This window comes from Cellulomonas iranensis NBRC 101100 = JCM 18110, assembly GCF_001552375.1.
GTDB lineage: Bacteria > Actinomycetota > Actinomycetes > Actinomycetales > Cellulomonadaceae > Cellulomonas > Cellulomonas iranensis.
This window is the reverse complement of the sequence record NZ_BCRB01000011.1, coordinates 1-56,197: the sequence shown is the minus strand read 5'-3', so window position 1 is coordinate 56,197 and position 56,197 is coordinate 1. Positions and strand designations below refer to the sequence as shown.

General features: G+C 75.3%; 57 protein-coding genes (1 of these 57 cut by a window edge). 35 read left to right on the top strand and 22 right to left on the bottom strand.

Annotated elements, in window-relative coordinates:
• Window positions 1-928 carry the 5' portion of an ABC transporter ATP-binding protein gene (locus CS2_RS03725; protein ID WP_070318935.1) on the bottom strand. The gene continues 14 nt to the left of window position 1, outside the view, so only the first 928 of its 942 coding nucleotides appear in the window; its start codon is at window positions 926-928; the stop codon falls past the left edge of the window.
• Between the two features lie 170 nt (window positions 929-1,098).
• Here CS2_RS03725 and CS2_RS03720 point away from each other — a divergent pair, with 170 nt between their 5' ends.
• From CS2_RS03720 to CS2_RS03680, 9 genes are all read left to right on the top strand, one after another.
• Window positions 1,099-1,704 carry a hypothetical protein gene (locus CS2_RS03720; protein ID WP_070318934.1) on the top strand — a complete coding sequence of 202 codons (606 nt, stop codon included), beginning with the start codon at window positions 1,099-1,101 and terminating at the stop codon, window positions 1,702-1,704.
• Between the two features lie 191 nt (window positions 1,705-1,895).
• A complete protein-coding gene (locus CS2_RS03715) occupies window positions 1,896-2,684 on the top strand; it encodes a helix-turn-helix transcriptional regulator (protein WP_070318955.1) in 789 nt (262 codons plus the stop codon).
• Window positions 2,685-2,748: 64 nt separating this feature from the next.
• A complete protein-coding gene (sufB, locus tag CS2_RS03710) occupies window positions 2,749-4,206 on the top strand; it encodes a Fe-S cluster assembly protein SufB (protein WP_070318933.1) in 1,458 nt (485 codons plus the stop codon).
• Complete coding sequence (gene sufD, locus CS2_RS03705) at window positions 4,206-5,510, top strand: Fe-S cluster assembly protein SufD (protein ID WP_070318932.1); 1,305 nt, start codon at window positions 4,206-4,208, stop codon at window positions 5,508-5,510. The genes sufB and sufD overlap by 1 nt, the downstream gene beginning before the upstream one ends.
• The gene (locus CS2_RS03700; RefSeq protein ID WP_070318931.1) at window positions 5,507-5,839 is read left to right on the top strand and encodes a non-heme iron oxygenase ferredoxin subunit; all 333 of its coding nucleotides are present in this window, start codon (window positions 5,507-5,509) and stop codon (window positions 5,837-5,839) included. Before sufD ends, CS2_RS03700 begins: the two co-directional genes overlap by 4 nt.
• 20 nt (window positions 5,840-5,859) lie before the next feature.
• Window positions 5,860-6,624: a Fe-S cluster assembly ATPase SufC gene (gene sufC, locus CS2_RS03695; protein ID WP_046528243.1), complete on the top strand. Its 765-nt coding sequence runs from the start codon at window positions 5,860-5,862 to the stop codon at window positions 6,622-6,624.
• 137 nt (window positions 6,625-6,761) lie between these two features.
• On the top strand, window positions 6,762-8,093 hold the full coding sequence (locus CS2_RS03690; protein ID WP_070318930.1) for a SufS family cysteine desulfurase: 1,332 nt from the start codon (window positions 6,762-6,764) through the stop codon (window positions 8,091-8,093).
• Window positions 8,090-8,608 carry a Fe-S cluster assembly sulfur transfer protein SufU gene (sufU, locus tag CS2_RS03685; protein ID WP_082659823.1) on the top strand — a complete coding sequence of 173 codons (519 nt, stop codon included), beginning with the start codon at window positions 8,090-8,092 and terminating at the stop codon, window positions 8,606-8,608. The genes CS2_RS03690 and sufU overlap by 4 nt, the downstream gene beginning before the upstream one ends.
• Complete coding sequence (locus CS2_RS03680; protein ID WP_070318929.1) at window positions 8,605-8,970, top strand: metal-sulfur cluster assembly factor; 366 nt, start codon at window positions 8,605-8,607, stop codon at window positions 8,968-8,970. The genes sufU and CS2_RS03680 overlap by 4 nt, the downstream gene beginning before the upstream one ends.
• An 82-nt stretch (window positions 8,971-9,052) precedes the next feature.
• Here CS2_RS03680 and ypfJ read toward each other — a convergent pair whose 3' ends face one another.
• Genes ypfJ through CS2_RS03660 form a run of 4 tightly spaced genes read right to left on the bottom strand, consistent with a single transcriptional unit; the run spans window position 9,053 to window position 12,040 of the window.
• Entirely contained in the window at window positions 9,053-9,925 is an 873-nt protein-coding gene (gene ypfJ, locus CS2_RS03675) for a KPN_02809 family neutral zinc metallopeptidase (protein WP_070318954.1), read from the bottom strand.
• 48 nt (window positions 9,926-9,973) lie between these two features.
• Entirely contained in the window at window positions 9,974-10,639 is a 666-nt protein-coding gene (locus tag CS2_RS03670; RefSeq protein ID WP_082739773.1) for an energy-coupling factor transporter transmembrane component T family protein, read from the bottom strand.
• Entirely contained in the window at window positions 10,636-11,367 is a 732-nt protein-coding gene (locus CS2_RS03665; protein WP_070318928.1) for an energy-coupling factor ABC transporter ATP-binding protein, read from the bottom strand. Before CS2_RS03665 ends, CS2_RS03670 begins: the two co-directional genes overlap by 4 nt.
• A 10-nt stretch (window positions 11,368-11,377) precedes the next feature.
• Window positions 11,378-12,040: a biotin transporter BioY gene (locus tag CS2_RS03660; protein ID WP_070318927.1), complete on the bottom strand. Its 663-nt coding sequence runs from the start codon at window positions 12,038-12,040 to the stop codon at window positions 11,378-11,380.
• 234 nt (window positions 12,041-12,274) lie between these two features.
• On the opposite strand from CS2_RS03660, the gene CS2_RS03655 reads away from it, so the two are divergent.
• The gene (locus CS2_RS03655) at window positions 12,275-13,873 is read left to right on the top strand and encodes an ABC-F family ATP-binding cassette domain-containing protein (protein ID WP_070318926.1); all 1,599 of its coding nucleotides are present in this window, start codon (window positions 12,275-12,277) and stop codon (window positions 13,871-13,873) included.
• Between the two features lie 52 nt (window positions 13,874-13,925).
• Here CS2_RS03655 and CS2_RS03650 read toward each other — a convergent pair whose 3' ends face one another.
• Genes CS2_RS03650 through CS2_RS03640 form a run of 3 tightly spaced genes read right to left on the bottom strand, consistent with a single transcriptional unit; the run spans window position 13,926 to window position 15,459 of the window.
• Window positions 13,926-14,882, bottom strand: coding sequence for an SURF1 family cytochrome oxidase biogenesis protein (locus tag CS2_RS03650; protein ID WP_233421054.1), 957 nt, complete (start codon window positions 14,880-14,882; stop codon window positions 13,926-13,928).
• The gene (locus CS2_RS03645) at window positions 14,879-15,127 is read right to left on the bottom strand and encodes a hypothetical protein (RefSeq protein WP_046528250.1); all 249 of its coding nucleotides are present in this window, start codon (window positions 15,125-15,127) and stop codon (window positions 14,879-14,881) included. Before CS2_RS03645 ends, CS2_RS03650 begins: the two co-directional genes overlap by 4 nt.
• Window positions 15,124-15,459, bottom strand: a complete 336-nt coding sequence (locus CS2_RS03640; RefSeq protein ID WP_046530487.1) for a DUF3099 domain-containing protein — start codon at window positions 15,457-15,459, stop codon at window positions 15,124-15,126. Before CS2_RS03640 ends, CS2_RS03645 begins: the two co-directional genes overlap by 4 nt.
• 164 nt (window positions 15,460-15,623) lie before the next feature.
• Between CS2_RS03640 and fabG the strand changes: the two genes are divergently transcribed.
• From fabG to CS2_RS03625, 3 genes are all read left to right on the top strand, one after another.
• A complete protein-coding gene (gene fabG / locus CS2_RS03635; protein ID WP_070318925.1) occupies window positions 15,624-16,373 on the top strand; it encodes a 3-oxoacyl-ACP reductase FabG in 750 nt (249 codons plus the stop codon).
• A gap of 71 nt (window positions 16,374-16,444) precedes the next feature.
• Window positions 16,445-17,212 (top strand): enoyl-ACP reductase FabI, encoded by a 768-nt coding sequence (gene fabI, locus CS2_RS03630; protein WP_070318924.1) that lies wholly within the window; start codon window positions 16,445-16,447, stop codon window positions 17,210-17,212.
• A gap of 67 nt (window positions 17,213-17,279) precedes the next feature.
• Window positions 17,280-17,798 (top strand): SixA phosphatase family protein, encoded by a 519-nt coding sequence (locus CS2_RS03625; protein WP_070318923.1) that lies wholly within the window; start codon window positions 17,280-17,282, stop codon window positions 17,796-17,798.
• 7 nt (window positions 17,799-17,805) lie between these two features.
• Here the strand turns inward: CS2_RS03625 and serB are convergent, their stop codons facing one another.
• Together serB and CS2_RS03615 are read right to left on the bottom strand one after the other, a co-directional pair.
• The gene (gene serB / locus CS2_RS03620) at window positions 17,806-18,471 is read right to left on the bottom strand and encodes a phosphoserine phosphatase SerB (RefSeq protein WP_255430699.1); all 666 of its coding nucleotides are present in this window, start codon (window positions 18,469-18,471) and stop codon (window positions 17,806-17,808) included.
• Between the two features lie 100 nt (window positions 18,472-18,571).
• The gene (locus tag CS2_RS03615) at window positions 18,572-19,813 is read right to left on the bottom strand and encodes a glucose-1-phosphate adenylyltransferase (protein WP_070318922.1); all 1,242 of its coding nucleotides are present in this window, start codon (window positions 19,811-19,813) and stop codon (window positions 18,572-18,574) included.
• A 107-nt stretch (window positions 19,814-19,920) separates the two neighbouring features.
• Between CS2_RS03615 and glgA the strand changes: the two genes are divergently transcribed.
• Window positions 19,921-21,150 (top strand): glycogen synthase, encoded by a 1,230-nt coding sequence (gene glgA, locus CS2_RS03610; protein WP_070318921.1) that lies wholly within the window; start codon window positions 19,921-19,923, stop codon window positions 21,148-21,150.
• 10 nt (window positions 21,151-21,160) lie between these two features.
• Here the strand turns inward: glgA and CS2_RS03605 are convergent, their stop codons facing one another.
• Both CS2_RS03605 and CS2_RS03600 read right to left on the bottom strand, forming a co-directional pair.
• Window positions 21,161-21,919, bottom strand: a complete 759-nt coding sequence (locus CS2_RS03605) for an Rv1486c family protein (RefSeq protein ID WP_070318920.1) — start codon at window positions 21,917-21,919, stop codon at window positions 21,161-21,163.
• Window positions 21,920-21,997: 78 nt separating this feature from the next.
• Entirely contained in the window at window positions 21,998-24,478 is a 2,481-nt protein-coding gene (locus CS2_RS03600) for a DNA gyrase/topoisomerase IV subunit A (RefSeq protein ID WP_070318919.1), read from the bottom strand.
• A gap of 135 nt (window positions 24,479-24,613) precedes the next feature.
• Between CS2_RS03600 and CS2_RS03595 the strand changes: the two genes are divergently transcribed.
• The 4 genes from CS2_RS03595 to CS2_RS03580 all read left to right on the top strand — a co-directional run bounded on the left by CS2_RS03595 (window position 24,614) and on the right by CS2_RS03580 (window position 29,907).
• Entirely contained in the window at window positions 24,614-27,394 is a 2,781-nt protein-coding gene (locus CS2_RS03595) for a bifunctional acetate--CoA ligase family protein/GNAT family N-acetyltransferase (RefSeq protein WP_070318918.1), read from the top strand.
• A gap of 92 nt (window positions 27,395-27,486) precedes the next feature.
• Window positions 27,487-28,059, top strand: coding sequence for a DUF5998 family protein (locus CS2_RS03590; RefSeq protein WP_070318917.1), 573 nt, complete (start codon window positions 27,487-27,489; stop codon window positions 28,057-28,059).
• Window positions 28,056-29,231, top strand: coding sequence for an alkaline phosphatase family protein (locus tag CS2_RS03585; protein ID WP_070318916.1), 1,176 nt, complete (start codon window positions 28,056-28,058; stop codon window positions 29,229-29,231). Before CS2_RS03590 ends, CS2_RS03585 begins: the two co-directional genes overlap by 4 nt.
• A 16-nt stretch (window positions 29,232-29,247) precedes the next feature.
• Window positions 29,248-29,907, top strand: a complete 660-nt coding sequence (locus CS2_RS03580) for a thymidine kinase (RefSeq protein ID WP_046528260.1) — start codon at window positions 29,248-29,250, stop codon at window positions 29,905-29,907.
• 45 nt (window positions 29,908-29,952) lie between these two features.
• Here CS2_RS03580 and sepH read toward each other — a convergent pair whose 3' ends face one another.
• Complete coding sequence (gene sepH / locus CS2_RS03575; RefSeq protein ID WP_046528261.1) at window positions 29,953-31,032, bottom strand: septation protein SepH; 1,080 nt, start codon at window positions 31,030-31,032, stop codon at window positions 29,953-29,955.
• Window positions 31,033-31,199: 167 nt separating this feature from the next.
• Here sepH and CS2_RS03570 point away from each other — a divergent pair, with 167 nt between their 5' ends.
• From CS2_RS03570 to CS2_RS03560, 3 genes are all read left to right on the top strand, one after another.
• On the top strand, window positions 31,200-31,784 hold the full coding sequence (locus tag CS2_RS03570; RefSeq protein ID WP_233421057.1) for a trimeric intracellular cation channel family protein: 585 nt from the start codon (window positions 31,200-31,202) through the stop codon (window positions 31,782-31,784).
• Window positions 31,785-31,824: 40 nt separating this feature from the next.
• A complete protein-coding gene (locus CS2_RS03565) occupies window positions 31,825-32,655 on the top strand; it encodes an inositol monophosphatase family protein (RefSeq protein WP_070318915.1) in 831 nt (276 codons plus the stop codon).
• 269 nt (window positions 32,656-32,924) lie between these two features.
• Window positions 32,925-33,224 (top strand): DUF4193 domain-containing protein, encoded by a 300-nt coding sequence (locus CS2_RS03560; RefSeq protein WP_029287753.1) that lies wholly within the window; start codon window positions 32,925-32,927, stop codon window positions 33,222-33,224.
• A gap of 61 nt (window positions 33,225-33,285) precedes the next feature.
• Here the strand turns inward: CS2_RS03560 and CS2_RS03555 are convergent, their stop codons facing one another.
• Window positions 33,286-33,804, bottom strand: coding sequence for a DUF3093 domain-containing protein (locus CS2_RS03555; protein ID WP_070318950.1), 519 nt, complete (start codon window positions 33,802-33,804; stop codon window positions 33,286-33,288).
• A gap of 104 nt (window positions 33,805-33,908) precedes the next feature.
• Here CS2_RS03555 and dut point away from each other — a divergent pair, with 104 nt between their 5' ends.
• From dut to CS2_RS03535, 4 genes are all read left to right on the top strand, one after another.
• Entirely contained in the window at window positions 33,909-34,415 is a 507-nt protein-coding gene (gene dut, locus CS2_RS03550) for a dUTP diphosphatase (protein ID WP_070318914.1), read from the top strand.
• 110 nt (window positions 34,416-34,525) lie between these two features.
• On the top strand, window positions 34,526-35,239 hold the full coding sequence (locus CS2_RS03545; RefSeq protein WP_070318913.1) for a DUF3710 domain-containing protein: 714 nt from the start codon (window positions 34,526-34,528) through the stop codon (window positions 35,237-35,239).
• Window positions 35,236-35,607, top strand: coding sequence for an OB-fold nucleic acid binding domain-containing protein (locus CS2_RS03540; protein WP_046528265.1), 372 nt, complete (start codon window positions 35,236-35,238; stop codon window positions 35,605-35,607). The genes CS2_RS03545 and CS2_RS03540 overlap by 4 nt, the downstream gene beginning before the upstream one ends.
• Window positions 35,608-35,611: 4 nt before the next feature.
• Window positions 35,612-36,376, top strand: a complete 765-nt coding sequence (locus CS2_RS03535; RefSeq protein ID WP_046528266.1) for a DUF3159 domain-containing protein — start codon at window positions 35,612-35,614, stop codon at window positions 36,374-36,376.
• Here CS2_RS03535 and CS2_RS03530 read toward each other — a convergent pair.
• Both CS2_RS03530 and CS2_RS03525 read right to left on the bottom strand, forming a co-directional pair.
• Complete coding sequence (locus CS2_RS03530) at window positions 36,309-36,983, bottom strand: potassium channel family protein (RefSeq protein ID WP_046528267.1); 675 nt, start codon at window positions 36,981-36,983, stop codon at window positions 36,309-36,311. The two genes, CS2_RS03535 and CS2_RS03530, sit on opposite strands and share 68 nt — an antisense overlap.
• The gene (locus tag CS2_RS03525; RefSeq protein ID WP_046530491.1) at window positions 36,980-37,630 is read right to left on the bottom strand and encodes a potassium channel family protein; all 651 of its coding nucleotides are present in this window, start codon (window positions 37,628-37,630) and stop codon (window positions 36,980-36,982) included. Before CS2_RS03525 ends, CS2_RS03530 begins: the two co-directional genes overlap by 4 nt.
• 118 nt (window positions 37,631-37,748) lie before the next feature.
• Here CS2_RS03525 and CS2_RS03520 point away from each other — a divergent pair, with 118 nt between their 5' ends.
• On the top strand, window positions 37,749-39,752 hold the full coding sequence (locus CS2_RS03520) for an APC family permease (RefSeq protein ID WP_070318912.1): 2,004 nt from the start codon (window positions 37,749-37,751) through the stop codon (window positions 39,750-39,752).
• Complete coding sequence (locus CS2_RS03515; RefSeq protein WP_070318911.1) at window positions 39,742-40,998, top strand: class I SAM-dependent RNA methyltransferase; 1,257 nt, start codon at window positions 39,742-39,744, stop codon at window positions 40,996-40,998. Before CS2_RS03520 ends, CS2_RS03515 begins: the two co-directional genes overlap by 11 nt.
• 84 nt (window positions 40,999-41,082) lie before the next feature.
• Here the strand turns inward: CS2_RS03515 and CS2_RS18740 are convergent, their stop codons facing one another.
• Both CS2_RS18740 and CS2_RS03510 read right to left on the bottom strand, forming a co-directional pair.
• Window positions 41,083-41,256: a hypothetical protein gene (locus tag CS2_RS18740; RefSeq protein ID WP_156441982.1), complete on the bottom strand. Its 174-nt coding sequence runs from the start codon at window positions 41,254-41,256 to the stop codon at window positions 41,083-41,085.
• A complete protein-coding gene (locus CS2_RS03510; protein ID WP_070318910.1) occupies window positions 41,253-41,516 on the bottom strand; it encodes a helix-turn-helix domain-containing protein in 264 nt (87 codons plus the stop codon). Before CS2_RS03510 ends, CS2_RS18740 begins: the two co-directional genes overlap by 4 nt.
• Window positions 41,517-41,718: 202 nt before the next feature.
• Here CS2_RS03510 and CS2_RS03505 point away from each other — a divergent pair, with 202 nt between their 5' ends.
• The 4 genes from CS2_RS03505 to acnA all read left to right on the top strand — a co-directional run bounded on the left by CS2_RS03505 (window position 41,719) and on the right by acnA (window position 46,105).
• Window positions 41,719-42,333 (top strand): hypothetical protein, encoded by a 615-nt coding sequence (locus CS2_RS03505; protein ID WP_070318909.1) that lies wholly within the window; start codon window positions 41,719-41,721, stop codon window positions 42,331-42,333.
• Window positions 42,334-42,443: 110 nt separating this feature from the next.
• Window positions 42,444-42,848, top strand: a complete 405-nt coding sequence (locus tag CS2_RS03500) for an ImmA/IrrE family metallo-endopeptidase (protein WP_052748189.1) — start codon at window positions 42,444-42,446, stop codon at window positions 42,846-42,848.
• A gap of 110 nt (window positions 42,849-42,958) precedes the next feature.
• On the top strand, window positions 42,959-43,123 hold the full coding sequence (locus CS2_RS03495; RefSeq protein ID WP_070318908.1) for a translation initiation factor 2: 165 nt from the start codon (window positions 42,959-42,961) through the stop codon (window positions 43,121-43,123).
• A gap of 252 nt (window positions 43,124-43,375) precedes the next feature.
• On the top strand, window positions 43,376-46,105 hold the full coding sequence (gene acnA / locus CS2_RS03490; RefSeq protein WP_070318907.1) for an aconitate hydratase AcnA: 2,730 nt from the start codon (window positions 43,376-43,378) through the stop codon (window positions 46,103-46,105).
• A gap of 115 nt (window positions 46,106-46,220) precedes the next feature.
• Here the strand turns inward: acnA and CS2_RS03485 are convergent, their stop codons facing one another.
• From CS2_RS03485 to CS2_RS03470, 4 genes are all read right to left on the bottom strand, one after another.
• Window positions 46,221-47,108, bottom strand: a complete 888-nt coding sequence (locus CS2_RS03485) for an aminoglycoside phosphotransferase family protein (RefSeq protein WP_070318949.1) — start codon at window positions 47,106-47,108, stop codon at window positions 46,221-46,223.
• Window positions 47,109-47,196: 88 nt separating this feature from the next.
• On the bottom strand, window positions 47,197-47,895 hold the full coding sequence (locus CS2_RS03480; protein WP_070318906.1) for an NUDIX hydrolase: 699 nt from the start codon (window positions 47,893-47,895) through the stop codon (window positions 47,197-47,199).
• Entirely contained in the window at window positions 47,892-48,593 is a 702-nt protein-coding gene (locus CS2_RS03475) for a type 1 glutamine amidotransferase (protein ID WP_070318948.1), read from the bottom strand. The genes CS2_RS03480 and CS2_RS03475 overlap by 4 nt, the downstream gene beginning before the upstream one ends.
• 5 nt (window positions 48,594-48,598) lie before the next feature.
• Window positions 48,599-50,053 carry a GuaB1 family IMP dehydrogenase-related protein gene (locus tag CS2_RS03470; RefSeq protein ID WP_070318905.1) on the bottom strand — a complete coding sequence of 485 codons (1,455 nt, stop codon included), beginning with the start codon at window positions 50,051-50,053 and terminating at the stop codon, window positions 48,599-48,601.
• Window positions 50,054-50,170: 117 nt separating this feature from the next.
• Between CS2_RS03470 and CS2_RS03465 the strand changes: the two genes are divergently transcribed.
• The 4 genes from CS2_RS03465 to pflA all read left to right on the top strand — a co-directional run bounded on the left by CS2_RS03465 (window position 50,171) and on the right by pflA (window position 56,124).
• The gene (locus CS2_RS03465) at window positions 50,171-50,779 is read left to right on the top strand and encodes a DUF4126 domain-containing protein (RefSeq protein ID WP_070318904.1); all 609 of its coding nucleotides are present in this window, start codon (window positions 50,171-50,173) and stop codon (window positions 50,777-50,779) included.
• Between the two features lie 60 nt (window positions 50,780-50,839).
• Complete coding sequence (dxs, locus tag CS2_RS03460) at window positions 50,840-52,717, top strand: 1-deoxy-D-xylulose-5-phosphate synthase (protein ID WP_046530496.1); 1,878 nt, start codon at window positions 50,840-50,842, stop codon at window positions 52,715-52,717.
• Between the two features lie 161 nt (window positions 52,718-52,878).
• A complete protein-coding gene (gene pflB / locus CS2_RS03455) occupies window positions 52,879-55,149 on the top strand; it encodes a formate C-acetyltransferase (RefSeq protein ID WP_070318903.1) in 2,271 nt (756 codons plus the stop codon).
• A 93-nt stretch (window positions 55,150-55,242) separates the two neighbouring features.
• Complete coding sequence (gene pflA / locus CS2_RS03450) at window positions 55,243-56,124, top strand: pyruvate formate-lyase-activating protein (RefSeq protein WP_082739778.1); 882 nt, start codon at window positions 55,243-55,245, stop codon at window positions 56,122-56,124.
• Window positions 56,125-56,197: the final 73 nt, after the last annotated feature.

The window sequence follows — 56,197 nt, the reverse complement described above, 5'->3', positions numbered from 1 at the left end:
GTCCCGTGAGGTCGAGGAACACGTCCTCGAGCGTGCGGCGCCCGGTGTCGAGCCGCGTGACGAGCACGTCGCGCTCGGCCAGCCAGGCGGTCACGTCGGCGACCGTGCCCGGGCGCACGGGTCCGGTGACCGCGAACGACGACGCCGAGCGGTGCTCGACGCCGAAGCCGGCACCGAGGCGCTCGCGCAGCCCGGCCGGGTCGACGTCGGCGGAGACCCGCACCACGAGCGTGCCGTCGTCGTCGACGGCGGTACCCGTGCCCGACGCGAGCAGGTCCGCGACGCTGCCCTGCGCGATGACGGTGCCGTGGTCGACGACCACGACGTGGTCGGCGAGCCCCTCGGCCTCCTCCATGAGGTGCGTGGTCAGCACGACCGCGGCGCCCGCGTCGCGCAGCTCGCGCACGAGCTCCCACACGGCGAGCCGCGACTGCGGGTCCATGCCCGCGCTGGGCTCGTCGAGGAACAGCACCTGCGGGCGTCCCACCACGGCGACGGCGAGCGCGAGCCGCTGGCGCTGACCGCCGGACAGGCGGCGCACCGTGGTGCGCGCGAACGCGTCGAGCCCGAGCCGCGCGGCGAGCGCGTCGGTCGGCACCGGGTCGGCGTACATGCGCGCGACGTGGTCGAGCATCTCGCGCGCGCGGACGCCGGTCGGCAGCCCGCCGTCCTGCAGCATGACGCCGACCCGCGGGCGCAGCGCCGGGCCGTCGGCCACGGGGTCGAGCCCCAAGACGCGCACGCTGCCGGCGTCGGGCGCGCGCAGGCCCTCGCAGCACTCGACGGTCGTCGTCTTGCCGGCGCCGTTGGGGCCGAGGACGGCGGTCACGCGGCCGGCCGACGCGGTGAGGTCGAGTCCGTCGACGACGGCGCGTCCGTCGTACCTCTTGACGAGGCCGCGGACCTCGACGGCGGGGGAGTGCGGCACGTCGAGGGAGTCTAGGTGCTCGCGCACGTGGCGCCGCGGCCCGCCCGCGCGGGCGGCCGCGCCGACGTGCGTGGACGTGCGCGCACCGGGCGCCGCGGTGCTCTAGCGTGTCCGCCCGGTGGGTCGCAGATGTCCCGAAGATCCCGACGTCCGAGCAGGCAGGAGCACCGGTGGTCACGTACCGCATCGACACGACGACGCTGCGGGAGGTGCCGCAGGACGTCGGCGCCACCTGGGAGCACGTGGACCGGCTCGAGGCGAGCGGCCCGGCCGGTGACGGCGAGCGCGTGGTGTGGCTGCGGATCCTCGGCGCGCTCGCGTCGGCGGAGCAGCTCGGCTGGGCCGACGCCGAGCGTCGCGGCGGGCCCGCGACGCTCGCGGACCTGCGGGAGCCTGCTCGCCCGCCCGTCCCGGCGTCCGCGTGGCGGCCGTTGCTGCGGCTCGCGCAGGTGCTGCACTGGCGCGGCCGGCTCGGCGACGCCGACGACGTGGTCGAGGCGGTGCGACGCGCCGCGCTCGCGGCGCACGACGCGGCCGGCGTCGACGAGGCCGTGCGACGCGACTGCGCGTCGGTCCTGGCGTTCGCCGACCAGGGGCAGGGCAAGGCGCGGTACGACGCCGGGCGGTACGCCGAGGCGCGCGCGCTGTTCGCCGCGGCGCTCGAGCGGCGCACGCGCGAGGGGGCGCCCGCCGACCAGGTCGAGTCGAGCCGGATCTCGCTCGCGGCGGCCGAGCGCCGGCTCGCGGGCGTCGACGGCGGTGCCGCCGCGGTGTGACGTGCCCCACGAAGCGGCGGCGCGGGCGGCGGTCGACGTGTCACCTGGGGCGCCCACCAAGGGTGACCTTGCTTGCGGGGATGGATTTCGGCAACAAGGATGTTGCCGATATCGGGTGCCGACGCGCCCACGCCCGCGGCGCCACGCCGGTGCGCGGAGCCGATCCCCACCGACGTCCGCGGGAGGTGCGCATGACCGGGTCCCTGACGAACCCCGCCGCCACGTCCCGCGACGCCACCTCGCCCGACGCCGCGGCGCCGCGCACCGCGCCCGACGCGGCGCCCGACCACGACGCCTCGACGCGCCGTCGCATCCTCCAGCTCGTCGCCGCCGACGGCCCCGTGAGCGCGGCCGACCTCGCCGCCGCGCTCGACCTCGCCGCGGCCGGCGTGCGCCGCCACCTGCAGGCGCTCGAGCAGGCCGAGCAGATCACCGTCCACGAGGGGCCCGCCGCGAGCCGCGGCCGCGGCCGCCCCGCGCGGCGGTACGTCGTCACCGCGCCCGGCCAGGCCGCGCTGTCGCAGGGCTACGCCGAGATCGCCGCCGACGCGCTGCACTTCCTCGCGCACGCCGCCGGGCCGGACGCGCTCGAGCGGTTCGCCGAGCACCGCGTGCGCGAACTCGAGGACCGGCACGCCGCCGCCGTCGACGCCGCGGGCGGCGACGTCGCGGCGCGCGCCGAGGCGCTCGCGCTCGCGCTCGCGGGCGACGGCTACGCCGCGTCGGCGCGACCCGTGCCGGGCGCCTCCGTCGTGCAGCTGTGCCAGGGCCACTGCCCGGTGCAGGAGATCGCGGCGCAGTTCCCGCAGCTGTGCGAGGCCGAGACCCGTGCGTTCGGGCGGCTGCTCGGCGTGCACGTCCAGCGGCTGTCCACGCTCACCTCGGGCGGGCACGTGTGCACCACGAGCGTCCCGACCGTCCCCACCCGCACCGCCGACGTCGACCCCACCGGGCCGCCCGACCCCGCCGCCGGACGGTGAGACCGGCCACCACGACCCCGCCCCCTGCCTCCCACGCCGTGCACTCGACGGAAGGACCGACACCATGAGCGCACCCACGGACGACACGGCCACCCGGCCGGCGGCCACCGAGCCGCTGAGCCAGGACGAGGCCATCGCCTCGATCGGCAACTACACCTACGGCTGGCACGACCCCGACGTCGCCGGCGCCTCCGCGCGCCGCGGCCTGTCGGAGGACGTCGTGCGCGACATCTCGCGGCTCAAGAACGAGCCCGAGTGGATGCTCAAGACGCGCCTGAAGGCCCTGCGCCTGTTCGACAAGAAGCCCATGCCCTGGTGGGGCGCGGACCTGTCGGGCATCGACTTCGACAACATCAAGTACTTCGTGCGGTCCACCGAGAAGCAGGCCACCAGCTGGGAGGACCTGCCGGAGGACATCAAGAACACGTACGACCGCCTCGGCATCCCGGAGGCGGAGAAGCAGCGCCTCGTCGCGGGCGTCGCCGCGCAGTACGAGTCCGAGGTGGTCTACCACCAGATCCAGGAGTCGCTCGAGGAGCAGGGCGTCATCTTCCTCGACACCGACACGGGTCTGCGCGAGCACCCCGAGATCTTCGAGCAGTACTTCGGCTCGGTCGTGCCCCCGGGCGACAACAAGTTCGCGTCGCTCAACACGGCCACGTGGTCGGGCGGCTCGTTCGTCTACGTGCCGCCGGGCGTGCACGTCGAGATCCCGCTGCAGGCCTACTTCCGGATCAACACCGAGAACATGGGCCAGTTCGAGCGGACGCTGATCATCGCCGACGAGGGCTCCTACGTGCACTACGTCGAGGGCTGCACCGCGCCGATCTACCAGTCGGACTCGCTGCACTCCGCCGTGGTCGAGATCGTCGTGAAGAAGAACGCGCGCGTGCGCTACACGACGATCCAGAACTGGTCGAACAACGTCTACAACCTCGTGACCAAGCGGGCGACCGTGGCCGAGGGCGGGACGATGGAGTGGGTCGACGGCAACATCGGCTCCAAGGTCACCATGAAGTACCCGGCGATCTACCTCATGGGCGAGCACGCGCGCGGCGAGACGCTGTCGATCGCGTTCGCCGGCGAGGGCCAGCACCAGGACGCCGGCTCCAAGATGGTGCACGCCGCACCGCACACGTCGAGCTCGATCGTGTCGAAGTCGGTCGCGCGCGGCGGCGGCCGCACGTCCTACCGGGGTCTCGTGCAGATCCTCGAGGGCGCGTCCCACTCGGCGTCCAACGTGCTGTGCGACGCGCTGCTGGTCGACCAGGTCTCGCGCTCCGACACGTACCCGTACGTGGACGTCCGCGAGGACGACGTGTCGATGGGCCACGAGGCGACCGTGTCGCGCGTGAGCGAGGACCAGCTGTTCTACCTCATGTCCCGGGGCATGGCCGAGACCGAGGCCATGGCGATGATCGTGCGCGGGTTCGTCGAGCCCATCGCGCGCGAGCTGCCCATGGAGTACGCCCTCGAGCTCAACCGCCTCATCGAGCTGCAGATGGAAGGGGCCGTCGGCTGATGACGACCACGACGAACGAGGGCGCCGCGACCGGCCTCTCGACGGACCACTCGCGCGCGGTCGCCGACGGTGCGCACAGCCACGGCGTCGGCACGGTGCCCGAGGCGTCGCGCGCCGCGCGGCGCACGAGCTTCGACGTCGCCGACTTCCCCGTGCCCACCGGGCGCGAGGAGGAGTGGCGCTTCGCGCCGGTCGACCGGTTCGCACCGCTGTTCGCGGGCGCGAGCGACGGCGTCCTGACGGGCCACGGCGTCCTCACGACGGTCGTCGAGGCGCCCGAGGCGCGCGTCGAGATCGTCGACCGCGACGACGCGCGGCTCGGCCGCGCGGGCGTCCCCGGCGACCGCGCCGCGGCCGTGGCGTGGGCGTCGTTCGAGCGCGCGACGGTCGTGACGCTGCCGCGCGAGTCCGTGTCCTCGAAGGTCACCTCGGTGGTCGTCGAGGGCGTCGAGGGCGCCGGCACGCACGAGGCGCCGCTCGAGCCGACGGCCGCGCACCTGCTGGTGCACGCCGAGCCGCTCTCGCAGGGCGTCGTCGTGCTCGACCACGTCGGGCACGCCAACCTCACCGAGACGGTCGAGATCGTCGCGGAGGACGGCGCGCACCTCACGGTCGTGTCCGTGCAGGACTGGGCGGAGGGCTCGGTGCACGCCGCGAGCCACCGCCTGCGCATCGGCCGCGACGCGACGGTCAAGCACATCGTCGTGACGCTCGGCGGCGACGTCGTGCGCGTCACGCCCGACACCGAGTTCGTCGGCGAGGGTGCGTCGGTCACGGCGCTGGGCGCGTACTTCGCGGACGCCGACCAGCACCAGGAGCACCGCCTGTTCGTCGACCACGCGGTCCCGAGCTGCGTCTCGCGCGTGACCTACAAGGGCGCGCTGCAGGGCGCCGGCGCCCACACCGTGTGGGTCGGCGACGTGCTGATCCGCGCGGCGGCCGAGGGCACCGACACGTACGAGCTCAACCGCAACCTCGTCCTCACCGACGGTGCGCGCGCCGACTCGGTGCCGAACCTCGAGATCGAGACGGGCGTCATCGAGGGCGCCGGGCACGCCTCGGCCACCGGGCGCTTCGACGACGAGCAGCTGTTCTACCTGCGCGCCCGCGGCATCCCCGAGGCCGACGCGCGTCGCCTCGTCGTGCGCGGGTTCTTCGCCGAGCTCATCCACGAGATCGGCGTGCCCGAGGTCGAGGAGCGGCTCATCGCGTCGATCGAGGCCGAGCTCGAGAAGTCCATGAGCGAGATCCTCGGCACGACCCCGCAGGTCGAGGGCTCCGACGCGGCGGTGACCACGGCATGACCGCTCAGCTCGCCTGCTTGACCGCGGACGTGCCGGTCGCCGGCACGCTGCGAGTCGAGCTCGAGGGCCCCGCCGGCCCCGTCGAGGTCGCCGTCGTGCGCGACGAGTCCGGCGACTGGCACGCCATCAGCGACGTGTGCTCGCACGGCGCCGTCTCGCTGTCCGACGGCGAGGTCGAGGACTGCACGGTCGAGTGCTGGCTGCACGGGTCGAAGTTCGACCTGCGCACCGGTGAGCCCCTGTCGCCGCCCGCGGTCCGCCCCGTCCCCGTCTACCCCGTGACCGTCGACGGCGAGCGCGTGCTCGTCGACGTCGACGCCCCGCTCTGACCCCCGAGGAGTACCCCGAGATGTCCACCCTGGAGATCCGCGACCTGCACGTCAGCGTCGAGACGAAGGAGGGCCCCAAGCCCATCCTGCGCGGCGTCGACCTCACCGTGAACAGCGGCGAGACCCACGCGATCATGGGCCCCAACGGGTCCGGCAAGTCCACGCTGGCGTACTCGCTGGCCGGCCACCCCAAGTACGAGATCACGTCGGGCACCGTGCTGCTCGACGGCGAGGACGTGCTCGCGATGTCGGTCGACGAGCGCGCCCGCGCCGGCATGTTCCTCGCCATGCAGTACCCGGTCGAGGTCCCGGGCGTGTCGGTGTCGAACTTCCTGCGCACCGCCAAGACCGCGATCGACGGCGAGGCGCCCCCGCTGCGCTCGTGGGTCAAGGACGTGCGCGGCGCGATGGACAACCTGCGCATGGACGCGTCGTTCGCCGAGCGCTCGGTCAACGAGGGCTTCTCGGGCGGTGAGAAGAAGCGCCACGAGATCCTCCAGATGGAGCTGCTCAAGCCGCGCTTCGCGATCCTCGACGAGACCGACTCGGGCCTCGACGTCGACGCGCTGCGCATCGTGTCCGAGGGCGTCAACCGCGTCCGCGAGACCACCGACGTCGGCATGCTGCTGATCACGCACTACACGCGCATCCTGCGCTACATCAAGCCGGACTTCGTGCACGTGTTCGTCGACGGCAAGATCGCCGAGCAGGGCGGCCCCGAGCTGGCCGACCGGCTCGAGAACGAGGGCTACGACCGGTTCCTGCCGGCCGGCACCTCCGCCTGAGACCCGTCCCGGTGGCCGCCGGACGCCCCGCGCGCCGGCGGCCACCGCACCCTCGTCCCTGGGCGACCGTCGCCACCTGACCCCGCGCCCCCGCGGGGTCGCCCCGCCGGCCGCCTCCCGTCCGCCCGGAGGACCCCATGACCAGCACGCTCGAGCCGCTCGCGCCGACCCTGTCGGCGGCCGAGCTCGCCGCCGTGCGCGCCGACTTCCCGCTCCTGGAGCGCACGCTGCGCGACGGGCGCCCGCTCGTCTATCTCGACTCGGGTGCGACCTCGCAGAAGCCCGAGGTCGTCCTCGACGCCGAGCAGGACTTCTACGTGCGGCGCAACGCGGCCGTGCACCGCGGCGCGCACCAGCTCGCCGAGGAGGCGACGCACGCGTTCGAGGACGCCCGTGCGCGCGTCGCCGGGTTCGTGGGCGCGACGCCCGGCGAGCTCGTGTGGACGTCGAACGCGACCGCCGCGATCAACCTCGTGGCGTACGCGATGTCGAACGCGACCGCGGGGCGCGGGGGCCAGGCCGCGCGCCGGTTCGCACTCGCGCCGGGCGACGAGATCGTCGTCACCGAGTCCGAGCACCACGCGAACCTCGTGCCGTGGCAGGAGCTCGCGGCCCGCACGGGCGCGACGCTGCGCTGGATCGGCGTGGACGACGACGGCCGTCTGCGGACCGAGGAGCTCGCGACCGTCGTCACGGAGCGCACGCGCGTGCTGGCGTTCACGCACGCGTCGAACGTCACCGGCGCGGTCACCCCCGTCGAGGCGTTCGTGGCCCGTGCGCGCGAGGTCGGCGCGCTGACCGTGCTCGACGCGTGCCAGTCGGTGCCGCACCTGCCGGTCGACCTGGCCGCGCTCGGCGTCGACTTCGCGGCGTTCTCGGGGCACAAGATGTACGGCCCCACGGGCGTGGGCGCGCTGTACGGGCGGCGCGAGCTGCTCGAGGCCATGCCGCCCGTGACGACCGGCGGCTCGATGGTCGAGGTCGTCACCATGGAGGCGACCACGTACGCGCCGCCGCCGCAGCGCTTCGAGGCCGGCACGCAGATGGTGTCGCAGGCCGTCGCGCTCGGCTGCGCGGCGACCTACCTGTCGGAGCTCGGCATGCCCGCGGTCGCGGCGCACGAGCGGCACCTCGCGGGGCTGCTGCTCGACGCGGTCGCGTCCGTCCCCGGCGTCCGCGTGATCGGCCCGACCGACACCCGCGACCGGCTCGCGGCCGTGTCGTTCGTCGTCGACGGCGTGCACGCCCACGACGTCGGGCAGGTGCTCGACGACGCCGGCGTGGCCGTGCGCGTCGGCCACCACTGCGCGCAGCCGCTGCACCGCCGGTTCGGCGTCGCCGCCACGGCCCGCGCGAGCGCGGGCGTCTACACGACCGACGACGACGTCGCGGCGTTCCGGGAAGCACTCGCGGGGGTCCGCGCGTTCTTCGGACTGGGCGGCACGACGACGGACGGGAGGCCCGCATGAGCTCGGCCATGGAGCAGCTGTACCAGCAGGTCATCCTCGACCACGCGAAGTTCCCGCACGGCCGCGGCCTGCCCGACGGTGTCGGCGCGGTCGGCGTCGCGGCGGCCGACCACGGCACGTGCGCCGCGACGTCGCACCAGGTCAACCCGACCTGCGGTGACGAGGTGACGCTGCACGTCGACGTCGACACGAGCGGCGGCACGCCGGTCGTGCGCGGCGTCGCGTGGGAGGGCCAGGGCTGCTCGATCTCGCAGGCGTCGACGTCGGTGCTGCACGACCTGGTCGTCGGCCAGGACCTCGCGACCGTCGACCGGCTCGCCGCGTCGTTCCGCACGATGCTGCAGTCGCAGGGTGCGGGGCTCGCCGACGAGGCCGAGGAGGAGGCCCTGGGTGACGCCGTCGCGTTCGCGGGCGTCTCCCGCTACGCCGCACGCGTCAAGTGCGCCCTGCTCGGCTGGGTCGCGCTCGACGACGCCCTCATCCTGTCCGGTGCCCGTACGACGGAGGACGCATGACCACCGAACCCACCACCCCCGCCGCGGTCGACGGCGCCCCCGCGGCCGCGGGGGCCGCGACGGTCGCCGACGTCGAGGAGGCGATGCGCGACGTCATCGACCCCGAGCTCGGCATCAACGTCGTCGACCTCGGCCTCGTGTACGGCGTCGTCATCGACCAGACCAACACCGCGGTCATCGACATGACGCTCACGTCGGCGGCCTGCCCGCTGACCGACGTCATCGAGGACCAGTCCGCGCAGGCGCTCGACGGCATCGTCGACGGCTTCCGCATCAACTGGGTCTGGATGCCGCCGTGGGGCCCCGAGAAGATCACGACCGACGGCCGCGAGCAGATGCGGGCCCTCGGGTTCAACATCTGACGCAGCCCGGCGGACGCCCCCGCACCGGACCGGTGCGGGGGCGTCCGTGCGTCGGCCCGGCGGCGGGGGCCGACCGCGCTGCTCAGAGGCTGTCGGTCGCGAACGTGTCGCACGCCGCGAGCGACCCCTGCTCGTAGCCGGTGGTGAACCAGCGCTGACGCTGCTCGCTGGACCCGTGGGTCCACGTGTCGGGGTTCACGCCGCCGCCCGACTGCTGCTGGATGTGGTCGTCGCCGACGGCCGCCGCGGCGTCGAGCGCCTGCGCGAGCTGCTCGGCGGTGATCGGCTCGAGGAACGGCGTGTCCGTGCCGGGCCGAGGCGTCTCGGTCGCCGCACCGGCCCACATGCCCGCGTAGCAGTCGGCCTGCAGCTCGACCCGCACCGAGTCGGACTCCGCACCTCCGCCGCTGCGGTCGGCGCGGTCGAACACGCCCGTGAGGTTCTGCACGTGGTGGCCGTACTCGTGCGCGTACACGTACATCTCGGCGAGCGGCCCGCCCTGCGCACCGAACTGCTGCTGCAGGGTCTCGAAGAACGTGATGTCGAGGTAGATGCGCTGGTCGGGCGGGCAGTAGAACGGGCCCGTCGCGGACGACGCCTGGCCGCAGCCGGTGCTCACGCCGCCCGTGAACTCGTCGGCCCCGGGGGCACGGAACGTCACGCCCTGCGGCACCGCGGTCGCCCAGTAGGCGTCGAGCGACTGCAGCGTCGCCGAGAACCGGCACACGGGGTCGGTGTTGGCCTGCTCGACCGTGCACTCGCCGACCTCGGTCACCTGACCGCCGCCGTCGCCCTGCTGCGCGCCCTGCAGCACGGGCGACAGGTCCTGGCCCGTGAACAGGTAGATCGCGAGCGCGATGAGCCCGACGATCCCGCCGCCGGCCGCCACGCCGCCCGCGCGACCGCGGCGCCGCACGCGCCCGCCCTCGAAGTTCCCGCCCTGGCTGAAGGTCACGCGCACACGGTAGGTCCCGGCCCGCGGACGCGCTCGTCGAGCGGCGGGTCAGTCGGCGAGGCCGCGCGCGGCGAGCGCGTCGCCGGTCGTGCGCGCGTGCGCGACCATCCGCACGGCCGCAGGCACGACGGTCGCGCGCGGGTCGCGCGCGAGGCCGCGCGCCCGCGCGGCGTCCCGGGACTCGCCGACGACGCGGGCGACGACCGGCACGGTGCGCAGGAACAGGCCCACGGCCAGCGCGACGGTCTCGGGCGGGAGCCCCACGTGGCGCAGCGGCCGGGCCGCGCGGGCGACGACCGCGAGCAGGTCGTCGGCGCGGGTGGTCGCGGTCACGAGTGTGCCGGCGAGCACGAGCGTGAGGACGTCGAGCGCGGCCTCGACGCCGACCTCCCAGCCGCGCGCCCAGGTCTGGTAGCCCGCGAGGACGCCCGCGGCGACCAGCACGGGCAGCATCCCGCGGACCGTGCGTCGCCAGGGGAGGCGTGCGAGCGCCGCCAGCGCCAGCACGACGCCGAGCGCGAGCGTCGCGGCCGTGGGCCCGCGCAGCACGACCAGGACGACGCCGAGCGCCGCCAGGGCGACGAGCTTGCGGCCCGCGGGGGCGCGGTGCACGAGGCTCGTGCCGGGGTGGTGCAGGCCGAGCGGTCCGGCCCACGGCCCGCGCAGCGGGCGCCCGGTGCTCGCCGTCCCGCCGCGGCGGCCGACCGGGCTCACGGCGTGGCCACCGCGTCCGACGACCCGGTCATGAGCGCGCGGTACCGCGCGAGCGCCGGGCCGGGCGCGTCGTCCGCGACGACCTGCCCCTGGTCCACGACGAGCACGCGCTCGGCACGCGCGGCCGCGTCGAGGTCGTGCGTGACGACCACGACCTGCTGGTCGAGCGACGCGAGCAGCGCGTCGACGTGCGTGCGCCAGCGCAGGTCGAGCAGCGTGGTGGGCTCGTCGCACACCAGCACGGCGGGCTCGGTCGCGAGCACGGCGGCCAGGGCGAGGAGCTGGCGCTGCCCGCCCGAGAGCTGGTGCACCGACACGTGGGCGCGCTCCGCGAGACCGATGCGCTCGAGGGCCGCGTGGGCCCGCGCCGTGCGCTCGGCCGCGTCGGGCACCGTGCGGCGCAGCGACAGCGCGACGTCCTCGAGCGGCGTCGGCATGACGAGCTGCGCGTCGGGGTCGGTGAACACGAACCCGACGCGCCGGCGCACGGCCGCGCCGTCGCGCACGGTGTCGAGGCCGTCGACGCGCACGGCACCGGCCGACGGCAGCACGAGCCCGTTGAGCAGGCGCGCGAGCGTGGACTTGCCCGACCCGTTGGCCCCCACGACGGCGACGCGTCGCTCGCCGAGCCGCAGCGTCACCGGGCCCAGCAGGCGCACCACGCGCTCGGGCCCGCCCGCCGGGTCGGGGGACCACGCGGTGACCTCGGCGGCGTCGAGCTCGATCACGCGCGGCGCGTCATGCGCGGCCGCGGCGCAGGTCGGGGAACGCGCGCAGCACCGCGAGCGTCACACCGGCGGCGAGCAGGTTCTTCACGACGTCGCCGGGCCAGTAGACGACGTCGATCGCGAGCGCCTCGCCGGGCCCGACCCCGAGCCGCGCCATGAGCCCGACGATCCCCGCGGGGTGCGTCACGAGGAACGACGACCCCAGCCCCGCGGCGACCAGCAGGGCGTAGCGCCACCGCGGGCGCGCGCGCAGCGCGAGCCCGCCGAGCCACCCCGCGGCGGCCGCCGCGAGCGGGAACGCCAGCAGGTACCCGGCCGACGGCTTGCCCAGCACGCCGAGCCCGCCGGTCATCTCCGCGAAGACCGGGACGCCCGCCAGGCCGACCACGAGGTACAGCGCGACGGCGAGGAACCCGCGCCGCGCACCGAGCACGAGCCCGGCCACGACCACGCCGAACGTCTGCAGCGTGATCGGCACGGGCGTGCCCGTGGGGATCGCGGGCACGAGCGCGCACGCCGCGACGAACGCCGCGAACGTCGCGACGAGCGCGACGTCGGTGCTCGTGCGGCGTGCGGCGCGCGGCTCCGGGGGAGCGGCGGGCGCGTCGGCCACCGGGGCGGTCGACGCGTCGACCAGGGACGACGTGCGGTCGTCGGGCAAAGCGCTGGACATGGCGGGCCTCCTGGCGGTGGGCTGGGCCGTGCCCGTGGTCGTCCGACGGGTGCTCGGGCCGCTGGCCACGCTAGCGGCTCGGTAGGATGGTGGGCGTTTGTGCGGGCCGCCAGAACCGCCGCGGCTTTCTCGTAGGAAGTCGCTCGTCGGACACCGAGTCGAGCGCCGCACGCACCCGCACCTGTCCGCACGGACATCTGCCCGGACCATCTGCACGGAACCGAGGGACCACCTGTGATCACCGCCTCGGGCGTCGAGCTGCGCGTCGGCGCCCGCGTCCTGCTGGAGCCGACGACGTTCCGGATCGCCGCGGGCGACCGGATCGGGCTGGTCGGCCGCAACGGCGCCGGCAAGACGACCCTCACCAAGACCCTCGCGGGCGAGACGCAGCCCACGGGCGGGACGATCTCGCGCGGCGGCGACGTCGGCTACCTCCCGCAGGACCCGGCCTCGGGCGACCTCGAGCAGCTCGCGATGGACCGCGTGCTCTCGGCGCGCGGCCTGGACGCCGTGCTCGCCGCGATGCGCGAGACCGAGGGGCTCATGGCGTCGGCCGACGACGCGACGCGCGACAAGGCGATGGACCGGTACACGCGGCTCGAGGCGCGGTTCACCGCGGCCGGCGGCTACGCGGCCGAGAGCGAGGCGCACCGCATCACCGCGGCGCTCGGCCTCGACGACCGCGTGCTCGGGCAGACGCTCGGCACGCTGTCGGGTGGTCAGCGTCGTCGCGTCGAGCTCGCGCGCATCCTGTTCTCGGGTGCCGAGACCCTGCTGCTCGACGAGCCGACCAACCACCTCGACGCCGACTCGATCGTGTGGCTGCGCGACTACCTCAAGGTCTACCCCGGCGGGTTCGTCGTCATCAGCCACGACGTCGAGCTGCTGCGCGCGACGGTCAACAAGGTGTTCCACCTGGACGCGAACCGCTCGCAGCTCGACCAGTACAACCTCGGCTGGGACGCGTACCTGAAGCAGCGCGAGACCGACGAGAAGCGCCGACGCCGCGAGCGGGCCAACGCCGAGAAGAAGGCCGCGACGCTGCTCGCGCAGGCCGACAAGATGCGCGCCAAGGCCACCAAGGCCGTCGCGGCGCAGAACATGGCGCGCCGCGCCGAGCGCATGCTCTCGGGCCTCGAGGAGGTCCGCGTGTCCGACAAGGTGGCCAAGCTGCGCTTCCCGGACCCGGCGCCGTGCGGCCGCACGCCGCTCACGGCCGAGGGCCTGTCGAAGTCCTACGGCTCGCAGGAGGTCTTCACCGACGTCTCGCTCGCGATCGACCGCGGCAGCAAGGTCGTCATCCTCGGCCTCAACGGCGCCGGCAAGACGACTCTGCTGCGGATCCTCGGCGGGCTGCAGGACCCCGACACGGGCGAGGTGCGCGCGGGGCACGGGCTCAAGCTCGGGTACTACGCGCAGGAGCACGAGACGCTCGACCTGGACCGCACGGTCGTCGAGAACCTGCGCACCGCGGCGCCCGACCTCACCGACACGCAGGTGCGCTCGGTGCTCGGCTCGTTCCTGTTCTCGGGCGACGACGCCGACAAGCCCGCGCGCGTGCTCTCGGGCGGCGAGAAGACGCGGCTCGCGCTCGCGGCCCTCGTCGTGTCGAGCGCGAACGTGCTGCTGCTCGACGAGCCGACGAACAACCTCGACCCCGCGTCGCGCGAGGAGATCCTCGCGGCCCTGCGGGGCTACACGGGCGCGGTCGTGCTCGTGAGCCACGACGAGGGCGCGGTCGCGGCGCTCGAGCCCGAGCGCGTGCTGCTGCTGCCCGACGGCGACGAGGACCTCTTCGGCCCCGACTACCTGGACCTCATCGCGCTGGCCTGAGCCCGGCGCGGGTCCGCCCCCGCCGGACGCGTGCCCGGCCCGGCAGGTCGGCTCAGACCCGCCGCGCGGCCTCCTGCGCGTCGATCTCGGCGTCCTCGTCGATCTCGTCGCGGCCGCGGGCGCGCCGCGGGCGCGGTGCGGGCGCCGGGGGAGCGGGCGTGCGGTCCGGCGTCGGGGGCCCGACGGGCGGCCCGCCGACCCCGGTCCACTCGCGGCGGGCCGACACGCTGAACGCGACGAGCCCGCCGGCGGCGAACACCCACCACTGGAACGCGTACGACAGGTGCGACCCCGGGTCGGTGCTGGGGGAGGCGAGTGTGCCCAGCGCCTCGTCGGGTGCAGGTTCCTCGCGCACCACGGCGCCGTACGCGGCGTACGGCACGGCGTCGACCCCACCCGCGGCCAGCACCTGCGCGGGGGCGATCGCGTGCGCCTGCCGGTCCGGCGCGGTGCGCGTGCTGGGCTGCTCGCCCGGACGCAGGCGCACCGTCACGGTCACGTCCCCGGCCGGCGGCGCCGGCACGTCCACGTCGGCCGAGCCGTCCGCGCCCGTGGGCACCCACCCGCGGTCCACGACGAGCACGCGGCCCGCGTCGACCGGCGGCCCGAACGCCCCGGGCGCGGCGTCCGTGACCAGCAGCGGCACGAGCGCGTGGTACGCGGGCGTGCCGTCGACGGGGCGGTTGCGCAGCAGCACGGTCGACCCCGGCAGGTAGCGGCCCTGCACGACGACCGAGCGCCACGCGTCGGCGTCGGGCAGCGCCGCGGCGGGGTCGGGCACGACGTCCGCCAGGTCCACCGGCTCCGCCGCGTAGTTCGCCTCGACGACCGCGATCGCGGCGTCCCGCGCGACGTGCCGGTGCCACTGCCACCGGCCCAGGAACGTGCACACCACCGCCACGACGAGCCCGACGACCAGCAGCCCGAGCGCGCGGCGGCGCGCGTCGGCGCGCAGGTCCGCGGGCGTCAGGCGCAGGACGTCGTCGCCCGCGGGCGGCGCGGCGGTCACGCGCCGACCCGGTCCAGGTCGTCGACGGGCACGACGTCACGCAGGAAGTCGCGCACCCGCAGGTACTCCGACAGGTGCTCACGGTGGTCCTCGCACGCGAGCCACACCTTGCGGCGCTGCGGCGTGTGGAGCTTGGGGTTGTTCCACAGCACGCCCCACGCGGGCGCCTGGCGGCACCCCCGCGCGCTGCACACCAGCTCGTCGACCGCGTCGGGCACGGCCGACCCGTCCGGCGTCGTGCTCACCGTCCACCTCCCAGCTCGTCCTTGCGGGGCGCGGGACCGATCTCGCGCGCCTCGTAGTACACGTCGGGCTCCTCCCGGCGCCGCCGGGCGGTGGTCGCGAGCAGCACCGCCACGTAGGGCAGCACGCTCGCGGCGACCAGCAGCGCGAGCGGCACCCACAGCGGCACGTGCGACCACAGCAGCCCTGCCGCGACGAAGCACACCACGCGCACGCCCATCTGCCACAGGTAGCGGCGCTGGCGGCGGGCCAGGTCGTCGGCCGGCGACTCGGGGGCCGAGGTGATGCGGTGCACCTCCGGCTCCTGCCGGGCACCGTGCCGACGCGTGCTCACCACCCGATGGTAGGCGTCGGTCCTGTGCCCGGCCGCGCGGGCGCCGCACCGGGGCCGCCGTGCGGCGCACGTCACGCTTTGTCGAGGTCCCACAACGCCCGGCCCCCAACTCGTGGCGCCCCGCACCGCCGTGCCGCGCACCGGCTCGGCTAGCGTCGTGTCCCGTGCCTGCCACGACACCCGAGCCCACGACCCCCGACGCGACCCCCCGCCAGCGCAGCGTGCTGGTGACCGGCGCCAACCGCGGCATCGGCCGCGCGATCGCCGAGCGGCTTGTCGCCGGCGGTGACAAGGTCGCCACGATCGTCCGCTCGGGCGGCGCCCCCGAGGGCGTGCTCGAGGTGATCGGCGACGTGCGGGACACGGCGTCCGTCGACGCCGCGTTCACGCAGGTCGAGGCCGCGCACGGCCCCGTCGAGGTGCTCGTCGCCAACGCCGGCATCACGCGCGACCAGCTGCTCATGCGCATGACCGACGACGAGTTCGCCGAGGTCCTCGACGTCAACCTCACCGGTGCGTTCCGCGTCGTGCGCCGCGCGAGCAAGGGCATGATCCGGCTGCGCCGCGGGCGCATCGTCCTCATCTCGTCCGTCGTCGGCCTGTACGGCTCGCCGGGCCAGGTGAACTACGCGTCGTCGAAGTCGGCGCTCGTGGGCATGGCGCGCTCGATCACGCGCGAGCTCGGCGCGCGCGGCATCACCGCGAACGTCGTCGCCCCCGGGTTCATCGACACCGACATGACCAAGGCGCTCCCCGAGGACCGCCAGCAGGCGTACCTCGGCTCGATCCCCGCGGGCCGGTTCGGCCAGGCCGACGAGGTCGCCGCCGCCGTGCAGTTCCTCGCGTCCGACGCGGCCGCGTACGTCTCGGGCGCCGTGCTGCCCGTGGACGGCGGCCTCGGCATGGGCCACTGAGCCCGCGCCCCACCCCACCCTCCCGACCGCACGCGCCCCGCGCGGCGGACCGTGACCGCGAAAGGCACACCATGGCACTCCTCGAGGGCAAGACCCTCCTCGTCACCGGCGTCCTCACGGACGGGTCGATCGCGTTCCACGTCGCGCGGCTCGCGCAGGAGCAGGGCGCGCAGGTGATCCTCACGTCGTTCGGGCGCCAGCTGCGCCTCACGCAGGCCATCGCGCGCCGGCTCCCGCAGCCCGCGCCCGTCGTCGAGCTCGACGTCACGAACGCCGACGACCTCGCGGCGCTCGCCGACCGCGTGCGCGAGCACGCCGACCGCCTCGACGGCGTGGTGCACTCGATCGGGTTCGCGCCGCAGTCCGTCATGGGCGGCAACTTCCTCGCCGGCGAGTGGGACGACGTCGCGACCGCCGTGCACGTGTCGGCGTACTCGCTCAAGGCGCTCGCGGTCGCCGCGCTGCCGCTGCTGTCGCGCGGCTCGGGCCTCGTCGGCCTCACGTTCGACGCGCGCTACGCGTGGCCCGTGTACGACTGGATGGGCGTCGCGAAGGCCGCGTTCGAGTCGACCGCGCGCTACCTCGCGCGCGACCTCGGCCCGCAGGGCGTGCGCGTCAACCTCGTCTCGGCGGGGCCGATCCGCACGACGGCCGCCAAGTCGATCCCCGGGTTCGAGACCATGGAGGGCCGCTGGTCCGACCGCGCACCGCTCGGCTGGGACGTCACCGACCCCGAGCCGACCGCGCGCACCGTCGCGGCGCTGCTGTCCGACTGGTTCCCCGCGACCACGGGCGAGATCGTGCACGTCGACGGCGGCGTGCACGCGATGGGGCAGTGACGTACGTCGCGTCCCGCCGGGCGCGACGCGCCCTGACGTCGCGCCGAGCGTCTGCGACCCTGGGCACGTGAGCACCCACCACCTCGTCATCCTGCGTCACGCCAAGGCCGAGCCGGGCGGCGCCGTGGTCGACCACGAGCGGCCGCTCGCGCTCGCGGGACGGCGGCAGGCGAGCGCGGTCGGTGCCGCGCTCGCCGAGGCCGGGCTCGCACCGACGCACGTGCTGTGCTCGTCGGCGCTGCGCACGCGGCAGACGTGGGAGCTCGTGCGGACGCCGCTCGCGGCGGCGGGTGCGCCCGACGCCGCGGTCACGGTGACCGACGCGCTCTACGACGCGGGCGCGGCCGAGGTGCTCGGCCTCGTGCGCGGCGTGCCGCAGGACGCGGCGACGGTGCTGGTGGTCGGGCACGAGCCGACCGTGTCGCACGTCGCCGACGCGCTGGCGGGCCCCGGGTCGGACGGCGGCGCCGTCGCGCGCGTGCGCCCCGGCGTGCCCACCGCGACGTGGAGCCTGCTGGAGGTCGACGGCCCGTGGGCCCGGCTCGACCTCGGCGCGGCGCGGCTCGTGGCGGTCCGCACGCCCTGAGGCGGCGTCAGCGCTCGCGGAACGCGTCGAGCGCGAGCACGGCGTCGAGACGGTCGTGGACGACCGCGTCGGCCGCGGCCGCGAGGACGGGCTTGGCGTTGAACGCGACGCCGGTCGCGGCGGCCGCGAGCATGTCGAGGTCGTTCGCGCCGTCGCCGATCGCGATCGTGCGCTCCAGGGGGATGCCGGTGCGTCGCGCGTAGTCGGCGAGCGTCGTCGCCTTGGCCGCGCGGTCGACCACGGGGCCGTCGACGCGGCCCGTGAGCCGCCCGTCGCGCACCTCGAGCCGGTTGGCGTGCACGAGCTCGATGCCGAGCCCTGCCGCGAGGGGCGCGACGACCTCGACGAACCCGCCCGACACGAGGCCGACCGGCCAGCCGCGGCGCTGCAGCTCGGCCACGAGCTCGCGCGCGCCCGGTGTGAGCTCGGCCTCGGCCAGCACGTCGTCGAACACGGTGACCGGCAGGCCCGCGAGCGTCGCGACGCGCTCGTGCAGCGACTGCGCGAAGTCGATCTCGCCGCGCATGGCGCGCTCGGTGATCGCCGTGACGAGGTCCACCGACCCGGCGCGCGCGGCGAGCATCTCGACGACCTCACCCGTGATGAGGGTCGAGTCGACGTCCATGACGACGAGGCGTCGCGTGTCGGCGGGCGCGGCGGGGCGGGTGTCCACGACCGGCAGGGTAGTGGCGGCCGGTCGGTGCCCGCGGCGGCGTCCGCAGGGTGTGCGGACGCCGCCCTCCCGCCGGCACCCGCCGGCGGGAGGTCGCGGTTCAGTCCGTGATGATCGTGCCCTTGGGGACGACCGTGATGCCGCTGTCGGTCACCGTGAAGCCGCGCGCGCGGTCGTGCTCGGGGTCGAGGCCGATGCGGGCACGCTCCGGCACGACGACGTTCTTGTCGAGGATCGCGCGGTGGATCTGCGCGTACCGCTCGACCTGCACGCCGTCCATGAGCACCGAGTCGGTGACCTGCGCCCACGAGTGCAGCCGGATGCCGGGGGACAGCACCGACCCCGACACGGTCGCGCCCGACACGACCACGCCGGGGGAGACGATCGAGTCCGCGGCGTGCCCCAGGCGGCCCGCGCCCGCGTGCACGAACTTCGCGGGCGGCAGGCCCGTGTAGCCCGTGTACAGCGGCCACGCGTCGTTGTAGAGGTTGAACACGGGCTCGACCGAGATGAGGTCGTGGTTCGCGTCGAAGTACGACTCGATCGTCCCGACGTCGCGCCAGTAGTCGCGGTCGCGGTCGGTCGAGCCGGGCACGTCGTTGCGGATGAAGTCGTACACGCCGGCCGTCCCGCGCTCGACGAACCACGGCACGATGTCCCCGCCCATGTCGTGGCGCGAGTTCACGTTCTCGGCGTCGACCGTCACCGCCTCGACCAGGGCGTCGGCGTTCGCGACGTAGTTGCCCATCGAGGCCAGGATCTCCAGCGGCGAGTCCGGCACGGGCGTCGGGTCGGACGGCTTCTCGCGGAACGCGGCGATGCGCGACGGGTCGCCGGGGACGGTCTCGATGACGCCGAACTGGTCGGCCATGCCGATGGGCTGCCGGATGCCCGCGACGGTCAGCTCGGCGCCCGAGTCGATGTGCGCGTCGACCATCTGCGAGAAGTCCATGCGGTAGACGTGGTCGGCGCCGACCACGACCACGATGTCGGGGCGCTCGTCGTCGATGATGTTGAGGCACTGGTAGATCGCGTCCGCGCTGCCCAGGTACCAGTGCTTGCCGACGCGCTGCTGCGCGGGCACCGCCGCGACGTAGTTGCCGAGCAGCGACGACATGCGCCACGTCTTGGACACGTGCCGGTCGAGCGAGTGCGACTTGTACTGCGTGAGCACGATGACGTGCAGATACCGCGAGTTGATGACGTTCGACAGGGCGAAGTCGACGAGGCGGTAGATGCCGCCGAAGGGGACCGCGGGCTTCGCGCGGTGCGCGGTGAGCGGCATGAGCCGCTTGCCCTCCCCTCCGGCGAGGACGATGGCGAGGACACGCGGCGCTGGCATGTGCCCAACCTAGGCCCGAGACGCGTCCCGGGCGAGGTCACCGCGCCGCCGGGCGCTAGCGTGTCGCCTGGAGACCGGCGGTGGGCCGGTCACGACGGGAGGATCCGGTGCGCGTCGACCTGCTGACCCGCGAGTACCCGCCGCACGTGTACGGGGGCGCGGGCGTCCACGTGGCGGGCCTGACCGCGGTGCTGCGCGAACGCGTCGACGTGCGCGTGCACTGCTTCGACGCGCCCGTCGCGGAACCGGGCACGTACGGCTACGACGTGCCGGGCGGCCTCGCGGGCGCCAACCCGGCGCTCGCGACCATGGGCGTCGACCTCGCGATCGTCGACGGCATCGGGCGCGTCGACGGCGACGGGGCGCCGACCGACCTCGTCCACTCGCACACCTGGTACGCCAACCTCGCCGGGCACCTCGCGTCGCTGCTGCACGGAGTGCCGCACGTGCTGACGGCGCACAGCCTCGAGCCGCTGCGGCCGTGGAAGGCCGAGCAGCTCGGCGGCGGGTACGCGCTGTCGTCCTGGGTCGAGCGGACCGCCTACGAGTCGGCCGCGGCGATCATCGCCGTCAGCGGCGGCATGCGCGCCGACATCCTGCGCTCGTACCCCGCGGTGGACCCCGCGCGCGTGCACGTCGTGCACAACGGCATCGACCTCGACGGCTGGCGGCGCCCGACGTCGGACGACGACCTCGCGCACGCGCGCGCCGTCGTGCAGGGCCTGGGCATCGACCCCGACCGCCCGGCCGTGGTGTTCGTGGGCCGCATCACGCGCCAGAAGGGCCTGCCGTACCTGCTGCGCGCGGTCGAGGCGCTGCCCGCCGACGTGCAGGTCGTGCTGTGCGCGGGCGCCCCCGACACGCCCGAGATCCTCGCGGAGGTCACGGGCCTCGTCGAGGACCTGCGCACGCGGCGCACCGGTGTGGTGTGGATCGACAAGATGCTGCCGCGCGACGAGCTCGTCGCGGTCCTCGCGCACGGCACGGTGTTCGCGTGCCCGTCGGTCTACGAGCCGCTCGGCATCGTCAACCTCGAGGCCATGGCCGTCGGCCTGCCGGTCGTCGGGACCGCGACCGGCGGCATCCCCGAGGTCGTCGACGACGGCGTGACGGGCTGGCTCGTGCCGATCGACCAGGTGCAGGACGGCACCGGCACGCCGGTCGACCCCGAGCGCTTCGTGGCCGACCTGGGCGCCGCGCTCGTCGAGGCCGTGTCCGACCCGGCGCGCGCGGCCGCGTGGGGCGTCGCGGCGCGCCGGCGCGTCGAGGACCACTTCTCGTGGCACGCGATCGGGGAGCGCACGCTCGAGGTCTACCGGGGCGTGCTGGAGCGCTGAGCGTCGGCGGTCAGCCGCGGCGCAGCTGCGTCGCGGCGGCCGCCATCGCGCGGCGCGCGACCCGGTCGACCTCGCGCAGCGCGGTCGACCTCTGGTCGGCCTGCCACAGGTTCACCGCGCCGCCGTCGTCCTGCGTCGCGAGCGCGACGATCGCGCGCAGCCGCGCGGCGCTCGACAGCACGCGCACGCGCTGGCCCGCGACCCCGCCCGGCAGGCGCCCCGCGGGCAACGCACCGTCGCGCACCGAGGCGATGTCGTCGGCCGCGTCGGGCCTCCAGCGCTCGACCCCGAGCTGCACGAGCGCCTCGGTCGCGGTGAGCAGGCCCTGCCGCAGGTCGCGCTCGGCGTCCTCGAGCGTGCCGACCTGCGCCCACACGGCGGTGCGCCAGTCCGGCACGCGGGAGGCCTGCCACGTCACCAGGTGGCCGGGCTCGAGGTCGGACCCGAACCGCTCGACCTCCGGCACGAGCGCGAGCGAGCGCGCGCCGGCGCGCAGCAGCACGCACTCCCCGGCCTCGACGGCGGCGCCCGAGACCTCGGGCGGTGCCGCGACGGGCTCGCCGGGCACGGGCAGCAGCACGGCGACCTCGTCGACCGGGGAGCCCAGCCACGTGAGCCACGCGTCGAGCGCGAGCGTCTCGCCCTCGGACGTCACGGCGTGCGGCTCGTCGTCGTGCTGGACCGCGGCCAGCGCGCCGTCCCGGGAGCCGGGGGCCGTGAGCCACAGCGCGAGCAGGACGGAGCGGGGCAGGTCGAGCGAGGCAGCCACGGCACCACGGTAGGTGGTGCCGCGGCGTGCTCCGAACGACGTGCCCGCGACCCGGTCGCGCGGCCGGAGCCTCCCGGGTCAGCCGATCGCGTGCACGGGGGCCGCGAGCGGCACGCCCGACCCGTCGCGGCGCTCGTCGAGCGGCGGCAGGTCGACTGGCTGCCCGCCCGCACCCGTCGCGCGCGCGGGCGCGGGGCCGACGTGCGCGAGGATCAGCGCGTCCTCGCCCTTGAGGAACCGGTGCGAGCGGACGCCGCCCGTCGCGCGGCCCTTGCCGGGGTACGCCGAGAACGGCGTCACCTTGGCGGCGCCGGCCTGCGTGCCGGGCAGCGCGGTCGACGTGCCGGACACCGTCACGACCACGGCGTCGTCCTGCGGCCGCACGACCGCGAACTCGACGACGCGGGCACCGGCGGCGAGGTTGATGCCCGCCATGCCGCCCGCCGCGCGGCCCTGCGGCCGCACCTGGGACGCGGGGAAGTGCAGCAGCGACGAGTCCGAGGACACGAGCACGAGCTCGTCCTCGTCACTCGCCAGGGCGGCCGCGACGACCTCGTCGCCGTCGCGCAGGCCGATCGCCTCCCACGTGTCCCGGTTGGCCGGGACGTCGCCGGGCACGACGCGCTTGACGACGCCCTGCACGGTCGCGAGCGCCACGGGCGGCGCGTCGGCGCCCAGCGGCACGAGCGCCAGCACGCGCTCGCCGGTCTCGAGCGCGACCGCCTCGCCGACCGGGAGGCCGCCCGAGAGCGACGGCGGGCCGTCGGTGGGCGGCATGGTCGGCAGCTCCAGCACCGACAGCCGCACGACGCGGCCGCGGTTCGTCAGCGCGCCCACCTCGGCGCGCGCGGTCGTCGCGAGGGCCGACGCGACCACGTCGTGGCGGCTGCGCACCGTGCCGTCGCCCCGCACGGGCTCGACGTCCTCGGCGGTGCGGGCCAGCAGACCCGTCGCCGACAGCAGCGCCCAGCACGGCGTGTCGGGGATCTCCAGCGGCGCCGCGGCGGCCTTCGCCGACGTCGGCGCGCCCGCGACGCCCGCGAGGCCCGTGCCGCCCGCGTGCTCGAGCAGGACCGTGCGGCGCGGCGTGCCGTACGTCGCGGCGACCTCGGCCATCTCGTCCGAGACGACCGTGCGCAGCAGCGCGTCGTCGCCGAGGATCGCCTGCAGCCGGGCGATCTCCTCGACCAGCTCGTCGCGCTCGCGCTCGAGCTCGAGGCGCGAGAACCGCGTCAGCCGGCGCAGCCGCAGCTCGAGGATGTACTCGGCCTGCGGCTCGGACAGGTCGAACACCGACCGCAGGCGCGTGCGCGCGGTCTCGGCGTCGTCCGACGTGCGGATGACCTGGATGACCTCGTCGATGTCGAGGATCGCCACGAGCAGACCCTCGACGAGGTGCAGCCGCTCCTGCCGCTTGGCCAGCCGGTACGACGTGCGACGACGCACGACCTCGAGGCGGTGGTCGACCCACACGCGCAGCAGGTCGACCAGGCCGAGCGTGCGCGGCTGCCCGTCGACCAGCGCGACGTTGTTGATGGAGAACGAGTCCTCGAGCGGCGTGTACCGGTAGAGCTGCTCGAGCACGGCCTCGGGGTGGAACCCGGTCTTGACCTCGATGACCAGGCGCAGGCCGTGCTGCCGGTCCGTGAGGTCGACCGCGTCGGCGATCCCGGAGAGCTTCTTGTTCTGCACGCCCTCCTTGATCTTCTCGATGACCTTCTCGGGCCCGACCATGTACGGCAGCTCGGTGACGACGATGCCCTTGCGGCGCGGCGTGACGTTCTCGACGCGCGCGGTCGCGCGCGTGCGGAACGCGCCACGGCCCGTGCGGTACGCGTCGCGCACGCCGTCGAGGCCGACGATCTTGCCGCCCGTCGGCAGGTCCGGCCCGGGCACGAAGCGCAGCAGGTCCTCGAGCGTCGCGTCGGGGTGCAGCACGAGGTGCCGCGCGGCCGCGACGACCTCGACGAGGTTGTGCGGCGCCATGTTCGTCGCCATGCCGACCGCGATGCCCGACGTGCCGTTGACCAGCAGGTTCGGGATCGCCGCCGGCAGCACGCCCGGCTGCTGGAGCTTGTTGTCGTAGTTGGGGACGAAGTCGACGACGTCCTCGTCGAGCCCCTGCGTCATCGCGACCGCTGCGGGCGCCATGCGCGCCTCGGTGTACCGCGACGCGGCGGGGCCGTCGTCGAGCGAGCCGAAGTTGCCGTGCCCGTCGACCAGCGGCAGCCGCAGCGAGAACGGCTGCGCGAGCCGCACCATCGCGTCGTAGATCGCCGAGTCGCCGTGCGGGTGCAGCTTGCCCATGACCTCGCCGACCACGCGCGCCGACTTCACGTACGGGCGGTCGGGACGCAGGCCCATGTCGGCCATCTGGTAGACGATGCGCCGCTGCACGGGCTTGAGGCCGTCGCGCGCGTCCGGCAGCGCGCGCGAGTAGATGACCGAGTAGGCGTACTCGAGGAACGAGCCCTCCATCTCGGTCGCGACGTCGACGTCGACGATCTTCTCGACCAGGTCCTCGGGCGGCAGGTCGGGGGTCGCGGGACGACGCGCCATGGGCTGGTTCGCTCCTCGGTGCTGCGGTGCGGGCGGTGGGACGGGGCCCCGCCGCCGACGACGGACGGCCCTCGTGGTGCATTCTCCCCGTGCCGGGGGAGTCATCGGCGCAGCCGCGCCGCTAGCCTGGCGGGCATGGCCGACGTCGACCCCGGAGACGGGCACCTGGGCCCGGCGGCCGAGGGGGCCGCCGGAGCGGCACCCTACCCCGCGGGCTGGGAGGCGGACGTCGTCCTCACCGACGGCTCCACGACCCGCCTGCGTCCCATCCGCCCCGAGGACGCCGACGCGCTGCAGGCGTTCCACGTCGGGCAGTCCGAGCGCTCGACGTACCTGCGGTTCTTCGCCCCGCTCGAGCGGCTGTCGGACCGGGACCTCGACCGCCTGGTGCGGGTCGACCACGTGGACCGGGTCGCGCTGGTCGCGCTCACGGGCGCACCCGACGCCGACGAGCCCGAGCGCATCATCGGCGTCGCGCGCTACGACGTCGTCGAGCCCGAGACCGCCGAGGTCGCGTTCAACATCGCCGACGCCCACCAGGGCAAGGGCCTCGCGTCGGTGCTGCTCGAGCACCTGGCCGCCGCGGCGCGCGAGCGCGGCGTGCGCCGGTTCGTCGCCGAGGTGCTGCCGCAGAACGGGCGCATGCTCGCGGTCTTCAGCGAGGCCGGGTACGAGGTGCGCCGGCGCACCGAGGACGGCGTCGTGCAGGTCACGTTCGGCATCGACCCGACGGACCGGTCGCTGGCCGTCGCGGCCGACCGCGAGCACCGCGCCGAGGCGCGGTCGATGCGCGCGCTGCTGACGGCGCGCAGCGTCGTGGTGGTCGGCCCCGGGCCCGAGCCCGAGCGACCGCTCGCGGCGCGGCAGGCCCAGCGCGTCGTCGAGGGCCTGGCCGCCGCGGCGCGCGCCGGCACGATCGCGGTGCACGCGGTCGGCGTCGGCCACGGCGAGGGCCTCGGGGACGACGGCGTGCACCGGCACCGCCGGGTCGACGACGTGCCCGGGCCGGTCGAGCTCGCGGTCGTCGCGCTCCCGGCCGCGCAGGTGCTCGACACCGCGCGCCGGCTCGGTGCGCTGGGCGTGCGCGGGCTCGTGCTGCTGTCGGGCGGGTTCGCCGAGGCGGGGCCCGAGGGGCTCGCGCGGCAGCGGCTGCTGCTGGGCGTCGTGCACGGCGCGGGCATGCGGCTCGTCGGCCCGTCGTCGTTCGGGCTGCTCGCGACGCACGACGGCACGACGCTCGACGCGTCGCTCGCGGTCCGACCGCCGCGCCCCGGGCGCATCGGCCTGTTCTGCCAGTCGGCGCCGTTCGCGGTGACGCTGCTCGCGGCGGTCGAGCGGCGGGGCCTGGGGCTCGCGCAGCTCGTGTCGGCCGGCCACCGGGCCGACGTGTCGGGCAACGACGTCATGCAGTTCTGGGGCGAGGACGAGGGCACCGACGTCGTCGCCCTCTACCTCGAGTCGATCGGCAACCCGCGCAAGTTCACGCGCGTCGCGCGGCGCCTCGCGTCCCACAAGCCGGTCGTCGTGGTCGCGGCCGGCCGCACGGGCCACGTCGTGCCGCCCGGTCACGCGGTGCGGCCCACGCGCGCACCGCGCCGCACGTTCGAGGAGGTGCTGCGCCAGTCCGGCGTCGTGCGCGTCGAGAACGTGCACCAGATGCTCGACGTCGTGCAGCTGCTCGCGCACCAGCCGCTGCCGCGCGGCAAGCGCGTCGCGATCCTCGCGAGCTCGACGGGCGTCGCCGCGCTCGTGGCCGAGGCCGCGTCCGCCGCCGGGCTCGTGGTGACCGACCGCGTCGAGCGCATCGCCGAGGACGCGCGCGCCGACGAGGTGCGCGACGCGGTCGAGCGCGTCTACGGCGACCCGGGCGTCGACGTCGTGGTGGCCGTGCGTGTGCCGACGCTGGGCGTGCCGGACCCCGTGCTGCCGCGCGAGGTGGCCCGCGCCGCCGCGCGCACGGGGCTCACGACGGTGGCCTGCATGTTCGACCTGCACGGGCTCACCGCCGAGCTCGCGGCCACCGACCCCGAGGGGCGCGTGCGCACCGTGCCCGCCTACGCCGCGCCCGAGGACGCCGTGCTCGCGCTCGGCCACGCCGCGCGCTACGCGGCCTGGCGCGCGGCCGACCGCGGCACCACCGTGCACCCGACGGGCGTCGACCTGCGGGCCGCGCGTCGGCTCGTCGCGCGCGCGCTCGCGGAGTCCGGCGCGACCGACGGCGCCCCCGTGCCGCTCGACGCCGCGCAGACGGCAGAGCTGCTCGCGACGGTCGGCGTGCACGTGTGGCCGTCGATCCGCGTGCACGACGCCGACGAGGCCGTCGCGGCCGCCGAGCGGCTCGGCTGGCCCGTCGCCGTCAAGACGACCGTGCCCGCCCTGCGGCACCGGGCGGACCTCGGCGGAGTCCGCCTCGACGTCGCCGACGAGGCGGAGCTGCGCGCGGACGTCGCGGGGATCCTCGCGCTCGCGGCCGATCACGACCCCGGCGCGGGCGTGCCGCCGATCGAGGTGCAGGCGATGGCCCCGCACGGCGTCGCGTGCGTCGTGCGGTCCGCCGAGGACCCGCTGTTCGGACCGCTGCTGAGCCTCGGCGTCGCGGGTGACGCGGCCGACCTGCTCGGCGACGTCGCCTACGCCGTGCCGCCCCTGACCGACGTCGACGTCGCCGAGCTCGTGCGGACGCCCCGCGCCGCGCCGCGGCTGTTCGGGTACCGCGGGCTGCCCGCGCTCGACGTGCCCGCGCTCGAGGACGTCGTCGCGCGGGTCGCGGTGCTGGCCGACGCGCTGCCCGACCTGCGCTCGCTCGAGCTCAACCCCGTGGTCGTGTCGCCCACCGGACTGGCGGTGCTCGGTGCGCACGCGTCGGTCGCCCCCGCGGACCGGGCCGACGCCGCGCGCCGGCTCGCGCGCGCATGACCCGCGACGACCACGGCGCGCGCCGGCGCGGGCCCTTCGCGCGCCCCCGCGGGCGTGCCCGCCCGGGCGCGCGGGGATGGGAGGATGGGACCGTGCCCGCCCTCTCCACACCGCTGCGTCACGACCTGGACCGCGCCGGCTACTACCCCGAGCTGGTCGCCGAGGTGCTCGAGCTCGCGCTCGCCGACGAGACCGTCGTGGCCCACCTGGTCCACCCCGAGACGACGTTCGACGGCGCCGAGGTGCGCCGGCACGTCACGGTCCTCGCGCTGACGCCGACCCGGCTCGTCGTCACGCACGTCGACGACCACCCCGCGGACTCCGAGCACCCGTCGCCCAGCGCGCAGGCCACGACCGAGGCCGTGCCGCTCGGCGAGCTCCGCTCGGTGGCGTTCACGCACGTCGTGCCCAACCCCCAGGAGCACCACGCGGGCGACGGCGCGGCCGAGCTGACGCTCGCGGTCGGCTGGGGCGCGGTGTCGCGCGTCGACCTCGAGCCCGCGACCTGCGGCGACCCGCAGTGCGACGCCGACCACGGCCTGAGCGGCTCGATCACGCCCGACGACGTCGTGGTGCGCGTGAGCGCCGCCGCCGAGGGGCGCGACGCCGTGCTCGCCGCGATGGCGTTCGGCCGGACGCTGTCGGCGGCGACGACGCGCCGGTGAGCGGCACGACGGCCGCCGCGCCGCCCGCGCCCGACGACCTCGTCGCCCCCGTGGCGCCGGGAGGTGACGCGCGCTCGATCACGCACGTGCTGCCCGCGCTCGGCGACGCGCTGGGCGTCGACGTGCCCGGCGGCGCACCGGCGCGGTCGCTGCTCGGGCTGCCCGACGCGCGGCGCGTGTGCGTCGTGCTGGTCGACGGGCTCGGGCACCTCAACCTCGCCGAGCGGGGCGGCCACGCGCCGTTCCTGCGCTCGCTGCTGGCGGGCTCCGAGCCGCTGGTCACGACCTTCCCGTCGACGACCGCGACGGCGGTCGCGGCGTTCGGCACGGGGCGGGGCCCCGGCACGACCGCGATGCTCGGGTACACCGTCCGCGTCCCCGCGACCGGTCGGCTCGGCAACCTCGTGTCCTGGACCGACATGCCGCCCGCCGCGCAGTGGCAGCCGCACCCGACGGTCCTCGAGCGGCTCGCCGCGGCCGGCGTCGCGGTCACGAGCGTCGGGCCCGCGCGCTTCCAGGGGTCCGGCCTGACGGCGGCCGCGCTGCGCGGCGCGACGTACGCGCCCGCCGAGTCGCTCACGCAGCGCGTCGACGGCGTGCTGCGCGCGCTGCGCGAGCCCGGGCTGGCCTACCTGTACTGGCACGACGTCGACAAGACCGGCCACCACCACGGGTGGGGGTCGTGGCAGTGGGGCGAGGCGCTCACCGAGCTCGACGGCGAGCTCGCGCGCCTGGCCCGCTCGCTGCCGCGGGACACGCTGCTCGTCGTCACCGCCGACCACGGCATGGTCGACGTCGACCCGGCCCGGCGCCGCGACGTCGCGACCGACCCCGTGCTCGGCGCCGGCGTCGCCACCACGGGCGGCGAGCCGCGCGCGCTGCACCTGCACGTCACGCCGGGCACCGACCCCGGCGACGTGGCCGCGCGGTGGCGCGACGCGCTCGCGGACGACGCGGTGGTCCGCACGCGCGACGAGGCCGTCGCGGCCGGCTGGTTCGGCCCCGTGGACGCCCGCGTCCTGCCGGTCGTCGGTGACGTCGTCGTCGCGACGACCGGGGCGGCGACCGTCGTGGACTCGCGCACGCAGACGCCCGCGTCGATCGCCCTGCCGGGCGTCCACGGCTCCATGACCGCGCGCGAGATGCTCGTGCCGCTGCTGGTGCACCGGTGACCCGGAGGAGACGCTGATGGCCGAGCTGGTGTTCTTCTCCGGCACGATGGACTGCGGCAAGTCGACGCTCGCGCTGCAGATGCACCACAACCACGCCGCGCGCGGTCGTGACGGCGTGCTGTTCACGCGGCAGGACCGCGCGGGCAAGGCGGTCATCTCCTCGCGCCTGGGCCTGCAGCGCGACGCGGAGGAGGTCGACGACACGACCGACTTCTGGGCCGAGGTCGTCACGCGCCGCACGCGCGGACGCGCGGTCGACTACCTCGTCGCCGACGAGGCGCAGTTCTACACGGCCGCGCAGGTCGAGCAGCTCGCCCGCGTGGTCGACGAGCTCGCGGTCGACGCGTACGCGTTCGGCATCACGACCGACTTCCGCGCGCGGCTCTTCCCGGGCTCGGCGCGGCTCGTCGAGCTCGCCGACCGGGTCGAGGTGCTGCAGGTGCGCGCGCTGTGCTGGTGCGGCGCCCGCGCGACCCACAACGCGCGCACCGTGGACGGCCTCATGGTCGTCGAGGGCGACCAGGTCGTCGTCGGCGACGTGGCCGCCGGTGCCGGCGAGGTCGCGTACGAGGTGCTGTGCCGTCGCCACCACGTGCGGCGCATGACGGCGCGGGTCGCCCGCGCGACCGTGCCGACCGGCCAGACGCTGCTGTTCGAGGACGACGACGCCGGCTGAGGCGGGCGCCCGCGCGTCAGCCGCGGATCGGGGGAACGTGCGGCGTCACTCGGGCTTGGCGCCGAACACGATCTCGTCCCAGCTCGGCACCTTGGCGCGCGTGCGCCGAGTCCGCCGCTCGGGCGCGGCCGGGCGCTCCGGCTCGGGTGCGGGCGCGTCGTCGGACGCCACCGGCTCGTCCGGCACGAGCGCGGGCACCGGAGCCGTCGGTGCGGCCGGCGCACGCTCGCCGCGCGGTGGCGTGAGCACGACGGCCTCGCGCCCCGGGTCGGCGTCGACGGGGTGCGCGCCGGGCACGTCGAGCTCGTGGGCCGTGGGCACGTCGTCACCGCCGCCGGGGCCGCTCGCCGAGAAGTCGAACGCGTGCTGCGGGCCGAAGCCCTCGAACTCCTCGTCGTCGCCCTCGAGCTCGAGGGGCTGCCGGACGCCGCGGCGCTGCCGCAGCTCGTCGAGCAGCACGTGCGTCGGCTCCGGCTCGGGTGCGGCCGGCTCCTGCATCGTGTCGAGGTCGAACACGACGTCGCGGACGGCCGCCAGGTGGCGCCGCGCCGCGGGCTCGTCGATCTCCGTCTCCGACAGCCAGCGGGCCTCGTCCTCGTCGGCCACGACCGTGCGGCGCACCGGGTCGTACGACCAGCGGGCCTCGCGCGGCTCCTCGGACACCACGAACCGCGCGACGACCGTCCACGGCCCCGTGCCCTCACGCGCGGCGTCCCACGACAGCGACGCGACGTCGACGCCGCGCGCCGCGAGGCGGTCCGTGACGAGCTCGCCCAGCAGCGGCGCGCCCGAGTCGCGGCCCACGCGCGTCGCGCGGGCCTGCTCGGCGACGTACTCGCGCTCGGCGAGCACGGGCCCCTCGTAGCGGCGGACCGACTCGACGGGCACGCCCGCGGCGTCGGCGACCTCCTGCGCGGTGGCACCGGCCCGGATGCGCGACTGGATCTCGCGCGGGCTCAGCGACCCCGCCTGCTCGGCCCGCAGCTGCTCGAGCTGCGGCCGGTCGCGGCGCACCGCCGCGCGCAGCGGGTCGTCGATGCGCACGCGGAAACGCTGCCCGTCGGCCGCGACCAGGACGAGGTGCTCCCCGTCCTCGTGGAGTCCGACCAGCTCCAGCTCACCCATACGACCTCCCGCTGTCCACGCAGGAGCCTGCCACCGATCCGCCCGGAACGCGTGCACCCCGGCCCGGTGCGCCGTGAGGTCGTCGTCACGTGCGGGAGGATGGCGCCGTGCTGCCCGAGCTGCCGGTCGAACCGGTCCTGGAGGTCGTCGGCGTCTTCGTGGCCGCCATGTCCGGCGCGCTCGCCGCCGTGCGCAAGCAGTTCGACCTGTTCGGGCTGCTCGTGCTGGCGTGGGCGACCGGTCTGGGCGGCGGCGTGCTGCGCGACCTGCTGATCGGCGCCGTGCCGCCCGTCGGCATCAGCGACGTGCGGCTCATGGGCGCCGCGCTCGCGGGCGGGCTCGTCATGTACTTCGGGCACCCGCGCCTCGAGCGCGCGCGCCGCGTGATCGTCGTGCTGGACGCGGGCGCGCTCGCGCTGTTCGCGGTGGTCGGCACGGTCAAGGGGCTGGAGCACGGCACGACCGCGCTCGCCGCGATCGTCGTGGGCGTGCTCACGGGCGTCGGGGGCGGGATCCTGCGCGACCTGCTCACGGGCGAGGTGCCGGTCGTGCTGCACCACCGTCAGCTCTACGCGGTGCCCGCGCTGCTCGGGTCGGCCGCGACGGTCGCGCTGTGGCACCTGGGGCTGGCCGGCGCCGTCGGCCTCTCCGCGGTCGCCGTCGGGGTGTTCGCGCTGCGCGTGCTCGCGCTGCGGTTCGACCTCAACGCGCCGGGGCCGTGGCGCGCGCCGGGCGCCTCCCGCCAGCGATGACGGGCCCGGGGCCGGCGGCGCGCTGCGGCAGGATGGGTCCGTGACCGTCCCCGCCGCACCGTCCGTCACCGAGCTCGTCGCCGTCGCCGAGGAGGTCGCGCGCGCCGCCGGCCGTCTCGTGCACGACGGGCGCCCCGAGACCGTGGGCGTCGCCGCCACCAAGTCCAGCGCCGTCGACGTCGTCACCGCGATGGACCTCGCGAGCGAGGACCTCGTGCGCCGCACGCTCGCGCGCCTGCGCCCCGACGACGCCGTGCTCGGCGAGGAGGGGGGCAGCACCGCAGGCACCTCGGGGGTCACGTGGGTCGTCGACCCCATCGACGGCACCGTCAACTACCTCTACGGGCTGCCCGCGTACGCCGTGAGCGTCGCGGCCGTCGCCGGTGACCCCGACCCGGCCACCTGGACCGTGCTCGCGGGCTGCGTGCACGCACCCGCGACGGGGGAGACGTGGACCGCCGCGCGCGGCCACGGCGCCCGTCTGGACGGCCGCCCGCTCGCGCTGACGACCGCGCCCCCGCTGGACCGCTGCCTCGTCGGCACCGGGTTCGGGTACGTCGCGGACCGGCGCCGCGGCCAGGCGCGCGTCCTGGCCGCGCTGCTCCCGCAGGTGCGGGACGTGCGTCGCATCGGCGCCGCCGCGATCGACCTCTGCCAGGTCGCGACCGGACGTCTCGACCTCTACTACGAGCGTGGACTGCAGCCCTGGGACCTCGCCGCCGCGTCGCTCGTCGTGCAGGAGGCCGGCGGCGTCGTGCAGGGCCTGCGGGGCGCGCCCGCGGGGTCGGCGATGACCGTCGCGGGCGCCGCGGCGCGCGTCGGCGAGCTCACGACGCTGCTCGAGGACCTCGACGCCGACACCGGTCCGTGAGCGTGGGGCGGACCCACGGGGCGCCCGGTCGCCCCGCGGGGGTGAGATCCGCCTCGTACGGTCCGTCCCGAGGCGGCCTGGCCTGCGAGGACGTGGTCCGGTCGGTGACGGTTCGCCGGGTCTGACCACCTGGGCGCGCGTCCGTGTTCGCATCCGCGCCCGCGGTGGGGCACAATCCGTCCGCGCGGGGGGAACAAAACACTGCCGTGGTGCATTGATCCCGCGTACCACGACCCACTGCTGCAGAAGACGGAGTGTGACGCTCACACATGGCAACCGACTACGACGCCCCGCGCAAGACCGAGGAGGACCTGAGCGAGGACTCGCTCCAGGAGCTCCAGGCCCGGCGCTCCGACAAGAACTCGGGCGTGGTGGACGAGGACGAGACGGAGGCGGCCGAGGGGTTCGAGCTCCCCGGCGCCGACCTGTCCGGCGAAGAGCTGTCCGTCCGCGTCCTGCCCCGACAGGCCGACGAGTTCACGTGCTCGTCGTGCTTCCTGGTGCACCACCGCAGCCAGCTCGCGTACGAGCGCAACGGCCAGCCCGTGTGCTCGGAGTGCGCGGCCTGACGTCGCCCACGACGCCTCGACCGGCCGGTCGCCCCTGCGGGGGTGGCCGGCCGTCGTCGTGTCAGGCGGCCGGCGCGCCCGCGGCCTCGAGCGCCGCGACGAGCGCGTCCGGGCGCCGCGTCGAGACGATCCAGTAGGGCGTCGGGTCCTGCGGGTCCTCGACCTCGACCCGGACGCCGCCGCCGATCCACGACCGCAGGCACGCGAACGCGCGGGCGTCGAGCGCCGGTCCCAGCTCGGTGCGCAGAGCGGCGCGGTCCAGGACGCGCGGGGCGCGCAGCAGCGCGACGGGGATGCGCGCGTTCCCCGCGCGCAGCACGCCGTCGACCACCTCGACGCGGGGTGTCGTCAGGACCGCTCCCGCCAGGCCGGCGAGCAGCGCGACGACGCCGACGACGAGCGCGAGCCGTGCGTCGACGGGGACGAACGCGACCCCGAGCACGCCCGCGAACGCGACGACCCCGCCCCAGCCCACGGCGCCCGGCCACAGCCGCTCGCGGAAGGGCGCGCCCACGGCGGCGGTGCGCGGCGACGGGGGCTCGGACGAGACGGGCGTGACCGGGTCGGGCGTCGGGGTCATGCGCACAGGATCTCATCGTCGCCGGGCCGCGGGCGTCGTCCCGGACGGCAGCCGCACCGCGACGCGCGCGTCGCGGTGCCCCGGGCGCGGTAGGGTCGGCCCCCGTGACCGGGACCCACCGCACCGAGGACGTCCAGGTGCTGCTGCAGCGCCTCGACGCCGACCTGCCCGCCCCCGCGTACGCGCACCCCGGTGACGCGGGCGCCGACCTGGTGGCGCGCGTCGACGTCCTGCTCGGCCCGGGTGAGCGCGCGACCGTCCCCACCGGTGTCGCCATCGCGCTGCCCGAGGGGTACGCCGCGTTCGTGCACCCGCGCTCGGGCCTCGCGGCGCGCCACGGCCTCACGGTCGTCAACGCGCCCGGCACGGTGGACGCCGGGTACCGCGGCGAGATCGCCGTGACGCTGCTCAACACCGACCGCGAGCAGCCGCTCGAGCTGCGCCGCGGCGACCGCATCGCCCAGCTCGTCGTGCAGCGCGTCGAGCACGCGAGGTTCGTCGAGGTCGCGCAGCTGCCGGGCTCCGTGCGCGGTGCGGGCGGGTTCGGCTCGAGCGGCGGCTGGGCCGGCGCGGGTGCCGGAGCAGGCGCGGGCGCGGGCGCCGGGACCTGACGCGGGACCGGCCCCTGCGCCGGGATCGGAACTACTGTCGACGTCGCGGTCGTTGTGACGTCAGAGGACTGCAGGACGAGGGCGCTCGGCGCCGGTCGGAGGAAGCGAACGTGGGTCTGTTCCGTCGTGGCCCCAAGGAGGACGACGCGCGCGACGCCGCCGTCGACGTCCCGCAGGACGCCGCCGTCGCCGAGGTCGAGGCGGCCCCCGAGCTCGGTGACGCCCGCGGACCGTGGGACGTCGACGCGACGCACCCCGAGATGCCGCGCGTCGACCTCGGTGCCATCCGGCTGCCGCAGGTCGACGGCATGGAGGTGCGCCTCGAGGTCGACAAGGCGACCAACGTGGTGTCCGCGGTCGCCGTGCTCCTCGACGGCTCGTCGCTGCAGCTCCAGGCGTTCGCCGCGCCCCGGACCGAGGGCATCTGGGACGAGATCCGCGAGGAGATCGCCGCCTCGATCACCCAGCAGGGCGGCACCGTCGACGACCTGCCCGGCCCGTACGGCCGCGAGCTGCTCGCGCGGCTGCCCGTGCGCACCCCCGAGGGGCGCACGGGTCACCGCCCGGCACGGTTCCTCGGCACGGACGGACCGCGCTGGTTCCTGCGCGGCGTGCTCACCGGCCGTGCGGCCGTCGAGCCGGACGCGGCCGGGCGGCTCGAGGACCTCTTCGGGCAGGTCGTCGTCGTGCGCGGCACCGACGCCCGGCCCCCGCGGGACCTGCTGCCGCTGCAGCTGCCCGGCGGCGCCACGCCCCCGCCCCCGCCTGCGGCCCCCCGCCTCGCGCCGCCCGAGCGCGGGCCCGAGATCACGGAGATCGGATGACCACGCTGCGCGACCGCGTGCGCAAGGCCCTCGCGTCGCAGGCCGAGATCGAGGCCGACGAGGAGCGCGCCGACGCCGTGAGCGTGCCCGGGTGCTGCCCGGTCGACGCGCTGCCGCACCGCGCGCGCGCCTCGGTGTCCGGCGTGCTGCGCTCCGTCACGCTGCGGCCGCGCGAGGGCGTGCCCGCGCTCGAGGCCGAGCTGTACGACGGGTCCGGCACGCTCGACCTCGTGTGGCTCGGCCGGCGCAGCATCGCCGGCATCGAGCCCGGCCGGCGGCTCAAGGTCGACGGGATGGTGTGCCTCGTCGACGGCCGCCGCACGATCTTCAACCCGCGCTACGAGCTGCGCGCCCGACCGGGGGAGTGACCCGATGACCGCACCGCGCGACGACGCCCGTGACGACGAGCCGGTCGTCCTCGACGCGGTCGACGACGTCGTGCCGCCCGAGGAGGGCGGCGCCCGCGGCCTGCGGTCGCTGACGGCCGAGCAGTTCTCGGCCGTCGACGCGCTCGGCGGCGTGCGCGGCATGGTCGAGGCGGTCGCGCCCGGGCTGCTGTTCGTCGTGGTCTACATCGCGGCGGGTCAACGCCTGCAGCCCGCGCTGATCTCGGCGGCCGCCGCCGCGGCGCTCGCGGTCGTCGCGCGTCTCGTGCAGCGCACGCCCGTGACGCAGGCGTTCTCGGGCGTGCTCGGCGTGGGCGTCGGCGTGATCTGGGCGTGGCGCACCGGCGACGCGGGCGACTACTTCGCGTACGGCCTCATCGTCAACGCCGCCTACCTCGTGGGCACGCTCGCGACGATCGTCGTCGGGTGGCCGCTCGTCGGGCTCGTCGTCGGGATGTTCAGCAACCGCGGCCCGCTCGCGGGCGGCACGTGGGGCGGTGCGCTCGAGTGGCGCGCGGAGCCCGCGCTGCGCCGCCGCTACGCGCTCGCGACCTGGCCCTGGGTGGCGATGTTCGGGGTGCGCCTGCTCGTGCAGCTCCCGCTCTTCCTCGCCGGTCAGGTCGTGTGGCTGGGCACGGCGAAGCTCGCGATGGGCCTGCCGCTGACCGCCCTGACGCTGTGGCTCAGCTGGATGCTGGTCCGCGGGTCAGCAGGCGCTCGAGCGCCTGCTCGTCCGCCTCGTGCCCCGTGACGAACAGCAGCTCGTCACGGCCCTCGAGCGTGTCGTCGGGGCTCGGCGCCAGCGGGCGCGCGTCGCGGACGATGCACGCGAGCACGGTGTCCGCGGGCCACTCGACCTGACCGACGCGCACGCCCGCGAGGGGTGAGCCCTCGGGCAGCGTGAGCTCGAGGATGTCCGCCTTCGACTGGTGGAACGTGAAGATCCGCACGAGGTCGCCGACGGCGACGGCCTCCTCGACCATCGCCGTCATGATGCGCGGCGTCGACACGGCCACGTCGACGCCCCACGCGTCGTCGAACATCCACTCGTTCTTCGGGTTGTTGACGCGCGCGACCGTGCGCGGCACGCCGAACTCCGTCTTCGCGAGCAGCGACACCACGAGGTTCGCCTTGTCGTCGCCCGTCGCGGCGACCATGACGTCGCACTCGTCGGCGCGGACCTCGCGGAGCGTGGGGAGCTCGCACGCGTCGGCCAGCAGCCAGTCCGCCTCGGCGACCTGCGCGACCCGCATCGCCGACGGCTGCCGGTCGATCAGCGTGACCTCGTGGTCGTGCGCGAGCAGCTCGCGCGCGATGGACCGGCCGACGGACCCGGCGCCGGCGATGACGACCCTCATGACTCCACCTTCGGGGGCGAGGTGAGCACACGCTCCACGGCCGGCGCGTCCTCGACGCGCAGCAGCAGGTGCACGGTGTCGCTCTCCTGCAGGACGGAACCGGCCGTCGGCAGCACGCCGTCGCCGTAGCGCGTGAGGTACGCGACCCGCGCGCCGCTGGCCTCCTCGAGCGCGCGCAGCGGGCGTCCCACCCAGCCGGCGTGCACGTCGACCTGCGCGAGCTGGATCTGCCCCGAGGCGTCGCGGTACTCGTCGGTCGTGCCCATCGGCAGCATGCGGCGCAGCACCTGGTCGGAGGTCCACCGCACGGTCGCGACCGTGGGGATGCCCAGGCGCTGGTAGATCTCGGCGCGGTGCGGGTCGTAGATGCGGGCCACGACGTTCTCCACGCCGAACGTCTCGCGCACCACGCGCGCCGCGAGGATGTTCGAGTTGTCGCCGTCGGACACCGCGGCGAACGCGTACGTGTCGTCGATGCCGGCCGTGCGCAGGGTGTCGCGGTCGAAGCCGAGGCCGGTGACCTTGTTGCCCTGGAAGTCGGCGTCGAGACGGCGGAACGCGTCGGGGTTCTGGTCGATCACCGCGACCGAGTGGCCGCGGGCCTCCAGGGACTGCGCGAGCGTCGCCCCCACGCGCCCGCATCCCATGATGACGAAGTGCACAGCCGGTCACGCTATACCCCGCGGGCGCTCTCGCGCGCCCGTCGCGGCGGGTCCCGCGCGGGGCCTGTGAGCCGGGGGCCCCGCGGGCATACGATCGCTGCTCGTGTCGGACCTCGCAGACGCCGCCAAACGGCTCGTGCTCGGCCGGCCGGTCCGCAGCGACCGGCTGGGCCACACCCTCCTGCCCAAGCGCATCGCGCTGCCCGTCTTCGCGTCCGACGCGCTCTCGTCCGTGGCGTACGCGCCCGACGAGATCCTGCTGACGCTGTCGCTCGCCGGGCTCACGGCGCTGACCATCTCGCCGTGGGTCGGGATCGCGGTCGCGCTCGTGCTGCTCACGGTCGTCGCGTCGTACCGGCAGAACGTGCACGCCTACCCGTCGGGCGGCGGCGACTACGAGGTCGCGTCGGTCAACCTCGGGCCGCGCGCGGGCGTCACGGTCGCGAGCGCGCTGCTCGTGGACTACGTGCTCACGGTCGCGGTGTCGATCTCGTCGGGCGCGCAGTACGCGGCCACGGCGATCCCGGCGCTGCGCGGGCACGAGACGACGTTCGCGATCGGGCTGGTGGTCGCGCTGACGCTCGTCAACCTGCGGGGCGTCAAGGAGTCGGGGACGGCGTTCGCGATCCCGGTGTACCTCTTCATGGCGGCGATGGGGTCGATCGCCGTGGTCGGGGCCGTCCGCTACTTCACCGGCACGCTGCCCGCCGCCGAGAGCGCGGGCTTCGGCGTCGCGTCGGAGCCCGGGTTCGACCAGGGCCTCATGGGGCTCGCCGGCGGCTTCCTGGTGCTGCGCGCGTTCGCGTCGGGCTGCGCCGCGCTGACGGGCGTCGAGGCCATCAGCAACGGCGTGCCGGCGTTCAAGAAGCCCAAGTCCCGCAACGCCGCGACGACGCTGCTGCTGCTCGGGTCGATCTCGATCGCGATGATCCTGTCGATCCTGCTGCTCGCGCAGGCCACGGGCGTGAAGTTCGTCGACGACCCGGCGACGCAGCTGCTGCGCGACGGCGTGCCCGTCGGCGACGCGTACGAGCAGCACCCCGTCATCAGCCAGCTCGCGGCGTCGGTCTTCTCGGGCGTCGACGTGCTGTTCGTGGTGGTGTCGGTCGTGACGGGCCTGATCCTCGTGCTCGCCGCGAACACCGCGTTCAACGGGTTCCCCGTGCTCGGGTCGATCCTCGCCAAGGACGGCTACCTGCCGCGCCAGCTGCACACGCGCGGCGACCGCCTCGCGTTCTCCAACGGCATCCTCACGCTCGCCGCCGCCGCGATCGCGCTCATCTGGGCGTTCGACGCGCAGGTCACGCGGCTCATCCAGCTGTACATCGTCGGCGTGTTCGTCTCGTTCACGCTGTCGCAGCTCGGGATGGTCAGGCACTGGACGCGCGAGCTGCGCACCGAGCCGGAGCCGCGCGCGCGGGCGCGCATGCGCCGCTCGCGCGTCATCAACACGATCGGCCTGGGCATGACGGCCACGGTGCTCGTCATCGTGCTCCTCACGAAGTTCACGCACGGTGCGTGGATCGCGATCCTCGCGATGGCCCTGGTCTTCGTGGCGATGCAGGGGGTGCACGAGCACTACCGCCGCGTGCGCGCCGAGCTCGCGCTGGCCGACGACGAGCAGGGGGCCCGCGCGCTGCCGAGCCGCGTGCACGCGGTCGTGCTGGTGTCGCACCTGCACCGCCCGACCATGCGCGCGCTGGCGTACGCCCGCGCGTCGCGGCCGAACGTGCTCGAGGCCGTCACCGTCGGGGTCGACGCGGACGACGTCGCCGCGCTGCGCGCGCAGTGGGACGCGGCCGACCTGCCGGTGCCGCTGCGCGTGCTGGACTCGCCGTTCCGCGAGATCACGCGCCCGGTGCTGACCTACGTGCGCTCGATCCGCCGCGAGAGCCCGCGCGACCTCGTCGTCGTGTACATCCCCGAGTACGTCGTGGGGCACTGGTGGGAGCAGCTGCTGCACAACCAGAGCGCGCTGCGCCTCAAGAGCCGTCTGCTGTTCACGCCCGGGGTGGTCGTGGCGTCCGTGCCGTGGCAGCTCGCGTCGAGTGAGGGGCAGACGGGGCTCGAGGACCCGGTCCGGGGTACCGTGCCGCGTGGCTACTGACACCCCCGGCGCGACGGTCGACCTCGAGATCGGGCCCGTGGCCCACGGCGGGCACTGCGTGGCCCGGCACGACGGGCGCGTCGTGTTCGTGCGGCACACCCTGCCGGGCGAGCGCGTCCGGGCGCGGCTCACCGACGCCGCGCCCGACGCGAAGTTCTGGCGCGCCGACGCGGTCGAGGTGCTCGACGCGTCGCCCGACCGCGTGCCGTCGGCGTGGCCCGCCGCCGGACCCGGCGGGGTCGGCGGGGGAGAGCTCGCGCACGTCGCGCTGCCCGCCCAGCGCGCCTGGAAGTCCGCCGTGCTGGCCGAGCAGCTGCGGCGGCTCGCGCGCGTCGACCTCGCCCCCGAGGTCGCGGGCGTCCCCGGGGACGACGAGCGCGGCGGCCTCGCGTGGCGCACGCGCATCGACCTGCACGTCGACGCCGAGGGACGCGCCGGGATGCGCCGGCACCGGTCGCACACGGTGCTGCCGCTGGCCGACATGCCGCTCGCGAGCGAGCACGTCGCGGCCCTCGGCCTGTTCGACCGGCGGTGGCCGGCGGGCACCCGCGTCGAGGCGGTCGCGCCCGCGGACGGCGCGACGCCGATCGTCCTGCTCGACGGTGCGCCGTTCGACCTGCACGCGAACCGGCCAGACCCCCGGCCGAACGCGCGCGCCGCCGTCCGCGAGCGGGTCGAGGTCGGTGCGACGACCTACGAGTACCGCGTGGCCGCGGCGGGCTTCTGGCAGGTGCACCGGGGAGCGCCCGCGCTGCTCACGTCGCGCGTGCTCGACGCGGTGGGCGACGTCGCGGGTGCCACCGTGCTGGACCTCTACGCGGGTGCGGGGCTGTTCTCGTCGCCGTTGGCCGACGCGGTCGGTCCCGACGGTCGGCTCGTGGCGGTCGAGGGTGACGAGCGTGCCGTGCGGGACGCTCGGCGCAACGCGCACGACCGGCCGCAGGTCGAGCTGCACGCGGGGGACGTCGCCGACGTGCTGACGGGGCGGCGCGGCGGCGTGCCCGCCGCGGCGGCGGCCGACGTCGTCGTGCTCGACCCGCCGCGGACGGGTGCCGGCCGGCGCGTCGTCGAGGCGGTCGCCGCGCTGCGACCCGAGCGGATCGTCTACGTCGCGTGCGACCCGGCGGCGCTGGCGCGCGACGTCGCCCTGCTCGCCGAGCGCGGGTGGACGGGGCTCGAGATCACGGGGCACGACCTGTTCCCCATGACGCACCACCTCGAGGCGGTCGCCGTCCTCACGCGCTGACGCGGCGCCCGCCGGCCGTCGCGGGGGGCGCGGGGCCGCCCGCGCTCGGCCGGCGGTCCGCGGCCGTCCCGTTCGCGGGCGGGCTCAGCCGACGCGGCGCGCGTGCGCGCGGTCGTCGTGCTCCGCGGCGTCGGCCCGCGCGTCGGCGGGCGATAGCCGGTCGGGCCCGACCCACGCGCAGCCGTGGCAGACCGCCCAGTGCACGACCGGCTCGTCCTCGTCGTCGTACTTGAGCTGGGCGCCGGCGGGTCGGGTCATGCGGGTCCTCCTGCGGGGGTGTCGGGCCGGACCGGGTCGCCGGTCCGGTCGTCGGGGCGCGGTTCGAACAGGTCGGTGCACGGCGTGTCGAGGCGGTCGGAGATCGCGCGGGCGAGCTGCGGCGTCACGGTGCGGAGCTGGCCGTTCTCGAGCTGCCACACCGTGGCCTGCGAGCGCCGCACGAGGAACGCGAGCTCGCGCTGGGTGAGCCGTCGCCGCACGCGCCGCTCGCGCAGCAGCGCCGGGTCCTTCACGCGCATCGACCTCTCCCCGTGTCGTCGGGCCGCCCATCATCGCCGCCCGGCGCGCGTACTGACAAGTGGTGTGCGCACCATGGATGCGCGCTGCGCACCGCGGTGCGCGCCACTTGTCGGGCGGTGGCCGCGGATCGCCGCTCCCATCTGCGACGATGGCCCCGTCGCTTGTCACGCAGGGTGGCGCGGCGGAGGAGGTGGCTCGCCCGTGGAGGGTCCGACGACGCTCGCCGACCTCGTCGCGCTCGCGCGCGAGCGCCGTCCGGGGGAGTCGCTCCGCTCCCTCGCGCGGGCCGCGCAGGACGCCGGCTTCGCGGTCGTGCACACGACGATCGCCGGGATCGCGTCCGGCAGGTACGACTCCGTGCCCTCGCCCGAGACCGTGCGCGCGCTCGCGTGGCTCGCGGGCGTGGACGAGGACCGCGCCATGGCGGCCGCGGCGCTCCCCGTGCCCCGCGAGCCGCTCGCGGACGCGCTGCCCGCGGGCGTCGACGCGCTGGGGCCGCGCTCGCGACGTGCCGTCGTGGAGGTCGCGCGGGCGCTCGTGCGTGCCGAGGGTGCGGCGGGCGGCGCCGCCGACGGACGGCTGGCCGCGGCGGTGCGCGACGAGGTCGCGCGCCGGCACGCCGCGCACGAGCTGCCCGCCCGGTTCCTGGTGCTGCCCGTGGACGACGCGGTCGAGGCCGTGCTGCGAGCCGCGCCCGAGCACGTCGCGGGTCTGGTCGACGCGACCGTCCTCGGGACGACGTGGGACGCGACGGTCGAGGGCTGGGCGGCGCGCGCCGGCGAGCCGGACCTGCCGCCCCTCCCGGACGCCGACTGAGCGCGCGTCGGACGTCCCGGGACGTCCGCACGCCCACCCGCCCGTCGGGCGGCGTCACGGCCTGTGGAGGGCCGGAGCGCGCGGCCGGTGGGCCGGGCTACCGTCGCCGCGTGGTGGAGCACCCCTGGCGGCGGCTGCGCGCCATGCCGCACGTGCGCCTGGTCTGGCGGCGGCTGCCGGGGGTCCTGGGGCTCACCGACGGGCGGTCGGTCGTCGTGCTGCACCCGGACCAGTCGCAGGCGCAGCGCCGGTGCACGCTCGCGCACGAGCTCGCCCACATCGAGCTCGGGCACGTGGGCGGCTGCACGCCGGCGCAGGAGCGCGAGGTGCGGGCGCTCGTCGCACGCCGCCTGGTGCCCGACGACGCGCTGCTCGCGGCGTGGCGCTGGACGCGGCACCCGCGCGAGCTCGCGGACGAGCTCGGCGTGGACGTGGCGACCGTCCTCGACCGGCTCGCGGGCCTCGACGAGGCCGGGCGCGCCCGCCTGCGCGCGGTCGACGACGGCGTCGCGTGACGTGCCCGCGGCCGGCGGTCGCGGCGCCCGTGCCGACGTCCTAGCGTGGGACGTGCGGCGCCGCACGGGCGGCGCGACGTCCATCCAGCGGAAGTCCCCGGGAGGTCACCATGACGGAGTCGCAGGACCGCGCGAGCCGGCTGGCCGAGGCCAAGCGCCTCGTGACCCAGGAGCTGCACAAGCAGGGCACGCCCGAGTACGACCCGCGCGCGTACGAGCGCGCCGTCGAGGCCGAGCGCAAGGCCGCCGAGGCGCTGCGCGCGCAGCAGAGCTGACGCGTCGGGCACCTGCCGGGCGTCCGGTGGTGACGAGGGGCGGTCCGCACGGCCGCCCCTCGTGGCGTGTCGGGGTGCGCGCGCGGGGGAGCCGACGCGCTACGATGTATCTCGACATCAAGATATAAGTGCACGACGGCCCGGTGGACGCCGGGCCCGCGCCGCGGCGCGCGCACCTAGGCTGGTGCGTCGGCCGCCCCCACCGCCGGGCACCCCCAGACGAGCCCGGCACTCGCCAGCGAAGGAGCACCCGTGAGCAGCGTCGACAGCTTCGGATCGAAGGGCACCCTCGAGGTCGGTGACGCCTCGTACGAGATCTACCGCCTCTCCGCCGTCCCCGGCGTCGAGCGCCTGCCGTACAGCCTCAAGATCCTCGCCGAGAACCTGCTGCGCACCGAGGACGGCGCCAACATCACGGCCGACCACGTGCGCGCGCTCGCCGGCTGGGACCCGGACGCCCAGCCCGACACCGAGATCCAGTTCACGCCCGCGCGCGTCATCATGCAGGACTTCACCGGCGTGCCCTGCGTGGTCGACCTCGCCACGATGCGCGAGGCGGTCGAGGACCTCGGCGGCGACGCGTCCCGCATCAACCCGCTCGCGCCCGCCGAGCTCGTGATCGACCACTCGGTGCAGATCGACGTCGCCGGCCGGCGCGACGCGTTCGAGCGCAACGTCGAGCTCGAGTACGAGCGCAACCGCGAGCGGTACCAGTTCCTGCGCTGGGGCCAGACCGCGTTCGACGACTTCAAGGTCGTCCCCCCGGGCACCGGCATCGTGCACCAGGTCAACATCGAGTACCTCGCGCGCGTCGTCATGGTCCGCGACGGCAAGGCCTACCCCGACACGTGCGTCGGCACCGACTCGCACACCACCATGGTCAACGGCCTGGGCGTGCTCGGGTGGGGCGTCGGCGGCATCGAGGCCGAGGCTGCGATGCTCGGCCAGCCGGTCTCGATGCTCATCCCGCGCGTCGTCGGCTTCAAGCTCACGGGCGAGATCCCCGCGGGCGTCACCGCGACGGACGTCGTGCTGACGATCACGCAGATGCTGCGCCAGCACGGCGTGGTCGGCAAGTTCGTCGAGTTCTACGGCGAGGGCGTCGCCTCGGTGCCGCTCGCGAACCGCGCGACCATCGGCAACATGAGCCCCGAGTTCGGCTCGACCGCCGCGATCTTCCCGATCGACTCGGTCACGCTCGACTACCTGCGCCTCACCGGCCGCAGCGAGGAGCAGCTCGCGCTCGTCGAGGCCTACGCGCAGGAGCAGGGCCTGTGGCACGACCCGTCGCGCGAGCCCGTGTTCTCCGAGTACCTCGAGCTCGACCTGTCGACCGTCGTGCCGTCGATCGCCGGGCCCAAGCGCCCGCAGGACCGCATCGAGCTCTCGCGCGCCAAGGAGCAGTTCCAGCGCGACCTGCCGACCTACGCGCCCGAGGTGCTCAACGGCGTCGACGAGGCCGAGCGCGAGTCGTTCCCCGCGTCCGACGCGCCGGCGATCACCGACACCGCGGCGCGCCGCTACCCGGTCACCGACTCCGAGGGGCGCGAGTTCGACCTCTTCCACGGCGCGGTCGCGATCGCGTCGATCACGTCGTGCACCAACACGTCGAACCCGTCGGTCATGCTCGCGGCCGCGCTGCTCGCCAAGAACGCCGTCGAGGCGGGCCTGAGCGCGCGCCCGTGGGTCAAGACGTCGATGGCGCCCGGCTCGCAGGTCGTGACGAACTACTACGAGAAGGCCGGCCTCTGGCCCTACCTCGAGAAGCTCGGCTTCCACCTCGTCGGCTACGGCTGCGCGACGTGCATCGGCAACTCCGGCCCGCTCGACGAGAAGGTGTCGGAGGCCGTGCAGGAGCACGACCTCGCGGTCGCCGCCGTGCTCTCGGGCAACCGGAACTTCGAGGGGCGCATCAACCCCGACGTGAAGATGAACTACCTCGCGTCGCCGCCGCTGGTCATCGCGTACGCGCTCGCGGGCACCATGGACTTCGACTTCGACAGCGAGCCGCTCGGCCGCACCGAGGACGGCCACCCCGTGTTCCTGCGGGACATCTGGCCGTCCGCCGAGCAGGTGCAGGCGACGATCGACGCGTCGATCGACCGCAAGATGTTCGAGGCCGACTACGCCGACGTGTTCGCGGGCGACGAGCGGTGGCGCTCGCTGCCCACGCCCGAGGGCGACACGTTCGCGTGGGACGCCGACTCGACGTACGTGCGCAAGCCCCCGTACTTCGAGGGCATGGGCGCGACGCCCGAGCCCGTCACCGACATCGCCGGTGCACGCGTGCTCGCCAAGCTCGGCGACTCGGTCACCACCGACCACATCAGCCCCGCCGGGTCCATCAAGGCGGACTCGCCGGCCGGGCAGTACCTCGCCGAGCACGGCGTCGAGCGCCGCGACTTCAACTCCTACGGCTCGCGCCGCGGGAACCACGAGGTCATGATCCGCGGCACGTTCGCGAACATCCGGCTGCGCAACCAGCTCGTCCCGGGCGTCGAGGGCGGTTTCACGGTCAACCACCTCACGGGCGAGCAGACGACGATCTACGACGCGTCGGTCGCCTACCAGGACGCGGGCGTCCCGCTCGTCGTGCTCGGCGGCAAGGAGTACGGCTCGGGCTCGTCGCGCGACTGGGCGGCCAAGGGCACGCGTCTGCTGGGCGTGCGCGCGGTCATCACCGAGTCGTTCGAGCGCATCCACCGCTCCAACCTCATCGGGATGGGCGTGCTGCCCCTGCAGTTCCCCGAGGGCGAGTCGGCCGACTCGCTGGGCCTCGACGGCACCGAGACGTTCGACATCTCCGGCGTCACGGCGCTCAACGAGGGCAGCACGCCGCGCACGGTCCGCGTCACGGCGACCAAGGCCGACGGCACGGTCGTCGCGTTCGACGCGGTCGTGCGCATCGACACCCCCGGCGAGGCGGACTACTACCGCAACGGCGGCATCCTGCAGTACGTGCTGCGCTCGCTCGTCGGCTGAGTCGACCCCGCACGCACACCGACGGCCCGCCGGCTCCGCGAGGAGCCGACGGGCCGTCGTCGTGCGGTCGTCGTGCAGTCGTCGTGCGTCCCGACGCGCCGCGCCGGCGTGCCGCTCAGCCCGCGGCGACCTGCGCGGCCGTGTGCCGCCCCACCTCGGCCAGCACGGGGTACTCGTCCGGGTGCGCCAGCAGCACCGCGACGTACGACGCCGCCCACGCCCGCGCCCGGGTCCAGGTCGCGGCGTCCCAGCCGCGCAGCTCCTGCGTCCGCGCGACGAACGCCGCGCGTCCCGCCGCGTCGAACGTCATCCAGGCCGTCGCGAGGTCGCTCGCCGGGTCGCCCGCACCCAGGTCGCCGAAGTCGATGAGCCCCGTGAGGTGCGCGCCGTCGGCCACGAGGTTGCCGGGGTGCGGGTCGCCGTGCACCCACACGGCCGGGCGGTCCCACGCCGGGGCGGCGACGCCCGCGTCGAGCGCGGCGCGCAGCGCGGCGACGTGCGGCAGGTCGTCGGTCGTGCGCGCACGCATCGTCTCGACGCGGTCGGCGAGCGGCACGCCCCGGTACGGGTTGCGCGGCGCGTCCGCGGGCGCGGGCACGTGGAGCGCCGCGAGCGCGTCGGCGAGCTCGGTCGCCCACGCGGCGCGGGGCGCGACGGGCAGCGCGGCGACCTGCGTCCCCGTCAGCCACGGCACGACGCTCCACGACCACGGGAACCCGCGGCCCGGGCGGCCCGTGCGCACCGGGGCGGGCACGGGCACGGGCAGCTGCGGCGCGAGGACGGCCAGCCAGCGCTGCTCGCGCTCGACCAGCGTCGAGGACAGGTCCCGCACCGGGAACCGGAGCGCGAGCGCGTCGCCCAGGCGCCAGGTCACGTTGTCCCAGCCGAACACGCGCCCGTGCAGCGGGAGGTCCGCGAGGTCGGGGTGCTGGTCGACCAGCAGCGCGCGGGCCAGGTCGGCCGTCACGTCGACCTGGATCTTGGGGTGGGGGGCGGCGGTCACGCGGCGACGGTACGAGACCGCGCCGGCCACCGTCGAACCGTCTGCGCCGGCGCGGGGTGCCCCGCGCGCGTCCGCCGGCCCCGGACCGTCACGGCGTGACCGTGCGCGAGACGTCCCACGGCACCGACCAGCCCGCGGCGTCGAGCACACCGGCCAGCACGAGCGCGGTGAAGCCCCACACCACGACCCCGCCGTCGAGCTCGAACGCCGGCGTGCGGACGCGACCGCGGGCGACGGGGTGCACGACGACCCCGCGGCGGGCGGGGTCGACGAGGTCGGCGACGGGCGCCCGGAACACGTCGACGGCCTCGCGGTGGTCCACCGCGGCGACGCGCGACGGCGTCCGCCACCACGCGAGCACGGGCGTGACGAGGTTGTCGCTCACGGGCAGCGGCACGTCCGCGAGCGTGCCGAGCACGTCGACGCCCGACGGCTCGAGACCGGTCTCCTCGACGGCCTCGCGCAGCGCCGCCCCGACGGGGCCGTCATCGCCCGGGTCGATGCCGCCCCCGGGGAACGCGACCTGGCCGGGGTGGTGCGACATCGTGGCCGAGCGGCGCTGCAGCAGCACGTCGAGGTCGGCCGGCACGCGCGGCGCGCCGGGGGAGCGGGCGGGCACGGCGTCGAGCGCGCCGAACAGCACGAGCACGGCCGAGCGGCGCGTCGTCGTGCCGTCCGGCGCGAGCCGCGACGGTGCGCTCGGCCAGGTGACGCCCTCGCGCGCGACGCGCTCGAGGTCGGCGCGCGCATCCCGCGGGGGCCGTGCCCCCGCGGCGCCGGACGTCACGCGCGCGCCCGGACCTGCGCGGCGAACGCCGCGAACGCCGCGGCGGCGGCGGGCACGAGGCCCGGCAGGACCCGCGCGCCGTCGGCGCGGATCCGCTCGGCCTCGCCGTCCTCGAGGTCGGCCGCCATCTCGGGCGTCGCGAGCCACAGGTCGAGCATCGCGGCGTCGAGCTCGGGGTGGAACTGCAGCCCCAGCGCGCTGCCCGCGCGGAACGCCTGCACGGGCGTCGCGTCGGTCTCGGCCAGCAGCGTCGCGCCCGGCGGCAGGTCGACCGCGTCGCCGTGCCAGTGCAGCACCGTCGGCGTCGAACCCGCCGCGCCGAGCCCGCGCAGCACCGGGTCGTCGGCGACGACCCGCACGGGTGCGAAGCCGACCTCGCGCGCGCTGCGCCGGTGCAGGCGGGAGCCGAGCGCGAGCGCGAGCAGCTGGTGCCCCAGGCACACGCCGAGCACGGGCACGTCGGCGTCGACCGCGGCCGCGAGGAGCGCGCGCTCCGCGGCGAGCCCGGGGTGGCCGACGACGTCGTCGGCGTCCATCGGACCGTCCATCACCACGACCCCCGCGACCTCGTCGGGCCGCGGAAGCCGCGGTGCGGGGTCGTCGAGCACCGTGCGGACGCGGTACGGCACGTCGAGCGCGCGCGCGACCGCGCCCGGCCCCTCGTGCGGGGCGTGCGTGAGCACGAGGACCGGGCGCACGCCGGTCACCACCCGTCGGGCAGCGGGCGGCCCTCGGCGTAGCCGGCCTCGGACTGGATGCCGACGACCGCGCGCTCGTGCAGCTCCTCGAGCGTCGTCGCGCCGACGTACGTCGCGGCCGACCGCACGCCCGACGTGATGTGGTCGAGCAGGTCCTCGACGCCGGGGCGGCGCGGGTCGAGGTACATGCGCGAGTGCGAGATGCCCTCCTCGTACAGCGCCTTGCGGGCCCGGTCGAACGCCGACCCGCCCTGCGTGCGCGCCGCGACGGCCCGCGCGGAGGCCATGCCGAAGCTCTCCTTGTACAGCCGGCCGTCGCCGTCGGTGTGCATGTCGCCGGGAGACTCGTGCGTGCCCGCGAACCACGACCCGACCATGACCTGGGACGCCCCGGCCGCGAGCGCGAGCGCGACGTCGCGCGGGTGCCGCACGCCGCCGTCGGCCCACACGTGCTTGCCGAGGCGCCGCGCCTCGGCCGCGCACTCGAGCACGGCCGAGAACTGCGGACGGCCGACGGCGGTCATCATGCGCGTCGTGCACATGGCGCCCGGGCCCACGCCGACCTTGACGATGTCCGCGCCCGCGGCGACGAGGTCGCGCACGCCCTCGGCGGTCACGACGTTGCCCGCGACGACCGGCACCTGCGGGTCGAGCGACCGGACCGCAGCGAGCGCGTCGAGCATCTTGCGCTGGTGCCCGTGCGCGGTGTCGACGACGAGCACGTCGACGCCCGCGTCGAGCAGCTCGGCGGCCTTGGCGCGCACGTCGCCGTTGATGCCGACCGCGGCCGCGATGCGCAGGCGGCCTTGCGCATCGAGCGCCGGGGTGTAGATCGACGAGCGCAGCGCGCCGACGCGCGTGAGCACGCCGACCAGCCGCCCGTCGTCGACGACGGGCGAGAACCGGCGGCGCTCGCGGTGCAGCTGCTCGAACGCGTCCCGCAGGCCCTGCGTGCCGCCCTGCTCGACGACCGCGAGGTCCACGGTGGTGGGGTGGGGCGTCATCACCTGGTCGACCTGCGTGAACATGTCGACGCCGCCGCAGTCCGCGGCGGTCACGACGCCCACCGGGCGGCCGTCGTCGACGACGACCGCGGCGCCGTGCGCGCGCTTGGCGATGAGGGTCAGCGCGGTGTGCACGGTGTCGTCGGGCGCGACGACCGTCGCGGTCTCGACGACCGGGTGCCGCTGCTTCACCGAGGCGACGACCTTGCGGACCACCTCGGTCGGCGTGTCCTGCGGCAGCACCGCGATGCCGCCGCGGCGCGCGACCGTCTCGGCCATGCGGCGGCCCGCGACGGCGGTCATGTTGGCGACCACGATCGGGATCGTCGTGCCGGTGCCGTCGGACGACGCGAGGTCGACGTCGAAGCGGGACGTGACCTCCGAGCGGGACGGGACGAGGAAGACGTCGCCGTAGGTGAGGTCGGACGCGGCCGTGTGGCCGGGCAGGAAGCGCATGGGTGATCCCCTTTCCGAGGCATCCTACCGGCCGTGCCGCCGCGGCCCCGGGGCGGCACGTGCGGCGCCGAGCGCGTGCGCCGGGCGCCTCCGGGGCCCGCCGGTAGGCTCGCGCGCATGCTCGTCGCGCTCACCGGGGTCGGCCTGTCGGCCGCCGCCGGTCTCAACGCGTCCATCCCGTTCCTGGTCGTCGCGCTCCTGGCACGGTTCACCGACCTGGTCGTGCTGCCGGCCGGCCTGACGTGGATGGAGAGCGGCTGGGCGATCGGCGTCGGGACCGTGCTGCTGCTCGCCGACGTCGTGCTCGACAAGGTGCCGCTCGTCGACACGGTGAACGACGCCGTGCAGACCGTGATCCGGCCCGCGTCGGGCGCCGTGGTGTTCGCCGCGACGTCGGCCGCGCAGGACCTCGAGGGCTCGGCGTGGGTGCGCGACAACCCGTGGGTGCCGGTCGTCGCGGGCATCCTGGTCGCGCTCGTCGTCCACGCGACCAAGGCGACCGTGCGCCCCGTCGTGAACGCGACCACCGGCGGCCTGGGCGCGCCCGTCGTGTCGACGGTCGAGGACGGTGCCGCGATCGGGCTGAGCCTGGTCGCGGTGCTGCTGCCGGTGCTCGTGCTCGTCGCGCTCGCGGCGGGCGTCGCCCTGGTCGTCGTGCTGCTGCGGCGTCGCCGCGCCCGGCGGCGCGGGGGAGCGGCGCAGGACGAACCGGTCGCCGGGTCCTAGAGTGGGACGTCCGGCACCCGCCGGGTGACGCCCGGCGACGGGCAGGACGAGGAGGACCACGTGGGGATGCTCGAGCGCATCTCGTCGCCGCAGGACCTGCGTCGGCTCTCGACGCACGAGGTGGACGAGCTCGCCGCCGAGATCCGGGCCTTCCTGGTCGACCAGGTCTCCCGGACCGGTGGGCACCTGGGCCCGAACCTCGGCGTCGTCGAGCTGTCGATCGCGCTGCACCGCGTGTTCGACTCGCCGCGCGACGCGATCGTGTTCGACACCGGGCACCAGGCGTACGTGCACAAGCTCCTCACGGGACGGCAGGACTTCTCGTCGCTGCGCCGCCGCGACGGCCTGTCGGGCTACCCGAGCCGCGCCGAGTCCCCGCACGACGTGGTGGAGAACTCGCACGCGTCGACCGCGCTGTCGTGGGCCGACGGCATCGCCAAGGCGCGCCAGGTGCGCGGCGAGACCGACCGGCACACGGTCGCCGTCATCGGCGACGGCGCGCTCACGGGCGGCATGGCGTGGGAGGCGCTCAACAACATCGCGGCCGACCCGGACCGTCGCGTGGTCGTCGTGGTCAACGACAACGGGCGGTCCTACGCGCCGACGATCGGCGGCCTCGCGCAGCACCTCGACTCGCTACGCACGACGCAGGGCTACGAGTCGGTGCTGTCGTGGGGCAAGACGACGCTGCGCCGCTCGGGCCCGCCCGGGCGCCTCGCGTACGAGGCGCTGCACGGCCTGAAGAAGGGCATCAAGGACGTCGTCGCGCCGCAGGGCATGTTCGAGGACCTGGGCCTGAAGTACGTGGGCCCGGTCGACGGCCACGACGAGCAGGCGGTCGAGCGGGCGCTGCGCAGCGCGCGCGCGTTCGGCGGGCCCGTGATCGTGCACGTCATCACCGAGAAGGGCCGCGGGTACACGCCCGCCGAGCAGGACGTGGCCGACCGGTTCCACGCGGTCGGGCGCATCCACCCCGAGACGGGGCTGCCGCTCGCGCCGTCGCGCTTCGGCTGGACCAGCGTGTTCGCCGACGAGATCGTGCGGATCGGCCGGCGTCGGCCCGACGTCGTGGCCATCACCGCGGCGATGCTGCAGCCCGTGGGGCTCGCACCGTTCGCGGCCGAGTTCCCCGAGCGCGTGTTCGACGTCGGGATCGCCGAGCAGCACGCCGCGACGTCCGCGGCCGGCATGGCGTTCGGCGGCCTGCACCCGGTCGTCGCGGTGTACGCGACGTTCCTCAACCGCGCGTTCGACCAGGTGCTCATGGACGTCGCGCTGCACCGCGCGGGCGTCACGTTCGTGCTCGACCGCGCCGGCATCACCGGCGACGACGGTGCGAGCCACAACGGCATGTGGGACCTCGCGATGCTCTCGATCGTCCCGGGTCTGCGCCTCGCCGCGCCGCGCGACGAGGCGACGCTGCGCACGGCGCTGCGCGAGGCGGTCGACGTCGACGACGCTCCGACGGTCGTGCGGTACCCGAAGGGTGCGATGGGCGACCCGATCCCGGCGCTCGAGGACGTCGACGGCGTCGACGTGCTGGCCCGGCACGACGGCGGCGCGTCGCGCGTGCTGGTCGTGGGGGTCGGGGCCATGGTGCCGACCGCGCTCGCGGTGGGCGAGCTGCTCGCCGGGCACGGCGCCACGGTCACCGTGGTCGACCCGCGCTGGGCGCTGCCCGTGCCGTCGGCGCTGGTCAAGCTCGTCGACGAGCACGACCACGTCGTGACGGTCGAGGACGGCCTCGTGGACGGCGGCATCGGTGCGCTGCTGGGGCAGCGCGCGCGCGAGGCCGGCGTCGCGACGCCCGTGCAGTCGTTCGGCGTGCCCGCGCGGTTCCTCGACCACGCGACGCGCGACGAGATCGTCGCGGAGCTGCGGCTGGGCCCGCACGACGTCGCGGCGGACGTGCTGACGGCGCTGCGCGCCCGCGACTGAGGGCCTGCGGCCCGCCTCCCGGCGGGCCCGCGGGGCGTCGGTCGGTTTCCCTGTGGCCGGGGTCACGGGTGCTCCTGACCGTGCGAGGACCGAGGTCCCAAGACATCCCATCATTTGCTCAATAGCGTCGTGACATCGGCCCCGACGCAGGGAGTAGTCAGATGTCCATCACCGCTGTACCCAGCGACCGCAGCGACACCGCCGTACCCGCGGCCTGGGAGGGCTTCACCACCGGGCCGTGGACGGACCACGTCGACGTCCGCGACTTCATCCAGCGGAACTACACGCCGTACACCGGCGACGCGAGCTTCCTCGCCGGCCCCACCGCCCGCACCACGGGCATCTGGGACAAGCTGTCGGCGATGTTCCCGCAGGAGCGCGAGAAGGGCGTCTACGACGTCGACGCGACGACGCCGTCGACCATCACCGCCCACGCGCCCGGCTACATCGACGAGGGCAACGAGGTCATCGTCGGCCTGCAGACCGACGCGCCGCTCAAGCGCGCGATCATGCCCAACGGCGGCTGGCGCATGGTCCAGACGTCGCTGGAGACCTACGGCTACGAGGCGCCGCAGGAGATCATCGACATCTTCACCAAGTACCGCAAGACGCACAACGACGGCGTCTTCGACGTGTACCCCCCGAACGTGCGCGCCGCGCGCTCGTCGCACATCATCACGGGCCTGCCCGACGCGTACGGCCGCGGCCGCATCATCGGCGACTACCGCCGCGTCGCGCTCTACGGCGTCGACCAGCTCATCGCCGCGAAGAAGCTCGAGAAGGCCTCGCTCGACATGGAGCGCTCGGTCGAGGACGTCATCCGCGACCGCGAGGAGCTCGCGGAGCAGATCCGCGCGCTCGGCGAGCTCAAGCAGATGGCGGCGTCCTACGGCTACGACATCTCGCAGCCCGCGACCAATGCGCGCGAGGCCGTGCAGTGGCTGTACTTCGCGTACCTCGCCGCCGTGAAGGAGCAGAACGGCGCGGCCATGTCGCTCGGCCGCACGTCGACGTTCCTCGACGTGTTCCTGCAGCGCGACCTCGAGTCGGGTGCGCTGACGGAGGAGCAGGCGCAGGAGATCATCGACGACTTCGTCATCAAGTTGCGCATCGTGCGGTTCCTGCGCACGCCCGAGTACGACAGCCTGTTCTCGGGCGACCCGACCTGGGTGACCGAGTCCATCGGCGGCATCGGCGAGGACGGGCGCCCGCTCGTCACCAAGACGTCGTTCCGGTACCTGCAGACGCTGTACAACCTGGGCCCGGCGCCCGAGCCGAACATGACCGTGTTCTGGAGCGAGCGGCTGCCCGAGGGCTTCAAGCGGTACTGCGCGCAGGTGTCCATCGACACGTCGGCCGTGCAGTACGAGTCCGACGAGCTCATCCGCGCCTCGTGGGGCGACGACGCGGCCATCGCGTGCTGCGTGTCCCCGATGCGGGTCGGCAAGCAGATGCAGTTCTTCGGTGCGCGGGTCAACCTCGCCAAGGCGCTGCTCTACGCGATCAACGGCGGCCGTGACGAGATCTCCGGCAAGCAGGTCGCGCCGGTGTCCGCGCCCGTCGAGGGCGAGGTGCTCGACTACGACGACGTCATGGCCAAGTTCGACAAGACCATGGACTGGCTCGCCGAGACCTACGTCGACGCGCTGAACTGCGTGCACTACATGCACGACAAGTACGCGTACGAGCGCATCGAGATGGCGCTGCACGACCGCACCATCCTGCGGACCATGGCCTGCGGCATCGCCGGCCTGTCGGTCGTCGCGGACGCGCTGTCGGCGATCAAGCACGCGAAGGTCACGCCGCTGCGCACGGCCGACGGCCTGATCACCGAGTACGCGATCGACGGCGACTTCCCGACGTACGGCAACGACGACGACCGCGCCGACGACATCGCGGTGTGGATCGTGCGGCGCTTCATGGAGAAGATCCGCGCCGTCCCGACGTACCGCAACGCGCTGCACACGCAGTCGGTGCTGACGATCACATCGAACGTCGTCTACGGCAAGGCCACCGGGTCGACGCCCGACGGCCGCAAGGCCGGCGAGCCGTTCGCCCCGGGCGCCAACCCGATGAACGGGCGCGACACGCACGGCATGCTCGCCTCGGCGCTCTCGGTCGGCAAGCTGCCGTACTCCGAGGCGCAGGACGGCATCTCGCTGACCTCGTCGATCGTCCCCTCGGGCCTCGGCCGCGAGAAGGACGAGCAGGTGACGAACCTGGTCGGCCTGCTGGACGCGTACATCCTGTCCTCCGGCTACCACATGAACGTCAACGTGCTGAACCGCGAGACGCTCCTGGACGCCATGGAGCACCCGGAGAACTACCCGCAGCTCACCATCCGGGTCTCCGGCTACGCCGTGAACTTCGTGCGGCTCACGCGCGAGCAGCAGCTCGACGTGCTGTCCCGCACGTTCCACGGCGCGGTCTGACCCACCGGTCCCCGGCCCGGCGCGCGCAGCGCCGGGCCGGGCGACCACCGACGTACCCTCGCAGCACCACCCGACGACAGCGTGGAGGTCACCGTGACCACGACCGTGCAGGACGGCGCACCCGTCGTGCCGCTCGGCGTCCCGCTCGTCGGCGGGTCGCACACCCGCACCCAGGGCCACGGCACCGCGGGCCTGGAGACCACCGAGGCGGAGCGCTCCGAACGGCTCGCCGCGGTCCGCGAGGGCCGGCTCGGGTCGGTCCACTCGTGGGAGCTGGTGACCGCGGTCGACGGCCCCGGCACGCGCCTGACGATCTTCCTGTCGGGCTGCCCGCTGCGGTGCCTGTACTGCCACAACCCCGACACCATGGAGATGCGCCGCGGCACCGACGTCGCGGCCGACGAGCTCCTGGCCCGCATCGCGCGCTACCGCGGGGTCTTCAAGGCGACCGGCGGCGGCGTCACCATCTCGGGCGGCGAGCCGCTCATGCAGCCCGCGTTCGTGCGCCGGCTGGTCCGCGGCGCGGCAGCGATGGACGTGCCGGTCGCGATCGACACGTCGGGCTTCTTCGGCGCGCACGCGACCGACGAGATGCTCGACGACGTGTCGCTCGTCCTGCTGGACGTGAAGTCCGGCGACCCCGAGACGTACAAGCGTGTCACCGGCCGGGAGCTGCAGCCGACCCTCGACTTCGGCCGCCGCCTGTCGGCCCGCGGCACCCGCATGTGGATCCGGTTCGTGCTCGTGCCGGGCCTGACCGACGCGCCCGAGAACGTCGCGGCCGTGGCGGACTACGTCGCGTCGCTCGGCGGGGCCGTCGAGCGGGTCGAGGTGCTGCCGTTCCACCAGATGGGCCGCGACAAGTGGTCCGAGCTGGGCATGCGCTACGAGCTCGACGACGTCGAGCCGCCGTCGCGCGAGGCCGCCGAGGCCGTCCGCGACGTCTTCCGCGCGCGCGGTCTGACGACGTTCTGACCCCACCCTCGCACCCACGAGAGTGCGATCCAGTCGTCGCCACCCTCGTGCTCGTGAGAGTGCGATCCAGTCG

Bases quoted from the DNA above. Each gene is read 5' to 3' on its own strand.
- CS2_RS03600 (WP_070318919.1), bottom strand. From the start codon at position 24,478: ATGGCGCGTCGTCCCGCGACCCCCGACCTGCCGCCCGAGGACCTGGTC.
- sufU (WP_082659823.1), top strand. From the start codon at position 8,090: ATGAGCTCGGCCATGGAGCAGCTGTACCAGCAGGTCATCCTCGACCAC.
- CS2_RS03580 (WP_046528260.1), top strand. From the start codon at position 29,248: ATGGCCGAGCTGGTGTTCTTCTCCGGCACGATGGACTGCGGCAAGTCG.
- sufC (WP_046528243.1), top strand. From the start codon at position 5,860: ATGTCCACCCTGGAGATCCGCGACCTGCACGTCAGCGTCGAGACGAAG.
- CS2_RS03700 (WP_070318931.1), top strand. From the start codon at position 5,507: ATGACCGCTCAGCTCGCCTGCTTGACCGCGGACGTGCCGGTCGCCGGC.
- CS2_RS03615 (WP_070318922.1), bottom strand. From the start codon at position 19,813: ATGCCAGCGCCGCGTGTCCTCGCCATCGTCCTCGCCGGAGGGGAGGGC.
- CS2_RS03555 (WP_070318950.1), bottom strand. From the start codon at position 33,804: ATGACCCCGACGCCCGACCCGGTCACGCCCGTCTCGTCCGAGCCCCCG.
- CS2_RS03495 (WP_070318908.1), top strand. From the start codon at position 42,959: ATGACGGAGTCGCAGGACCGCGCGAGCCGGCTGGCCGAGGCCAAGCGC.
- CS2_RS03595 (WP_070318918.1), top strand. From the start codon at position 24,614: ATGGCCGACGTCGACCCCGGAGACGGGCACCTGGGCCCGGCGGCCGAG.
- CS2_RS03570 (WP_233421057.1), top strand. From the start codon at position 31,200: ATGTCCGGCGCGCTCGCCGCCGTGCGCAAGCAGTTCGACCTGTTCGGG.
- sufD (WP_070318932.1), top strand. From the start codon at position 4,206: ATGACGACCACGACGAACGAGGGCGCCGCGACCGGCCTCTCGACGGAC.
- CS2_RS03680 (WP_070318929.1), top strand. From the start codon at position 8,605: ATGACCACCGAACCCACCACCCCCGCCGCGGTCGACGGCGCCCCCGCG.
- CS2_RS03535 (WP_046528266.1), top strand. From the start codon at position 35,612: ATGACCGCACCGCGCGACGACGCCCGTGACGACGAGCCGGTCGTCCTC.
- pflB (WP_070318903.1), top strand. From the start codon at position 52,879: ATGTCCATCACCGCTGTACCCAGCGACCGCAGCGACACCGCCGTACCC.
- CS2_RS03560 (WP_029287753.1), top strand. From the start codon at position 32,925: ATGGCAACCGACTACGACGCCCCGCGCAAGACCGAGGAGGACCTGAGC.
- CS2_RS03510 (WP_070318910.1), bottom strand. From the start codon at position 41,516: ATGCGCGTGAAGGACCCGGCGCTGCTGCGCGAGCGGCGCGTGCGGCGA.
- CS2_RS18740 (WP_156441982.1), bottom strand. From the start codon at position 41,256: ATGACCCGACCCGCCGGCGCCCAGCTCAAGTACGACGACGAGGACGAG.
- CS2_RS03715 (WP_070318955.1), top strand. From the start codon at position 1,896: ATGACCGGGTCCCTGACGAACCCCGCCGCCACGTCCCGCGACGCCACC.
- CS2_RS03525 (WP_046530491.1), bottom strand. From the start codon at position 37,630: ATGGGATGCGGGCGCGTGGGGGCGACGCTCGCGCAGTCCCTGGAGGCC.
- fabI (WP_070318924.1), top strand. From the start codon at position 16,445: ATGGCACTCCTCGAGGGCAAGACCCTCCTCGTCACCGGCGTCCTCACG.
- sufB (WP_070318933.1), top strand. From the start codon at position 2,749: ATGAGCGCACCCACGGACGACACGGCCACCCGGCCGGCGGCCACCGAG.
- sepH (WP_046528261.1), bottom strand. From the start codon at position 31,032: ATGGGTGAGCTGGAGCTGGTCGGACTCCACGAGGACGGGGAGCACCTC.
- CS2_RS03530 (WP_046528267.1), bottom strand. From the start codon at position 36,983: ATGAGGGTCGTCATCGCCGGCGCCGGGTCCGTCGGCCGGTCCATCGCG.
- CS2_RS03690 (WP_070318930.1), top strand. From the start codon at position 6,762: ATGACCAGCACGCTCGAGCCGCTCGCGCCGACCCTGTCGGCGGCCGAG.
- CS2_RS03660 (WP_070318927.1), bottom strand. From the start codon at position 12,040: ATGTCCAGCGCTTTGCCCGACGACCGCACGTCGTCCCTGGTCGACGCG.
- CS2_RS03470 (WP_070318905.1), bottom strand. From the start codon at position 50,053: ATGCGCTTCCTGCCCGGCCACACGGCCGCGTCCGACCTCACCTACGGC.
- CS2_RS03465 (WP_070318904.1), top strand. From the start codon at position 50,171: ATGCTCGTCGCGCTCACCGGGGTCGGCCTGTCGGCCGCCGCCGGTCTC.
- CS2_RS03540 (WP_046528265.1), top strand. From the start codon at position 35,236: ATGACCACGCTGCGCGACCGCGTGCGCAAGGCCCTCGCGTCGCAGGCC.